Consider the following 57671-nt stretch of genomic DNA (forward strand, 5'->3'; position numbering starts at 1 on the left):
AATTAAGCAAATTGGTATTAATTTAAAGCATCCTTGCCGTAAAGGGGTGAAATTCATTTAACGAAAATACGCATTCTGCTCAAAACCACCGTCATAAGTCACTGGGACGACCCAGATCACGCCCTTCATGGTCGCAGACGCCCTGAGGAAACGTTGCTTTAAGGATATCCAGGTGAGGACGAGCATCAAATGGTAAATACCAGCCTTTGTCGATGGCTGTTTCAATGCTGATCAGAGGACACTTAAACATATCGCCGCCCCAGCCTCCACCGGCCTGAATACGGCTCGTACTGAACATGGGAAAGCGGCTCTGGCATTGGCCCTGAGGCTGGTTATTCCATTGCCCGTCAAATACGTCTGAGCCTGCGGCGTAAATACTGCCGTCCTGATTAAAGCAGGTATCCTGTAAAGCTTCGGGCCTTGCGGTTGCTGCGCTTAACTGTGGGTTATCCCTCATCGTGAGTAACCAGTCATCCATTGCCTTAAAGGCCGCTGCCGTGGGATTGTGATCTTTGTGGGCAACCCAGATGACATGATTGTCACTGTGCCCTTGATGCTGAGCAATCCGCACCCGACTGTAAAAAGAAGCCGACATGTGATGCATGTCCAGCTCATTTTCCAGGTAATGACGCGCATCAATAATGGGCAGGTCGACTTTGCCAATGAAGACCTGACCGGCGCGATAAGCCTGCTCCATTGCCTGTATGGAGCCCTGATGCCTCGGGGCCGGGCCCTCTGACGCTTTCGTGATATTATGATTGCCCCACAATGTAAGCCAGATAGGAATACGGGTACCAAGTGGCAAGGCTATTTCTTCCTGGCGCATCTCAGATTGAGGTTTCCAGCCACCAATGTGATGGTTAATGTGGATAAATTCGGAGAAGGTGATATGGCCTTCGCGCAGTGCATTTAGCCCGTACTGCACGCCGATATTGTCCCAGGTACTTCTGCCAAGGCCTTGCTCATCGGTGCCAAAAATATGTTTCAGATCCTGCCAGTAACTCCAGTGGGTCTGTGCAATCACGTCATCAGAAAAAAAGGGCCGTAAAAAGCCTTGTCTGGGATTGTTGATAAATGCAGACAACCCAAAGTAACCATTAATACATTCGCTGTTGCCATCCGGAAATGAAGGGACAAACCCTGCCATGAGTTGATTTAGGGGTTGTAAAAAACCGGCCTTTTGTGGAAATTCGTTAATCGCATTCAGGCCTTCTATTTGTCTCCTGCGCTCCCAGTCCCGCCAGGCTTTGGGGTTATTTGAGCGAAAAGTAAAGTAGTTATTAAGCAAGTCACAATCTAATGCATAGGTTGTTTGTGTGATCATATCCGGGTAGCTGTATAGGGGGATCAATCCATCTAATATTCCCGTGCTATTTTGACCAATCAGATATTGCGCCAGACCTCCCCCTGAGCCGCCAATGCCCACAGTATAAAGGGGCTCGCCGTAGAGGCTGACAAACTGTTGCTTAACGCGCCTTGCGGTGTCTTCTGCCAGCAGCATATTGTAGGTATAGCTGGTTTTGTTACCACTGGAGCTGATCACCGCATAACCATCCAGTAATTGCTGTGCCTGACGAGTCATTACCCTTGAGGCCTTTTGGCGACCTTGCCGGTAACCAATACCCGATCCGCCATTAAACTGATATATGAGCTTCTTATTCCACTGGGATTGAGCAAGACGCTCTCCAACCTCTTGATTAGAAATGGGCATGACCAGGGTGTAAATAAAGCGATTGATGGTGCCTTGCTCCACCCTGAATAAAGGCGACGAATTGTGTTTTCTGGCGGCTGCTTCATCAAGCCGGATGGCTGAAAATTCGCCGTTTTGTTCAATCAGCGTGAAATAAAACAATTGAGAGGGCAGTGAACAATCTTTGCTGTAGCCGATCACTTGATCGCCCTGATATACAGGAATGCCAAGGCCCTGCTGATTATCCACCAAAGGTTGACCAAGTTCCGACTCCTGAGTCATACAAAAAAAAGGATACTGATTAGGGCCTGAGTAGAGGTTAGTCGCGGGTCCAGTTTCCCCCAGTGCAATAGGAAACGCAAAGGTCTCGGGTGGTCTGGTTACTGCCGATATGTGTGGTTTAAAGCTCAGTAGTGGGTTAGCGTCAGGCTTTGCAATCGCGTTTATCTGTCGTGAGCTTGCCTCATCCTGGTGAGGGTAATACTGAAAGACTGCAACTATGATTGCTCCAAGGAGCAAGATGACAAGAACAACAATGCCTGCTTTTTTGCCCATAACGACCTCTGCTGTGATAACCGCCGCTCATACTAATAAGTGTAGGGCGAAAGTGCCAGGTGCATTGTTGTTTATTTGTTATTTCAGTGGGCAGTGTTGTAACTTCCCTGAACTTTGTCGATGGCTTTGAGTATGGCCAGCTTGGTAGAAGGCTTAGTGATATAGCCCATCAGGCCCAGGCTGGCCCATTTACGGATCAATTCTTTGTTGCGATTGGTCGACAGCGCAATGATAGGAAGTGTTTTACAGTGTTTGAAGGTACGTATGTTCTTAGTGGTGTTATAGCCATCCAGCTCGGGCATAAACAGATCCATAAACACCATATCAAACTTTTTCTTCTTCAACAGCTTCACCGCTTCAAGGCCGGTTGTGGCATATTCGGTAATGTGGTCTTCTTCGCGAAGTATTTTGAGCAGCATTTCACGATATATTTCGTTGTCTTCCACCACCAGAATGCGCATTTTTTTGGGTACTTCGGGTTTTGCTGGTTCTGCAGCTGATACAGACTTAGGGGGCGTTGCAGGTTCTTCTTTGGCTGGTTGCATTTGAGCTGCGGATACACTGCGGGGAACACGTTTTTCAGTCAGCAGTGCAGATAGTTCAGCTAAAGAGACCTGTTTGTCCTTAAGCTGGGACTTAAGTAATTCTACGCTGGAAGTCAGTTGATGTTCCAGCTGTGCCATTAACGGGTTAATATGTTGCTCTCTAAGCTGTTCAAGCATTTGCTTTTGCACATCATTATGACCCTGCTGCTTTGCAATTTCATCCCGGGTTTGCGCAAAGTTATCTTCAGTTTTGGTCCGGTACTGGGCAACATCGTCAATTAATACCCGCAATTTGTCGTCGATTTTTCCAAAATGGGCTTCCTGTAGCTGAGCGCTTTTATTGCTGCCCGACACCTGGTTTAGCGCATTGTGTAAAATCATTCTGAAGCGGTAGTTTTCGTACATGGGCTTGTGCACAAAGTAGTCGCTGAAGATATCCTTCATGCAGCACTTAAAAGCGATACCCGATTCTTTGTTTTCGCATAGTAAAATGTTTTTGTGCGGATAATTCAGTAGTCCTTGTTTCGACAGTTCAGTGTAGATCTCTATACTGCCGGCAACATCATTCTTTGCCATAAGAATAATTGGCGGGTTGGTTTCTACGATGAGTTCTGCCGTTTCCTCCCAGTGAAATACGGTGCGGTAGGCGTCAGTGTGTGCCTCAACAATTTCTATTACACCGGTCAGTTCATCGGTTTTGTCACAAATGATAATGACCTGAGGTCGACGCTGTGCGTGATTAGGGCTATTTCCTGTCATCGTATGCGGCTTCCCGGAACATGTTTCATACCTTGCTGCTATAACACTTACACACAGAGCAGGGCTCTAAGCTGTTGCAGGGTGATGGGTTTTACAAAATGTTGGCTTATTCCTACACTGGCATAGCGACTGGCACAGATCTCATCACCCGACATACCTACCAAAGTGCAGGGGCGCTCATGATTTAGTTGCTGCTCTTTGAGCACATCAGCCAGCTGAAGCCCGCATTCGCCATCTTCCAGATGGGCATCGATAAATGCCCAGTCGTACCAGTTAGACTCAAGGTGTGCCAGTAGCTCCTGTTTGTCTCTTGCCAGCGACACGCTTACCCCTAAAGAGGCAAGCTGGCTGCTCAGTAGCTTCAGAAACAGAGCGTTATCATCAATCAGGATAGCACTCTGGCTCATGTTCCCCACTCCGCCAGTGGCTTGTCGAGGTTGTGCTCAAGCCAGTTCAACAAGGCATCGGTGGCCAGGGGTTTGGCGAACAAAAAGCCCTGCGCGACATCAATGCCGCATTTACGTAAGTAGTTAAGTTCACCAGCATGTTCTATGCCTTCGGCAACGGTTTTTAATGACAATTTTTTTGCTAAATCAGAGGTCGCAGAGACAATCGCCTGTTTTTTGCTGTCTGTATCACAGTTCTGGACAAAGCTGCGGTCTATTTTGAGTTCGCTAAAGGGTACCTGATTGAGCTGGGTAAAGCTTGAAAATCCCGTACCAAAGTCGTCGATTGACAGCGGAAACCCTTTTAATCTGAAGCGTAACAACACCTCCAGTGTGCGGGGAAGGTTGTCGAGCAGCTGGCTTTCTGTGATCTCCAGGATGATTTGTTTACGCGGTACGGAGTATTGGTCACACAAAGTGGCCAGCTTGTTTGGCAGTTCAATGTCGTACAGCGCACCAGCGCTAAGGTTCAGGCTGAAACTCAGCGATTTAATCTGCTCATAGTGTGTGTCGTAAAGCGCCAGGGTTTGTGTCAGTAGTTGTAATGAGAGTTCGGCTGATAAACCGGCGCGTTCGAGTTGAGGAATAAAATCGCCGGGAGATACTAACCCATCGAAAGGGTGATACCAGCGCGCCAGTATTTCCATGCCAATCACGCTGAGCGATTGTAGCGATACTTTGGGTTGGTAATGGGCTTTAAATTGCGCTCGGTCCAGTCCAATGCGAATGTCACTGGCGTTATAGCTTTTTTCTGGCACAGTGGGCGAAGTTCTGTGGTGCTGATCCAAACACTCAAGCAGCGCTTTTAGTCGGGGTAAAGACACGGGTTTGTCGATATTCGAGATGATGTTAAGGTTGTGCATTGTACCCAGGTTACTGGCGGTTTCGAGTACGTCTTTGTCTTCGCCGCTGAGCAAAACGATAGGCGTTGTTAACTTGGCATCGGCAAAAATACGCAGTAATTCTATGCCGTCGATTTCGGGCATGTTCAAGTCTAAAAAAATCAGGGATGCAGAGTCACATAGCCCTGAATCTAAGGCACGGCGACCTGCCGTAAAGCCATGATAGTCGACGTCCCGGGCAACTTGTTTTAGTAACAATTCCAGCTGGGTAATTATTAGCTGGTTGTCATCGATTGCGATTACTCTGATCAGATTATTCATCTTGCCTTTTGTGACCCTGCGTTTTTAGCATGTATAGTCCTGAGTACGACTTGCGCGGCCATACTTTTTACTCAAGTATAGTTTCTATTTCTACACATGCGGCATTAAACTTTTCGTCGCAGACCTTTTGCAAGGCCTGTACCTGCGTGACATCTTCTGCCTTAGCCGCTTGTTCCAGCGCGAAAAAGTCGTCAGCAAGTGACTGCGCGCCAATGGCCTTTGCTGATGATTTTAACTGGTGCGCGGTGTTTTTAATGGTGCTGAGCGACACTTCATTGCGGCCATTCATCCCCTCCACCAAAGGGCGGGAGTCGGCCAAAAAGCCTTGTAAAAATTGCTTCTGAATCGCCCTGTCAGTGCCAACATAGTTTTCCAGCACACTTAAATTTACGATACGTGCTGTAGGGGGTTCCGGTTCAGAAGCCGCTGCCTGAGCTGTTGGTGAAGCCACTTCAGGTTGTTCGGCCTGCGGACCAAGTTGCTCTGACGTATGGCCGTTCAGAGTCGCTAATTCAGAGGCTTGTGGCCTGTGTAACCATTGTTCTATTTTGCTGCGCAGAGCATGCAATACTATGGGCTTGCAGATATAGTCATCCATCCCGGCATTAAGACATTTTTCGCGCTCGCCACTGAGTGCATTCGCCGTGGCTGCGATGATGGGCAGGCTGGGTACTTTGCCCTGTGTTTCAAGTTCGCGGTAGGTTCTCGCAAAGGTATACCCATCCATGACCGGCATATGGCAGTCACTGATGATCAAAGAGAACTGATACTTCTGCATTAGTTCCAGCGCAATGGCGCCGTGCTCGGCAATAATGCACTGTAAGCCAAGTAAAGCTAGCTGACGCTTAAACAAATCCTGATTATAAACGTTGTCTTCTATCACCAGAATTAAGGCATTTCTTTGCTGTGCTTGTTCAATCGTTGGTAACTGCTCTTCACTGGCAAGCTGCCTGATATCTGGTTCCGGGCTGATCTGGCCTTCCAGTGTGGCAATTTTCTCAATCACTCTGACCGCATAGTAGGGGTTATTCTCTATTGCATATATATTTGCGCCCTCGATGGCTGGCATTTGGATACTGGTGTGCTCCAATACCAGACACTTGAGTTCACTGTTGGTGGAAATGATGTCCTGCCCATTGGTAACTAGGTGTTGGTATTTTTCACTGGTGATGATCAGATAATCAACGCTCAGCCGGGCAAGCAAATAGGCATTGAGGTCCTCATCACTAATGAGCTGACAATGCATGCCATGAGCGCTGAGGTTTTGTGCCAAATCCTGCTCAAATTTATCATCATCCGAGACAATATAAGCGGTTAACCCAGAAAAATTTATCGCAATTTCCTGGTCGCCCGTTTCGCTGGGCGCAAACGGCAAAGTCACGATAAAGTTACTCCCGACATCTTCCAGGCTGTGGCACGTTATGGAGCCATTCATCAACTCACACAGCCGCATAGTAATAGATAGCCCAAGCCCGGTACCGCCGTATTTTCTCTGAATGCTGTCATCCGCCTGGACAAAGGGCTTAAACAGCCCCTGAGTTTGCTCTTCACTCATGCCTTTGCCATTGTCTTTGACGCTGATCTCCAGATACCCGGCCTCAGCGCCAGGCGATACAAATACTTCCACATTGCCGATTTTACTGGCTGACGTTTTAGTGAACTTGACGGCATTGCCCACCAGGTTAAGTAAAATCTGCCGGATCCGAATGGGGTCGCTCTTGTGCCAGTAGCCTAAAGCCGGGTCAAAATAAAAGTTCAGGTTGATGCGTTTTTCGTGACACTGATGGCTCATCAGTTCGCACAGTTCTTTGGTCAGGTTTTGCCAGCTAAAGGAGGTATGCTCAATGACCATTTTACCTGCTTCGATTTTAGAAAAGTCGAGTATGTCGTTTATGATCCTAAGCAGCATCATGGCTGAATTTTTAGCCACTGAGGTCAGATGGCGCTGCTCATCGCTGAGCCGGGATTGCGACAAAATATCCAGCATGCCGACCACGCCGTTCATCGGGGTTCTGATCTCATGGCTCATAGTGGCAAGAAAGCGGGATTTGGCTTTGTTGGCGGTTTCGGCGGTTTCTTTGGCATCGGCCAGTATGGTGGCGTCGTTTTTGCGCTGAGTAATATCATGCTGATAGAGCAACATGTATTTTTTATCGTTACACATAATGTTGGTCAGGATCACCTCAAACCACATTTTAGCGCCGTCCAGCTGATAGCAAATTTCCATATCCTTGTAATACAGGTCGCGTGTTTTTGCGGCTGTCAGCGCTTCGAGCAGCGGCTTTTTATTCGACAGTGGCAGCAAAGAAATAACGTCAATCAGGTTGTCGTTCACCCGCATCAGGGTGTTAATAAACAGACCACTTTCTTCCAGGTTCAGGCGTTTACTTTTATACCAAAAGCGGTTGATCAGGCGGATATTAGCGTCACCGTCCAGGAGGAGGATAAAGGCCGGAATACTGTCCAGGGTTGCTTCCAGCAGGCTTTCGGTTTCGCGATTACGGTGCAGCAGCTGCTGCACCTCGTGGCGCTGGGTCTCTGCTTCTTTCATGCGATCGAGCGCTTCCTGGCGGGCTGCCTGCAATGACGCCTGGTACTTGCTTTGTCTTTGCTGCTGCGCGATTTGCTCGGAAATATCTCGCACCACGCCAACCACACATAGCGAGTCGGTCGCATCTGTCTGGTGTGATGTCATGATCACTTCCAGTTGCTTTTCAGACCCGTCGTTACAGAAGCTCAGTGCGAGTTTTACTTGTGAATCCAGCGTCTGAGTGCGCAGATGTTTGAGCAAGGTGCGCCTGCTTGCCTGTGTTAATTTACGAAGCACCTCAGTATAAGGCACGTATTTGCCGCTAGCTTGTACATCTAATAGTGTTTTCAGTGTCTTTGATAACAATACGTTACGACTACCTTGTTGCCATTCCCAACTGCCCATGCCGACAATCTGCTCAGAGTTAGACAGTAGCAAACGCTCCTTATCAAGCTGCGTTTCGGAATGTTGTAATTGCTCAATAATGCGGTTTTGAGCCCGGTGGGCCAGTACCAGTGCGGTCAGGCTCAGCGTCAGCAAAAGGGCTAGTTGCACCGAAAACTCCTGCTGCAAGGTATTGATATAACCTTCAATTTGCTCTGGGTCCTGAGTTGCCCTGATAGTAAACCCGAAGGCAAAATTTTCATGTACCAGCTCTAGCCCGTTTTTGGGCAGTGTGGCAGTTTTGTCGGTTGAGTAGTCGTTGCGACCAATCACTATGTCGTTGAACAGCAAGTGTGTGGTGATCCCCTGATAAGCAACGGGCATTTTGAGGATCTTAGTAAGGGTATCGTCCACAGGTTGGATCAATACCAGCAGTATATCTGACAACCCGTTTGCGCTGGCCTGCGGCGCCGTCGAGACACTATAAAGTTTGTTATTGCTGTCAGACATCAATGCCAGAGAAAGTGACTTAGCCCCTTGTCTGGCAATGCTGTCTGTTATGGTTTTTTGTAGTTTTTGTACGGGCAAAGTGGCAGGAAACAGCCCGACCAGGTCATTATCCGAAAGGGTAAACTTACCTATGTACTCGGTCCCTGTAGCATTAGAAAAAACCGGCTGCTTGGTAATGCTCAGTGTGTGCAGACGTTCGGCTAGCGGTTTCAGCCATAAATTATCAATGGCAATCACGGAGTAGGCCAGGTTATTGCTCAATTCATTCGCTGAACGGGTGTACAGGCCGTTGCTTAGCTCACCCTGGCTAATGTCGTGCTCAGACATAATAAACGACACGATCAACCCCAGTAGTAATAATAGCTGGGAGAGTTTGACCGGGGTCTGGTGTCGCTTTGGTTTGCTGGTGCGTCCCAGTGTGCGCCACAGTAAAACACTGGTGATGACCACACATACAAACGCAATCACAGCGAACAGGGCATAGTTTGCTTTAGTCGCGTTGTGTTCACTCAATTCTGTGCTGAGCTGCTGCTGGTGGGCAGCCAGTTGTGTGCTGACAATGTTGATGAGCTGCTCAAGGTACTGTGTTTTTTGTTGCCACCATTGCTGCGCATTGAATGTACTCTGCCCGGTTTGTTCGAGTGCCACCAGTACATCATTTAATATCTGATTCTGTGGCTGGGTTTGCAAAGCGGTTATTTGCGTGGCAATGTCTTCGCCAAATGGCGTGTTGCCCAGCAGTGCCCGGTGGGTGTTGTGTAAAGTCGAGAGCTCAAATATGGCGCTGGCGCGACTGTCCAGTGTGTTGTTGAGCATGGCATAGGTATGTGCCCTGAGCTTGCCGGCCTGCTCAATGGCCAGGGTCAGGCTGTATAAATGTGTGTTAACCGCATCGGCGGCTATTTTGAGCTCAATTGCCAAAAACAAATCCAGCAGCGCATTTATTTTTGCCGTATAAAGTGTCATTGCCTGCTCCCGGGTGAGCAGACGTTGGTCAAACAGGGCTCTGAGGTTCATCAGTTCGGCTGTATTGGGTAACGATGAGAGCAAATTGGGGTTTTGTGCGCTCTGAGCTGCGATGTCCACGAGTGCTGCGTTACTGGCATTGCGATATAGATTGAGTTGGCTGAGTGTTTCGCCGGAGGCACGCTCCGACAGGCCAAATGTATAGCCGCGTTCTTTTTGCAAAGCGAAGATGGCATTGCTTATTTGTTGCATATAGCTGACGTTATGCAGGCTGTCCTGTGTTGCCACTATCTGGTGATGGGAGGCAAAATAGGCGCGTGAATATCGGTCGAGTGAGAGTAAACTGACCAGCACCAGTATTAACCAAACAATAATTTTTAATTGCACATGCACGTGTGCTGTCCTTAATGTAGACGTTCAGGCATTTTTAACTATAGTTTATAAACTAACGGTTAATTGGTCATTTGGATGAAAAATCCACCACTTCCAGATAACGAAGCACTGCGACTGAAAACGCTGCATGACTTAAAGGCGCTTGATACCCTCCCCGATGCCGAGCTGGACAGGCTCACGGAATTTGCCGCCCATGTATTTAATGTACCCATTGCGCTTATTAGTCTGGTCGACAGCGACAGGCAGTGGTTTAAATCCAAAGTGGGACTGGATGCAGAGCAAACACACCGCGATATCTCGTTTTGTGGTCATGCCATTTGTCAGGAAGGGGTCTTTGTTGTGGATAATGCCCTAAAAGATGAGCGGTTTTTTGATAACCCTTTGGTGACAGGGGAGCTGAGTATCCGGTTTTACGCGGGTTGCCCTCTACGGCACCCTAATGGCAGCCAGATAGGCACTTTGTGCCTGATTGACTTTGAGCCCAGAGAGTTTAACGACCACGATGCCTCTATTTTAACTCAGGTTGCTGCGGATGTGGTGGAGCGTTTGGTTAAACTGGCGCGCCAGCAGACATTCAGCTAGTATTGACGCGCTTTAATCTCAGTCACCAAATCGTCTGGCAAGGCAGCCATAGCCGCTTCGAGTTGCCGGGCAAGTGCACCGTTGCTGTGACGGTAGCCAATATACTGTGGCTCGCTGTGGAAGTCCTGTGCCAATATCACCACCGGGAGCCTGAACTGATTGACGATATGCTCTGCCCATAACTTATCTACCAGTATGGCATCGACACGTGCTGTGGAGAGAATATTAAAGAAGGTTTTTGCATGCTCGTCGTTTTCTTCATAATAAGAGCGCCTGACTAATCTGGCATTCAGCGCTTCGAGTTTTCGATATACCGCTTTGGGGTAAGGGTACTCCGTCGCTAACATGATCCGAGGTGTATCCAGGCGTCTGAACTCTGCCATGCTCTTATACCGGGCAGCTGATACCGCCAGGCTAAGCTGCCAGGATGTTGCCGAGTCTGAGAAAATGGCCAGTCCGTCCGTTTTATCTACATGAAGTGAAAAATCCGTATCGCCATATTTAACGTTAGCAACGCAGCGTTTAAAGGGGAGTTCGCTGAACTCCACGGTGCGATTCATTGAGCGGGCAGCAGCTCGGATCAGATCGACTTCCTGGCCACGAGCAATCCCGCCGTGATCGGTATAGCTAAAAGGACGCCAGCGCTCAAAACAGACGGTGATGGGCTCAGAATTTTCACCTTGCTCTGGTTGCGATGCCCAAGCGAATGCGCTCACCGATAATCCTGCAAATGTTGCACAAGATACTAAGATGAAAAGCAAATAAAAACGTGTCATTGGCTCCTCTGCAAAGCGTTAATATGATTGGGGCGAAAACAGCGACGGCTCATTTCGGCGTAAACGCCGCAGTGCCTGGTTCATACTGCGCACCCACTGTGTATTAACCTGCTTGTTACAGGCAAAGCCCAGATAGGAGCGAGACAGGGGCAAAATGACGCGGTAGTGCGCCGGGTCTATGCCAGCCCGTTTGAACTGAAAACGGGCAATAATATCGCCATAGGCGATTAAGTCAATGCGTTTTAGTTTGAGCATTTGTACCAGCTCAAACCCGGAGGCCAGAAAAACAAGGTTGTCTTGTGGTACTTTGGACTGGCGCAACAGCTGGTGGCCGATGTCGTTTTTAACCACGCCAATTTTGTAGTTTTTCAGGTCCCTGAGGTCTGAAACTTCGTAGTCGTTTTCTTTATGGCCCATGATGGCCACCTGGTTATCAAGCGAAGGGCCAATAAACTGAAATAACTGCGCCCGCTCCTGAGTATAGGTAATCGAAAATATACAGGTCTTAGGCGAGGTCATGGCCATACGATAGGCTCTGGGCCAGGGCACCAGCATGATGTTTCTTCTGTCCAGCGTCCAGCCCAGGTCCTGGTAAATGCGCTCTAAAATGCGAATAGATAAGCCCTCTATCTCACCATTTATATGATAGTTAAATGGCGGATAATCCTCGGTCACCCAATCGAGATTGGGTGTATCATAGGTTGCCCCAAAGCTTATCAGTGGATACAGGGCAGCCAAACGTACTAACTGATGCATTGCAACCTACCTTACAATCAGGCCGATCAGGGGTCGGCACTAAGCTGTAAATCGACATAATTTCAGTATAGTACGCTGAGCGTGATTGCACTGCCTGATGCTCTGGTATCGTATCAACCAGTGCGGCTGGTTATCTAAGGAGTCTGATAGAGCGAAAACACGTCACTGGGTGTGCCGATCGCGTCGGCTTCTAGTGGTTTATCTTGGCTGTCTCCGAGCAGCTCATCGATGGCCGCTTCCAGTTTGGCTTTGAGTTCATTAATTTTGTCTTTCAGTTTGTCTTTTTCATGAGTCTCAAGCGATTTATCATCAGTTATTTCTTGTTCTGTCAGGTCGAGCATTTCAATTCGGACTTTGAGCTCTTTATAGGCCAGAAAGTCAATGCCGAGGTTATTGAACAGTAAGGCTTCATTGACTTCGTGGGGTTCTACTTTGACCTCGATTGGCATCTCCATGATTTCGCTCATGGTTTCCTGGTAGAATTGGATCTGCTGCTGCTTTTCTGGTTGGCTCGAATCAACGCGTTTGTAGGCGTTGTCTCTGGCAATCTGATAGTAGTTGCTGGCCTGCTCAGAAATACTTTGATAATCCACCCCAACAGAAACCGCAACCTCGTTGTCTGGTTGTGATCGCCCGGCTGCACCCATGGCATCGTTCAGTTGCTGTGTAAAGTGCGCCTGTTTATCCAGTTGTGCCGCATTGTGTGCAGCATACTGATTAGCAGAAAAGGCGCTTTGAGGGGGAGTTGTGTTAATTTTCATTTGGTAATTCCTTTGCACAGTTGGTAATACCTAAGCAAGGAATGTACCTAAATTTATTCTCAGGACGGGGTTACAAATCTGGTAATAAAAAAGCGAAGTAGGCAGGCCCACTTCGCTTTTGTGTTTTGTTAATCCGTTGGTAACCGGTTATTGGATTACGGACCCTTTGCGTTAGAACTGATAGTTTACCGACAGCTTAACGTTACGCTCGTTGCCTGGTAGGCCGCCAAGGAACAGCGCTTTGCTGTAATAACGCTCATCCGTCAGGTTCTCAATATTGAGCTGGACCTGGTACTTGTCACCCTGATAGCGCGCCGCCGCATCCCAGCGTGTGTAGCTGTCGATGGTTGCTGTTGGCAGGCCGAAAGAGGCCGAATTAACGGTACGCTCATCCACATAGTTCACACCCAGGCTAAGGGTCAGGTTTTCCATAACCGTTGCTGGCAACTGGTAGTTAACCCAGGCGCTGGCCATTTTTTCTGGTACACCTTTCTTCTGCTCTGAGCGCTCCTGAGCACGGATCTCAATTGCGTCCTGCCAGGTGGCATTCAGGTTTAAATCAACTGACTCGGCCAGTGCCAGGTTCAGGTCGACTTCAACACCCTTTGATTCATCTTCATCGTCGTAGAAGTACTGGACAACACTGATGTTGTACTCAGGGTCTTTAGGGTCATCATTATACAGCGGGTTGGCATATCGCAGGTTAGTACGACTGGTCTCAAACCATACAATTGAACCCAGTAAGTCTTCGTCCAGCGCTGTGAAGCGGATCCCCAGATCCAGTGACTCTGACTCAGAATCTGGACGGTTTGGTGAAGCCGTCTCATCGGACAGTGCACCTAAAATACTGTAAGCCGTGCGGCCTTTGGCGACATTAACAAACGCAGATAGCTGCGGATGAACCTGATAGTTAACACCAAAATTATAGGTCATACCTGAGTCATCTGAATCCAGCTCTTTGCTGGCTTCTGGCGCACGGTCGCTGCCTTTGTGCTGATAAGCCTGTTCAATCGCAGAATACGCAAGACCGGCACGTACGGTTAACTGATCTGTCAGATACAAGACTTCCTGGAAGCTGATCCCATAGGCATCCAGCGACTTATCATAGTTGCTGCGCAGTGACGGGTCGTAATCCATGATGTCGCCAGTGCCCCAGTTCGGGTTGCGAATATCCAGAATATACGGGATTGCGTTGTCGCCTTTGGCACTGTCGGCATCGTAAGCTGACCAGCTCTTCAGTGCCATTTCCCGGTTTTCATAGTTTACGCTGACAAGGTGTTCACCCATCACGCCACCCAGGCTCCAGCCCAGTTGCAGATCGGCAAAGTATTGCCAGGTTTGTTCTTCAGCAACCTGTCGGCGGTATTCCTGACGACGGGCGGCAAAGGGATGCAGTTCGCCATCAATAAGCAGCGGTGCGCGAGGGTCCGCATTAATGACGCCGCGACGCTCCCAGTACACATAGTTATATGCACCGGTTTGGCGTGCAAACTCAGAATCATAGCTGCGCCACAAGACTTGCTGTGTCAGGGTTGAATCGTTGTTGATGTGCCAGTCATGACGCAGTTTGATGCGCAGCTCTTCACCTTCGTTTGGTTTAGACAAAGGCGAGATCAGGCTGCCATCGCCCAGGTTGTAAGGCTTAAGGCCATCGGTAGCCTGGATTGAGGCTGCCAGCTGCTCGCGTTGCTGCGCGGTCAGTTGTACACCCAAATAGTTTTTGCCATCGTCATCCATTTTGGCATCGTTTGGCAGATCATTACCGCTCAGATTACCAGGCGTACCACTAGTGCTGTCCCAGTTCATGATCCGCACCGGATCGCCAATAGAGTCGATTTGCAGCGCATCGTCGATATAAGCGGTTGAAAGCAGTAGCTTGTGGCTGGCGTTTACATCAAAGCTCAGGCTGGCATACACTTCGTCTCGGTCTGACTGCAGGTCGCGATAACCGTCGCTGCGTTCATGGTTGGTTACCAGGCGGTAGGCCCACTGGTCGTTCAGACCACCCGTAGCATCAAAGCCAATACCATAGCTGTTCCAGCTGCCCGTTTTGGCACTGATCTCAAATGCGTCTTGTTGCTGAGGTTTTTTCTCAACCAGGTTAACCACACCACCTGCGGCGCCGATACCGTATAAACCGGTTGCCGGGCCTTTTAATACCTCAATGCTCTCAACATTGGTCATCGAGCGGGTAGGGTTAAAGTTGTTGCCTAAGTCAGCACCGCCATACATGCCATCGTAGGTGTAGTTGACGCCCAGGCCGCGTACAGTCAGGTTGTCACCAATGCCATAGTTGTTACCAGCTTGTCCCAGACCACTGACGTTACGCAGGGCTTCCTGAAGCGTTGTGGCGTTTTGTGCTTTGAGTAACTCTTTATCAACCACCACAATGGCAGCTGGCGTTTGCATTAAGGCCATGTTGGATTTAGTGGCTGTGCCTGATTCCAGGATCAACTTATTGTGTTTATTGTAAACACTGATCCGTTCGATGTTTTCGTCAGTGTTCTGAGCAAAAGCCGCAGGGCTGCTCACAGCGGCACCCAGCAGGGCGATTTTAACGGCATTAGCCAACATATTTGGTGAATTCTTCGAGCGAGAGAATTGCATTTTACACTCCATACAACTAAGGAACCCGGCTTCGGGACTGCAGAGGGAGGGCATACTAACAGTGATTTTAAATGATAACAACTCTCATTTGCGTTTAATAAATGTTGCTTGTGTGGCGAATTATTTGATCTGGTTTACCTGCTGAGAATGAATTATTGATAATTTATTAAATAAAAACAATCGAGTAAAAAAAGCACGCAGATCCGATGATTGTTTACACTCACCTGCAACCTGCTCAGAGCACGTCCTCGGAAGCTGGCTAAGGACTGGTCTTGTCTGCCTCGTCTGCATATTTTGCCTTTACCAGGGCGATATAGTGTTGCAGGTTTTTTTCTTTAGTGAGCTCAAAAGGGTGTGCCAGCAAAGAAATATCGCAGACTCTGTCCAGGCGGAATTCACGATAGTCATTGCGCAAAAGGCAATGGCCTATAATGGTCCATTTACCGCCCCAGTACACCAATCCCAGTGGCTCTATGTCACGCTCACTATAGGCCTCTTTGGCATCTTTGTAATGCAATCGAACCTGGCGTTTTTGTACCACGGCTTCACGTAATGTGCTGCTGAATCTTTGATGATCTTCGGTGTGGCCGAAGCTGGCGGCCACATAGGGAAAGTCGTCCAGTTGTTGTTTTAGGTGCTCGGGCAGCGCTGCCTCAATTTTTGCCATGGCACTGCTGGCATGCTCCGATAATACCGGATCGGTCCAGGCGCTGGCCATGCGTGTGCCCAGAAGTAAAGATTGCAGCTCCGCCACGGTAAACATCATAGGTGGCAGGTCACATTGCGCTATCAGGTATCCAATACCGGCTTCGCCCTCGATAGGAACGCCTGAACTTTGTAGATGCTGAATATCGCGGTAGATGGTTCGCTCAGATACGTTTAGCCGCTCGGCAAGCTGTTTAGCCGTAATGGCCAGACGCCGCCCTTTAAGCAGGTTAACCAGCTGAAATAAACGCTCAGATTTGTGCACGACTGTCTCCAAAAAAACGCCGGGACAGGGCCCCGGCATTCATACGCCCGGTCAGGTTACTCACTGCAAGGCGTTTGTGCAACTACCTCAGTTAAGGTCAGTGACAGGCTGTCCTTGTCAATCAGTTCCGCAAACTGCTGACAGACTTGCTCATGCGCAAAAGCCGCTTGCACGCGTTTGGCATCTTCCAGCGTATTCCAGTACACAAGGTCGGTGTACACACCGCTGTCTGCATGTTTTGAAACCGAACGATACAGCAATCCTGGTTGCGCTTTGATATATGCCATAAAGTGTTCATTTTGCTCTAAAAAGTCAGCTTCAGTGACACCGTTAGCCAGTTTGAAAGTGGCGATTTCTACACAGTTGGTACTCATGGTTTTGTCTCCTTGTTTAAGTTGGTGACAGTAAAACATGCGGTGGTGTCAGGGAGTGTCAGTAGGGTTATCAACAACAGATGTCACTATTAAAGGGGGTTGGCAGGCTCTTCAAAATATCAATGGCAACTACTAATTCAAAGCAAAGTTATGTTCACGTAAGTACTACTGGTCTTTAAGCACTATGAAGCTTGTATAATTGCACTGAAACCAGTCGTTTACTTCTGTTGTACTCCATGGGAACATGAATGTTGGTATTATCTTCCATTGTGCCAGTTGGTATTTGAGCATTTTGGGGGAGTTAGTTGTTAAGGGTAAGGATTAAATTAAACACCGAAAAGGAGGCAGTGATGCCAAAAACAATACAGGGGATGGTTACATCTTCACTTCCTATAAAAAACATGTTTTATGCCATGGTTTCTTCCGCGTTTCTAGTGGGGTGTGGAGGTGGCTCAGATAATTCGAGTAGTGACAAAGGGGAGTTACAGCAAAGAAACGCTGTTCCAACAGCCAATGCAGGTGAAGAGCAAACAGTTGAAGAGCAAACAGATGTTACTTTGTCAGGTTCAGGCACCGATCCTGATGGCTCTGTAGCACGCTTTAGCTGGGCGCAAACAGCGGGCACGATTGTCACAATAGCAAATGCAGATTCAGCAACCGCCGGTTTTACGGCGCCAGAGGTTTCAGCAGATGAGACACTAACGTTTCAGCTAACCGTGACAGACAATGGCGGTGCGACCACTACGGACAGCGTTGATATTGTCGTTCAAAATGTTAATCAACTGCCGACTGCCAATGCAGGTGAAGACCAGACAGTAGAAGAGCAAACAGACGTCACTTTGGCTGGCTCAGGCACAGATCCAGATGGCACAATAACAAGTTTTAGCTGGGCGCAAACAGCGGGCACCGCTGTCACAATTGCAAATACAGATTCAGCTACAGCTAGTTTCACGGCGCCCAATATTGCTACGCCAGAAGTTGCTGAGTTTGAGTTAACCGTTACAGATAATGACGGTGCTATCTACAGTGATACCGTATCAATAACAATTCAGCCGACCTTCGCTCAGATATCAAGTTTGCCACTGATGTATAGCGACACCCCGGTTCACAATCGGGCCACGACCGTTTCATTGATTACGAGTGAAAATGAAGATGTGGGTGAAGTTGAGTGGCAGGTGGTATCACAACCAAATTCTTCAAATTTAGTGCTCAGCGCGTCCAATGATAAAAAGTCGGTCACATTTACAGCGTCAGAACCTGGTGATTATAAAGTGGTTGTTCGCTCTGCAAGTAATGGTTCAGAAAAAGCCACCTCCTTCTCAGTTAGCCCGGTTTTTTCTTTCGACAACTCAAAAATTGAAGGGAATGACGGCAGTGTTAATCTAGGTGAACTTGTTGGGGTGATAAAGAACCAAGCTTGGGTTCATTCAGCACACCTTACTGAAGCCGAGCTTAGAAACATTGTGCTCAATTACGCGAGTCTTACAGTAATTGGATATGATCCAGTCGAAGGGCTTTTAATTGAATTTGATGAAACTGATTTATCCTCCAAAGAAGTAATTGAAGAGCTCAAACTAGAGAGCGGCGTTAGCTCTGTTGCGCTAAGAGATTATGTAGGGGAAAACGTAGACAAAAATTTCTTTACTCCAAACGATGGAGACAGCTTTAACGACTTGGGCAGTAACTGGCATTTAGAGAATGCGACTTATGGAGCTAAGTTAGTTAACGCATGGGATTACACAAGAGGTTCCTCAGAAATCATTGTCGGTATAACAGACAGTGGATATTACTCAAACCATGAGGACCTGTCTAAAAGGTTCAGCACATTATTGACTTCTGGTAACGACGACCACGGAACAGGTGTGGCAGGTATAATCGGTGCTTCAACGGATAATTCTGTAGGTATTTCCGGTATAAATCATGTTTCCTTGATGAGAGCTGCCAAAAACAATAAGAGTAGCTATGTTTCTCTCCTTCGCGAAGAAAAGGTTAAAGTGGTAAACAACTCATGGGGAGATATGGGACATGATTCTGGCTCGACTATTAAAGGTATTGTCCACACCAGAAAGTATAGAAAAATAGCCGAAAAAAATGAGAATGTATTGCATGTCTGGGCGGCTGGAAACGACGGGGCTAATGCAAAAACGCAAAATGGCGCACTACATTTAAATTCATTTGGTGGTTTATCAAAATTAGACAATGTTATTGTGGTTGCTGCCGTTGGCGTTGATGGCAAATTGGTCCATTACAGTAACTATGGAAATACGATAGATCTTGCTGCGCCTACGGAGCTCAAAAGCAGCAGAAGAGTAACAAGTGATGGCACCTCTGACTATTATGAAGGAAATAGCTATGGCACCGAGGGAAGTGGTGGATTCGACGGCACATCAGCCGCAGCGCCTGTTGTAACAGGGGTCGCTTCTCTTGTTTATTCACTGTACCCTGGATTTACAGGAAAAGAGGTAAAAGATATTCTCATCAACAGTGCAACTGAAGCAGTATCAAAACGATATATTGCATCGGGTGACGAAGGTGAAAATAATTCAAATATCGAAACACTGACACATCCAATCCCTGTTTTAAATGCTGAAAAAGCTTTAGAGAAAGCACAGGAAATCATTGACAGTAAAGTGACTGTTACAGATTCAATCCCTGATCCATTTACCGCTCAGGCGCAAATAGTATTCAGCTCAGTTGATGAAAATCTGGATGTCGTGAGCGTTGAGTGGGAGCTGCAATCGAGCAATGATGGCGGCACAACCTGGCACTATGTCAATGGAATGTCTGTAGATGGGAATACCGTTACTCCTTTCCTTGATACATCTACGCCCTATCAACGTATAGTCGCGATGGTGACTTTGCGAAACCCTGATAGTAACGATGAAACCACAGCCAGCAAAGAGTATGAGTTCAGTTATTCGACAGTGGGCATGTCAGCGCTAGATACAGTCTCGCTGGCGCCGTTACCGGCAGTAGAAGTGGGTATTGAATTATTAACAGGACTGCCTATTACTTCGACGGGCTTGACTAATGATAACGGCAATCTGGTTGCCTATATGAAACCTGGTATATACCGGGCTCGTGGCAGTTTTACAGACTACCAAGATGTTGTAACAACATTTACTATCAATGAACTACAAAGTCAGCAAGTGAACCTTAATATGACGCGAGATTCCATTGGAGCTGTCGGCTCATTGAGCGGTCAAGTCATTGATGTGGACGGTAAGCCGATTGCTCGAGCATCTATCAGGATTTCAGGTGGTGAGCAGACTAACGGTTTCTTTGCGACGGCAACCACAGATGCGAGCGGCCATTATGTTATTTCTAATATTTCAAAAACAGATTCCGATGGAAATGCTATACCAGCATTTATAATGGAGACCTCAGGATTTGGTTATACCACTGTCGTTAAGGAAGATGTCATTGTGCTTTCCGGGAAGGGGAGAGTAGAGAACTTTACTTTAGCACCAGTCGATCTATCAGATAATACAGTGTTTTTTGATGACTTTGAACAGGGTGTCGGGGGGTGGACTGCAACTGGTTTTTGGAATCAGATAAATCTTAATAACAACACAATTGCCAATACGTTTGTGGATGGGGGCTATTCTATATTGGCGCCAGATGAAGCTGGACCAAAGGCATTGTTGCCAGCTGCGTTTAATGGTGACTTTGTATGGTGGTATGGGCAACCTGACACGGGTTCTTTCATTGGGACGCAATTGAATTTAGATCACTTACTGAGTGGAGGTACATCAACCAGCAGTAATAGCGGACAGCTTACCTCTCCAAGTATTAATCTTGTATCGATTACATCACCGTACTTAAGATTCAGAACCTGGTGGGAAATCGAATCTGTGAATCCCAATGAAAATGGTTTTGACATAATGGAAATACAAATTAGTACCGACGGGGGGAGTTCCTTTGAGACGATCAAAAAGTTGAACCCTTTTGTTGATCCCAATGATGCAGACTGGAATCGGGATCCGCGTCCTTTTTCTTCAGGTGGCTATAACCGCAAACCTGTTTGGGCACTTGAGGAAGTTGATCTTTCTGATTATGCCGGAGATGTGATAATCATCAGGTTCGATTTCAAGACCAGAGACCACTTATTCAATGGCTTCAGGGGGTGGATTGTTGATACTTTAGAGGTCGTTGAGCGTTCACCATCTGAATCTATCGCCACCGCTGCTAACAAGCCCCAGTCTGCTTTAGCAGCAAAATATTTACCGGCTAACGTTTTAAAGGGGTATAAAGTGAACGCAAGTGACAGTTTTGGTGAGATTCACAAAAAACCTAAAGCTTACTTAAACGAAGGTACGCCAGCTCGTAAATAAAAATGAGTTCAACTCGGACTGCCATAGGCTATGCTGTTGCGTTCTGTAGCTTGTGGCGTCCTCTTCCTCTTGTCGCACGAGAATTTAAACGTTGGCCCGCTCTTTATGCTCGGTTAGACTATGCGCTTTTTAGTGTGCGGGGGAATTAAGATGGAATTCACAGCCTGGTTAAGTCTGGCGTTTATATGTTGTGTGGGGGCCATGTCTCCCGGACCCAGTTTGGCAGTTGTGTTACGGTACAGCTTGTATCACAGTGCGCAGCATGGGATTGTCGCAAGTTTATCTCATGGTTTGGGCGTGGGCATTTATGCCAGTTTGTCTCTGCTGGGCCTTGCCAGCCTGATTGAACAATTCCCTTTGGTTTATCAGGGTCTGGTGTACGCGGGTGCGGCGTACCTTGCCTATATGGGTTACAAAATCCTCAGCAGCAAGAGCAGTGGTATTGAAGTGGCTAAAGAGCACGATGCGAAAAGCTACCTTGCTGCGGCAAAGGATGGTTTCGCCATTGCTTTTCTCAATCCAAAGCTGGCTATTTTTTTCCTGGCACTGTTCTCGCAGTTTATTGACCCCGAGGCACTGACGCTTAAAACGGCGGTGATCATGTGTATGACCGTACTGGTGATAGATGCGTTGTGGTATTTCTTTGTGTCTGTTGTCACCGCTTCTGCCCGGGAGCGGTTCGATTTAACGGCAAAACAGGCCGTGATTGACAAACTACTTGGCTGCGCTTTTTTGTTACTGGCTGCCCGGGTTGTTTATCAAACCATCTAGGTGTTATTGCCAGCCGTGCAGGCGAACATAATTGCTGACCACATAGACCTTCAGGGTCGGGCTGGCGACGGTGTAATGATCAAACTTCAGCGCCAGGCGGTGTTCGCCCCGGCTGGCCACAGAGGCAATGTCGACATGGATGCAGTGCCCATTGGGTAGCATCAGGCTTGCCCCTCTTAGCGAAAACATGTCCTGATATGCCCGGGCGTAGAGTGGGAAAGTATTGATGCAGGCACCGGTCAGTGACAAAGAATCGACATGAAATGATGCTCGGGGAAAGCTGAGCAACAGGCGGACAGACGGATAAGGGGTAAAGCGCCAGCTGCGTGGCATACCGTGTCCTTCAACGATATGCGGCAAGTCGTCAATTATGGACAACAGCGTCTGGTGATCCGGATGCCACTGATTGTGATTGTTCGACTCCAATGCTGGGCGAACCGGGAAGTCAACGATATTGGCGGCGCGCAAATGGGTATCGAGCAGGCGCTCGCTTTGTGCATAGCTGGCCTCGTGCTGGGCCAGCTCTTCAAGCAAGTCACTGGTAAACGCTTTTAGCTCATTACATAAGTTGGTGTGTGCCTGAAATAAATCTAGCTGAGACGTTTCAACCACCAGGTGAATATAGTCCAGCTCATCCTGTGTCAAGTCCATGATAGTAATCACCGCATAATTCGTAGTTTAAAATTTAAGCAGGTTTTGTACCAATTTTAGCTTATATTTTTGTCTGGTTTTTGACACAGGTGTTGCTCTGCGACCTGAGCAAAGCGAGTAAGCTGTGATTCTACCTCTGCACTCAGGCACTGACCAAAGTTCAGGCGAACATATCTGTGGTAAAGGTCAGTGGTTGAAAAGGCATCGCCACACAGGATATAAATATGCTCGTCCACCAACCGAGCTTGCAGCTGTTTTGTATCCACATTCGGCATCTCAAACCACAGCACCAGCCCCCCTTTTGGACGATTGATCTGGGTGTTTTTAGGGAGCCGTGATGTCAGTATTTGAATGTATTGATTGCACTGTAGTGCAAGCAGGCGGTTCAGCTTTTTAAGGTATCGGGTGTAATGCCCCCGGCCAATGTAGTCCGCCAGGGCCAGCTGAAGTGGCCGGTTACACCCCAAAGAGCGTACACGGACCAGGTCGCTGTAGCGATTATAAAACCGTCCTGGAGCACACCAGCCTAACCTGAGTCCGGGCGCCAGCGTTTTAGAAATACTACTGCACCAGAGGACCCAACCGTCATTGTCAAAGTGTTTAACAGGCAAGGGGGGCGAGCCGTCGTGACTCAGTTCACGGTAGACATCGTCTTCAATAACCGGGATTTGATACTGCCGGGCCATGCGTGCCAGTGCTTGTTTTTGCTGTACGCTCAGGCAGTGTCCTGTCGGATTTTGGAAGTTAGCGCTGAGCAAACAGGCCGCAATTTGTTGACCAGCCATCGCGTTCTCCAGTTGCACCAGGTCGATGCCATCCTGATTACAAGGGAGCTCCATAACTTGCCTGCCCATGACACTGAGTGTATCGAGCAAGCCGGTGTAACATGGCGAGGGTACAGCAATAACTTCACCCTCTTTCGTAGTTAGTTCCAGCGCTGTTTTCACTGCATCCAGGCAGCCCTGAGTAATAATCAAGTCCTGCTCATTTAAGACAAAGCCTTGTGTTTTCATATGATTGACCAATGCCTGTCGCAAAGATATCTCACCGAGCGGATCGCCATAGTTGAACAGCGTGTGATTGCCTTTCATGGTACGTGTTAATGAGGCGCGTAATGTTTGTGCATCTATCAGGGCCGGGTCTAGCTGTGCTGTTGCTAAACCGGATCTGAGCCTTGGGGGAGGCGTTGTAGGCAAAGGCCTGACCTGCGCCGTAAATTGGGCATGCTTGATGTCGCCAGCCGGGTTGTGTTCAAGGTTGACGAAGAAGCCTCGTTTTGGATCTGCCGTGATAATGCCCAGCGACTCAAGGTAACGATAGCAGGCCAGTGCCGTGGTCATACTGACCTGATTGAGCGCGCTAAGCTGGCGCAGAGAAGGCAGGGGCTGGCCACCTTGATACTCGCCTGCTTCGATGGCACGGATGAATTGCCCAGCCAGTGCTTTATATTTTGCTTGCTTAGTCATCTGTTATCTAAAAAGTTCTATTTTTTGTATCTGTTATCTATTTTCTATCACGCTTAAAGTAGGGGCGTAAAGTCAAAAGGAGTCATTATGCAGTCATTAACACCCCGGCAGTTGCCAACTTATGAACACCTGCTCGCAGCACTGGAGCAAGAATGTCAGGCCTTCAGCGCGTCACTCGACACCCGTCGAGTAAGCAATCCGGCGTCTTCTTTACCGCCTCGCACACTGAGCGAACAGTCGGCCGGATTTGAGGCTTTCAGACAAGCCTTTAGTACAGAAATCGCCCCGCAGCTGTCGGCCAGTAATGGTGGTCGCTATTGGGGTTTTGTCACTGGCGGTGCCAATCCTGTTGCTACCTATGCCGACTGGCTCGTGACCTTGTATAACCAAAACGTTTCTAAAGGCGGCGACTCAGTTGCCAGCCAGGTCGAGCGCCAGGCGATTAAGTGGATCACTGAGTTATTTGAGTTACCTGCGGTATTTGAAGGCGTGATGACCACAGGTGCGACAGCCGCTAACGTATTGGGCGCAATGGTGGCCAGGCAGGAAGTCGGACGTAAACAAGGGATTGATGTTGCAAAAGTCGGTTGCAAGGATTTGGACTATGCCGTGTTTGCCGCGACCCCACATGCCAGCATGGTCAAGGCACTTGGGCTGGCTGGTCTGGGTCAGGAAAGCTGGGTGCAGGTCGCCTGTGAGCCAAAAAGTGAAGCCATGGATACCATCGATTTGGCCAATAAACTGGCTGAATGTCGGGGCCCTGGAAAAATCGTTATCGCCAGCGCAGCAACGGTGACCGGCACCGATTATGACGACCTGATCCGGGTGGCACAATTGTGCCGTCAGCATCAGGCCTGGTTACATGTGGATGGCGCATTTGGTATTTTTGAAAGGCTGTTGATGGGTCCGCAAGGCAAAACTCAGGGCATAGAGCTGGCAGACAGTATTACGCTGGATTGTCACAAATGGCTCAATGTGCCTTATGATTGCGGCGTCTTTTTGACCCGTCATCCTCACACGCTGCTTGCAACCTGTAATGTGGATGCACCTTATTTAGCCAACAGCGATGCTGAGCAGCCCTTTATGTCTTTGGGGATTGAAAACTCCCGACGTTTTCGTGCATTACCCGTCTGGGCAACCTTGCTCGCCTATGGCAAACAGGGGATCAGGGCGCAGATCCAGCGTAATGTCGATCAGGCTAACGCCCTGGCAAGCTGGGTAAACGCATCCGATGGCTATGAATTAAATAAGCCATGTGCGCTGAACGTTGTGGTGTTCTCTGCGAGCGATAAAAATAAACTGGATACACAAGCGGTGTTAGCACAGTTAAATGAGGGTGGTCAGGTATTTATGACACCAGGCATGTGGCAGGGGAAAGCGGTGATCCGCTGCGCATTTAGTAACTGGCGCACCGAAATGCAGGATGTTGAATTGGCGATTACAGAACTTGCCAGACTGGCAAGCTAATATGAAATGCGGTCCCTCAGATATAAGGGACCGCAAATAACACTGAACTATCGGCGCATATCTGCGTTAAATTGCAAATATGAACTGGTAGGGTCGTTTTCTAAAACAAGCTGAGGCTCCATCATTTTCAATACCGAAACCTTCCAGCCATCATCGAGTTTTGAACTTGGTGAAATCACATACCCTTCGGCGCTTAGTCCGGCAGCCGGGGTGTTTGCCATTAAGGTCAGTTGTCCCTGGTTGAGCGACCAGGTGTAGGTACGTGTTTTACCCTCTGCGACCACTTCTGCCTGACCATTGCCGATATGGAAGTCGATATACATGGTCTCGCTGCCATTAATGAGTGCAAAGCGCTCATACATCAGGGTACGGCTATCGAACATGGGTTGTTCTGAACTTGGTTTAACGCGCTGCACTGTGCCTAAGTCGTTGCCATCCTTCCATTGGATCACATCCCCGTTCAGGAACATAGCAAAAATAGGGTCGCTGTCTGAGATTTGGTTCAATTCAAAGGTGAGCTCAGTTCTGCCTGTACTGGCATCGTAGGCAAAGCTGCCATAATTGATCCCAGCTCTGGCAGAGTCTGCACTTTCATAGTCTGCTTCAAAGAACTTGTTACCAGGCAGGAATGCACTGATCCAGATCCGTCCGCTATTCAGCGGATACTCAACGTATGCCCCGACCAAGGGGTTGTTTGCATCTACCAGCCTGCTCAATGTAAAGCTTGGCTCGCCCTCAATATCCAGAGTTAATGTATCACCGTCTACCATCAGGATATGTTTCAGTGATGCATCAAAACCGTATACGCCGTTGGAGTCAAAAAACAGGTCAACCATAAACTCGCCTGATTGCTCATCCCAATCGGCATAACCAACTTCAAGCCCGGCCTTACCATCGGGATCGGTATCGGTTTTAAGTTCCATATGAACCCACTTACCATCGCGGATCACCACCAAAAAATCTGGCCGAGTCGGGTCGTACCAGGCACCATTGAGTGGATTAGTCGAGTAAACAACAGTAGGTGGTGCGGGGGCCATAATTTCTTTGTCCGCAGCCAGGCGGTTGAGATAGTAAGTTTTTTCTATACCCTGGTCACAGTTAGTATCCAGCGGGTAGTTACAAACCTTGATATAGTCACGATCAAAGCCTTTGAAATCACTCACCGTTATTTCGCCAGATTCATCAGAGTGTAGCTTGCCGGATTTAACAGAGTATGTCCCAATTTCGCTGAGATTAGTATCGCGGATAACCCTGGTAAAGGTGTCATCGTCGCTGTAATTCAGGAAGTAATACTTCTGCTCAACCTGATTATTGTCGTTGAGGATATGGAAAGTACGATTGTCCATCCACATATAATCAAACTGGGTTAAGTTTGTGTCGGTCTTCACGTACTTAACCATATAGCTGGAACCCGGGTCTGGTTCATTAGCAATGGTAAAGCTGTAGCGCACATACCAGCTGTTGTTATCCATGGAGAGAACCTGATAGCTAGTGCTGCTACTGACTGAACAGCTTTCGGGCGTTGCTCCTTCAGGGCACTGGTATACCTTGCGGTTATTCATGCTGTCCAAATAGCTATTGACTGATAAGGTGCGGTTGTCAATCTTCCAGGCTTCTATGTATTTGTTCAGATGGTTATAACTAACGCCATTAACATAGTTATCAAAGAAATAGTTTTGCGGCAGGTTTGCTCCATAGTATGGAATAAAGCGCCCCAGGGCCATGGCATCATTCAAGGTGATAGTCTGCTCGGGCATCATAACCCCGCTGCGATGGCGGTGGGTCATTGACGCCATTTTATCAGGCTCCGTTGCTACGGCATCATTTGTAATTGCCCAGAACTGGAAACCACCTTGCAATGTCTTCAGCAGCCAGTAAGTGAGCGTTCTTGCTTCCATTGTGTCGGTTTTAGCCAATACCACAACCAGATTATTGCCACTGACTTGCCAGCTGAAATCACGTTCGGTGCCGTCGGGCAGGGTAGACTTGCCGGTGCCACCTTGATTGAACACCATTTTACCAGCTTGAGGGACGTAATACTCTTCACCGGTTTTACCGCCCATCAGATAATACATTTGATCAAAATGCCAGGTACCAGGCATTTGTGCGGCTGTAGGGGTAATTGTATTGTTACGCACAATCATCGTGACATCTTCGGTGTCGGTGACATCTGCATTACGTACAGTGTCGTCATCGGCGTTGATTTCGTCACGAACGCCGGTCAGGCTGATTGCTTTGGCAAAGTCATTGTCGTCGTAAATGGTGAAGGTCGCTGTTTTGTATCGCGAGTAGCAGGTATCGTCCATGTCTTGTGCATTTTTACAGCGGTGCCTGGGCGTGAAAATACCATCGCCAAAGACAATACTGACTGCGCCGTTAGTGGCCTGTGTCCAGGTAATAGCACCACTGGTGTGACTGGTGAAAGTACCTGTACCATCTTCATTTAATGTCATTTCTGTAAAGGGGCTACGGAACCAACGTGTTGAGCCAATCAGGTAGTCGCCAACAATAGAACCTTCACCGTTATCAACCAGTTTGTCATCCTGCTTGATTTCTTCTTTGGTTTTATCAATTAAGGTGGGGTCGGCATCGTTGATGGTATTGGTTAATTCATCGATGGCACTTTGGCTCGAAACCAGTTCAAAGGTATTGTTGATACCCGCAGGCAAAGAAAACTTAGTACCGCCGCTGCCATCGACAACCAGCTTTATCAGCGCAGATAAAGTGAGTTTTTCATCGGCATCAACCCCTACCAGGGCATTGTTTAGCTCGCTGGTGGTCTGTGGCACACCGCCGACAGCGCGGGTAACGAGCGCATATTCAGCTGTGGTCACATTGGTCACATTAACGCCGAAGTTTTCACTGCTATTCACTATGCCATCGTCGCCTGCCTCAGTGGCAACGGAGGCAAAGCTTTCCAGTTGAGAGTAAAATTCAACACTCTCCTGGTTTGTGCCGCCATTTGCTTTGATACGAATAAGCTGGTTTACGGCCGAGTCATCGATATCCAACTGAACTGTGTAGGTACCGTCATTGCCGGCGGTCGCCGGGAAGGTTTCATCGCCTACGTACACCATCAGTGATGCATTCGCTACCGGCGCGTCGGTGACAATACCGGTTAGCGTGACGGATCTGACTAAGCGTTTTACGGTGAAGTTTTTCGTTGCGGTGGCCGTTGCACCGTCGTCATCGGTTACAGTCACGGCCAGTACCATAGCGGTATCTTCAGTGACATCCGGTGTTGTAAAGCTTACATCACTGGTGGTGCTGTTGCTGAGGGTGATTGATGGTCCTGTGCTGACACTCCAGCTGTAGCTGACAACCTGGCCATCGCTATCGGTTGCGCTGGCTTTGAGTGAAACCGCAGTGCCCTCGAGCGCTTCACTGTCGCCAGTAATGCTGACTGTAGGCGCCTGATTACTTGGGGCAGGATCTGGATTTGGGTTCGGATTAGGGTTGGGTGAAGATCCACTGTCTGAGGAGCCTCCACATCCAGCCAGTATGGCTGTCAGGCAAGAAGCAGCCAGCAATAATTTTAGATTTGTCATAAACACACCTGTTCGATTTAGCGAAATAAACTCGCCCTTCCTTTGGTTATAAAATGAGCAGGGTAAGCATAGTTTATAAGTCAGAAAAGTGAATTCAAATTCAGCTTAAATTCAGCAAGAAGTGTGCTGAAGCACATTGGCTTAGCTTGCGCTTAACTGCCTTGACTGTTGCGCGCTTTTTGTACTGTTGTTGTCAATTTTTGCAATGTTCTTCAGCTGGTGGGTTGCAAAGCGTTGAGATGATCATAGACTAGGGCATACCTTGTTTCGTCATTGCTTCCTTCGCAGGCGTGAGCACGCAGATGCAATACCAGAATAACAATAAAGAGCGCGAAGTTGCCGACTTCATATTCCTTCTCAGGTAGGGTGAAGCCGCAACGGATAGACGAGAAGTCCATGGATTTTATTCAAATTGGCGAATTTCGCCTCTACCATCAGACCAACGAACTCATAAAGGGTGAGCACAGCATCACTTTGGATCCTCGGCTGCTGTCATTGCTGACATTTTTGATTGATAACCCCAATCGCATTATCGGCCGGGATGAATTACAAGATGCCATCTGGCAGGGCTCCATAGTAACGGATAATGCCATTAATAAGCTGGTGGCGAATCTGAGAAAGGCATTTTGCGATGATCCTAAGTCGCCGCAATATATACAAACCGTGCCCAAGCAGGGCTATCGCTTTATTGCGCCAATCGTTGTCGGTGCCGAAGACAATGCGCCTTCACTCGGACGGAGTGCTGCGCAAAAGCGCTTACCAGGGCGGTACATACTCTTCGGGTTTGTCCTGTTTGTCGGGCTTTTGGGTAGTCTTATCTGGCAGCATGGCGGTGCGCCTATGGCACAGTATGGCGAAAGCCGCGCACTGAGCCGTGTCAGTGGTGGTAAATTGTTTCCTGTTGTGTTGTCAGAGCAGGCCCATGTTGCGTTTTTGAACGTGACCGCAGCGCAGGGGCGTCGTTTGTGGGTGGCTGACTATGGTAGTGCCGGCAGCGCCCTACCTCAACCGATAAGGGCACCCGACTACCACCTGCAAAAATTATTAGGCAGCCAGGGCGATCACTTGGTCTTTAAAGGCTACTACAAGGAGCAATGTGGCTGGTTTAAAGCCAGACTGGATATGGCTGGCCAACAACTTTCGCCGCCCATCGAGGCATTGTATAACTGCGATCTGGTTTATCACGACAGCATCTATGTGGCCGGTTCAGATGTAATCTATGCGCTGGCCCATGAGCGCCGCTTTGAGCATAAAAACGATTTATATGCGCTCAGTTTTTCTTCCCAGATCACCAAATTGCCGACCAATTTGGAGCCAAGCTGGCGACTGGCTTATCTGGATGCTCATCCCAACACGACCCAATTGTTGCTGACCGCACACACTAATGATGGCAACAGCCGGGTACTCAGCTATGAGCCCGAGACGGCACAACAAGTTCTGCAGCTTTCGCGGACCGGCCTGATGCATGGCGCTATCTGGGATCACGACCACAAAGGGATTGTTTTCTCCTCTTCCAGTCCGCGAACTCAGATGTATCATCAGGCATTTACTGAGAGCGAGCCCACCTTACTGAGTAGCCTCAGCGACAAAATCTGCTGTAATATCGCTCGCCACAGCAACGGTGTAGACTATATTTTCACGACTTATGACAAAGACATTGAACTGCAGTGGCTGGAAACCGGATTTGTGCTGGATAACAGCAACGGGCTGGATCGCTCACCCCGCTTAGCGCACACCAACCCGGGCGTGTATTTTATTTCTGATCGTTCCGGCAGCTCTCAGGTGTATTATCAGCGCCCGCAGGCGCAGGCCAGACCGCTTCCCAGGCTCCCGGAGCATGTGCGTCTCAGAGGTATGGTGCTGTCGCCAGACGATGAACTGTTGCTGATCAATCACGATAATCACGCCATGTGGCTTATCCCAACCAATGAAGCACAGCAAGGCAACAATTTGTTCTTTGATGGCTATATCTATCAGCAAAGCTGGCTGAGCAACAGCCTGTTCGCGCTCTCAGTGAAACAAAATGAGCAAAAGCGGGTGCAAATATACAATCGTCAGATGCAGCTGGTGGCGCAGTTGCCAGAGGGCTGGATGACTGCACACACGGACCCGACAACGCCACAGTACGTGTATCTGACCGACAAAGACCATGTGCTCTATCGCTTTCCTTTTGCCAGTATTTTAAACGGGCTGGAACAGGCAGAAGGAGAAAAAGTCGGACAACTGGAGGCGTTTTCAAACCTGGAGCTGGAAAATGGCAAGGTTTACCTGATGACCAAAGAGTGGCATGAGCTGGTTCGCTACACCCTGAGCGATGAGGGGCTACAGCTGCTGTCACGCCAGGACATTGGCGCATATATGGGGTTTGACGTCCGTGACGGACAGGTGATCTATGGTCGTAAAGCGGCGTTTCGCAGCGACGTGTACAGCACTGTTGCGAGGTAACTGGTAGCGCGTTGCCTTAAGTAGTGCAACGCGCTTTATATTAGGTATTATCACCACCGATAGGTATAGTTGAGCTTAACGGCGGTCTCACTGAATCGAGCTTGTTTGTCGTGCCATCCATCCTCTAAGTCGTATCCTTTATTAATACTGAGCTGATAGAGCTCATCCGGCGCCGGTTCATAGCGCAACCGGCTAAACAGTGAGAAACTGTCTGACTGGGTGTTGTGCTGAAACAGGGAATTCCACGACCATTCGCTGTTGAAAGCAATATTCACTTTCAAGCGGGTGTTATACATGTTGTTTTTCTCGCCCGCGCGCTCGTAATAGTACATATGACGGCCAAGTTGCACATACCAGTGTTTGTTGGGGCGGGTATTTATGGTCAAGCTGAGGCGCTCTAAATCAGCATCAAAAAAGTCGCCTTTGACAACCCGGCCGCTGACGAAAACAGGTCGATCGCTGGCGGTTTCATAGTACAAGTTCCACTGATTATACTCATATTCACCTTTGGCAAATTGAATGTTATCGCGGAATTTAAAGGGGTCTTTGAGTACCTTTTCGTGCATTTCATAGCTAATGTAAAGGTAATCATTAGTTCGGGTTTGTATGACCAAAGGTTGCAAAAACAGCTGCTGACCTTTCTTTTCGCCTTCGGTACTTTCCCAACGTTTATAATAGGTTCTGACCTGGTAGAGGTTAAGGTTATCTCCGAGCCAGCCTGTTTGCGGACGGACCCGGTAATGACTGGTGAGGTGGTAGTATTTCAGGTCGGTGCGATTCACAAAGCCCAGCGCCGGGTTAAAATCCTTGCCGATATAGCGATATTTGGCATTCAGGTAAAACCGATCGTTGGGCAGCAAAAATGCCAGGCCATAAGATTTGCTGTCACTGTCGGGTGTGTCGTCTGGCAAGTCAATGGACTGATAAAAGGCGTTAGCAATCAATTGCTCTTCACCAAATAGTAAATCTTCAAAGCGATAATCAACCCCAGTCAGGGCATGGCTGGCACTGTCATCGGCGCTGCCATGGGTGAGTATGGCGCCGAGCTGGTGGCGATCGCCAATATGCTGCTTGGCTCTGGCGACACTGAGCTGAGTGGTTTCGTCACTATTGCCGTCTTGTTCCTGATTGACGCTTAAGATGCCTAAGTCGGTATTACCCACACGACCCGTTAACTTGGTGCCCCAGTTAACATCCAGAACGCCTGATTGTGGCCCCTGACCAATGCGTCGGGAGTAAAAGGGCATGCCGTTATAATCGTCATCATCCATGCCACCAAAGCGGAAGATCTGACTGTCCTGTAAAAAGAAGTCACGCTTTTCGCTGTAGTACTGACCAAACCGGGTCATGTTCATTTCGATTTCGTCGACATCGGTTCCAGAGAAGTCCGTATTCAGCGTGAGCTGGCCGGTCAGGCTGGGCGTAAATCGGTAGGTGGCATCCAGGGAGGGCTCGAAGCTGCTCTTGTCGAGGGTATCCTTGTAGGCCAGTCCTGGTTTAACTTCAACTCCCAACCCCTGGTCCAACTCGCCGAGCCCGGAAATGGGCGCAGTTTGTGATGCATGCCAGCCTGCTGAGTTGGGGTTGTTAAGATTCCAGTAAGATTGCACGTAGGGGCTGGAGAGCTTATGGCGTAATTGTAATCCCCAGTTCTTGGCATCCGGGTCAAAAGATAAAGACTGCATGGGAATGGCAATCTCCACCGTCCAGCCGTCTTGCTGTTGTTGAGTTTTGGCAAACCACAGGGTTTTCCATTCGGCGATATATTCCGTACCATTCACCAGGCCATCTTCGCGCACGCCAGAGGGGGTAACATGAAATAAGTAGCCATCGGATTTATCGTGATTGGTATCCAGGATCAGGCCAAAGTAATCTTCATTCCAAATTCGCTCGCCCTGCGTGAGTACCCGGTCCACTATGGTGTTAGCTGGCTGAGTGATTTTGGCGGCAACATAAAAGAAGTGTTCATCGTAGGCCACATAGGCGGTGATTGGGTATCTGGGCGTACCACCCACGGTTGGCCGGAATTCAACAAACTCGGTGATCACACGGGCGTTGGTCCATTCATTAGGCGCAAGTTCACCGTCTATGTTCGGGGCTTTTGCAAGTCGTGGGATAGTAGTGTCGCTTTGGGTAAACTGCTGCCAGGGTCGAATGGGTTCTGATGTTTGCTGCGCTGTGCTGCAAGTCGTGTAAAGGGTGCATAGTGCTAAGCTTAGTGCGTTCAACTTATTCATTATGTTTTATCCGTTTCGTAAAAAGCTGGCTCCATTGTTGTTGCTGCATAAATAAAAAGCGTGAGAAAGGCGCGAAATGAGGTGACAAAGTGGGGAAATTATGTGACTAATACCTGCCTAACTTAATGAATAAATTGGTTTTAAATTTTTAGTATGTAAAAAGGACCGCTTATGCACTATCCAGCCCCTTTAACCTCTGGCAGTACCATTGCGGTAACTGCATTCTCCAGCGGTGTTGCATCGCCCCTGCACGCACGCCTTGAGCTGGTGCTCGGCGACCTGGCTCGGCGTGGGTTTAATGTGCTCGAAGGGTGCTGTTTGCGTGAAGATGAGTTGCATGTCAGCGCGCCTGCAGCGCAGCGAGCCGATGAACTGATGCGATTTTTGCTCGACGACCAGGTAGATGCCATCATGGCACCCTGGGGCGGAGAAATTGCCATGGATTTGTTGCCTTTGCTTGACTGGCAAGCATTAGAGCAGGTGCGGCCAAAATGGTTAATGGGCTTTTCCGATATCAGCACAGTGCTGAGCGCGTTTACCAGCAAGCTCGGCTGGGCAAGCGCGCATTGTACGAATCTGATGCAGCTGTCGCTGGCACAAAGCGATCCTTTAACAGCCAATACCTTTGCGCACCTGCAAACGCCAACAGGTGGGGCCTTTACTCAACACAGTGCGCCGTTTTTTGAGCAGGGCTTCAGTAACTATGCGCAGGACAGTCATGCAGTATTTAACCTCACTGAACCAGGCAGCTGGCAGTTGCTGGGGGAGGAAGCAAACAATACAAAACCGGTGTCTTTTCAGGGCAGGCTGATTGGCGGTTGTCTGGATACGCATATGCTGATGTATGGCTCTGAGTATTTTGACCCCCAATCGCTGCTCAAAAGGCACACGGACGATAAGCTTATTTTTTACTTTGAAAACGCCGAGCAGTCACCGACAGCTTACTACCGGGCGTTGCAGAGTCTTAAATTACGCGGTGCGTTTGAGTATGCCGCCGGTATTCTGATAGGTCGCAATGCCGTATCCGGTCTGGCCGGTAAAGCTTTTGATGGAGAAACTGCGGTGAAAATGGCACTGGGCGACTTGTCGATACCGGTCGTCACGGGTGTTGATATTTCACATATTGCCCCCAATCTGGTGGTGATAAACGGGGCGCTTGCAGAAGTTTCATTTTGTGGCGAGCAATGGACGCTGGTCCAGCACTTGCGTTAGCCTGCTGTATGCCTGCTCGGGACGGGCGTTGCTCGTCCCGAAAATCTGTTACTGGTCGTAAAACGCCCCTGGTTCGGTAAAAGGTCCTTCATTTTATTCATCTTTTGGTTTTACAGTGCCTGCGCTGGTTTATCGTTTTAGGAACGCATGGGCATGATGATCAATCGCGTATTACTGGTTTTATTCTTTTTTATTTCTCTGATCCCGACATTAACTCTGGCAAAGCAAACGGCAAGTAAGCAGCGTGCTGAGCAAAGTGTGGTGATGATCTCGCTCGATGGCTTTCGCTGGGATTACATCGAAAAGCACAAGGCTAAAAATCTGGCGTCTATCGCCGCACAGGGCGTTCGGGCCGAATACCTGGAACCTGTTTATCCAACCAAGACTTTTCCCAACCACCTTTCTATTATCACCGGGTTGCTGCCGTCCAATCATGGTATTGTTGGCAATCACTTTTGCGACAGCGCGCGCGATCAGTGCTATAGAATGGGTCGCGGTCAGGACGACAGCTCCTGGCTTAAAGGGATCCCGCTTTGGAACCTGGCTGAAATGCAAGGCTTAAAGGCCGCAACCTATTTCTGGCCCGAATCGGATGCCCGCATTAATGGCATGACACCCAGCTATTTTTATCATTACTCAAAGCACAGTGACTACCAGCAACGCATCGACCAGATAGTGCAGTGGCTTAAGCTGCCTGCGCAAACGCGCCCTCGTTTTGTTGCCGGGTATTTTTCACTGGTGGATACCATGGGACATGAGTTTGGTCCGGATGCACAGCAAACCTATCAGGCGGTGCAAAAGGTAGACAAACTGATTGGTCAGCTTGCAAGACGCATTCAGCGCGAGGTTGAGCAGGATGTCAACCTGATCATAGTGTCGGATCACGGCATGGCGCAGCTCGACCCGGAGCAGCGTTTGCTGTTGTCGGACTTAAGCGTCGAACTCAGCGATTTTATCGTTAAAAACAGCGGAACTCAGGTTTGGCTGTATAAAAAGCCAAAGGCAACGTTAGACCTCGATGAGGTGCGCGCTCAGCTGATGCGCAATGCCCGTGGTCGCTACCATATTACCAGTGAAGCAACCCTGAAAAGCCGTGGCGTTACCATCGATTCAACGACTGCCGACATAGTGATTGAAACGCAGGCGCCGCGCTATTTTGCCTATGATGACAAAGATAAGCACTATGGCACTCATGGCTTTGCAGTGACACCCGATATGCACGCCACCTTCGTCGCTGTGGGGCCCGCGTTTAAACAAGGCGTAGAAATTGGCCCGGTGAAGAATCTGGATATTTACCCGGTCGTGGCGCAGATCCTGGGCCTTGACTTGCTGTCTGACATCGACGGTACGGGCGCGTCTTTATTGCCGGCGCTTCGACATTAATGAATGCATAGGTAGATTTGAATGGGACGATTGGTTTTCTGAATTATTCCTGAGTTACTCACAAGATAGTCACAAAATCTGTGGGTAATAATTAAATGTCCAATTAAAACAATGGTTTAATGGTTATTTTTACTGTGCGAGAATGGCCGCACAATGAGCGGATTGTCCACAAAAAAGGCTGCCCGGGGCAGCCTTTTCCATTGCGTTCTTAAAGCTTACAGCGACAGATTATTTAAAATCTCGTCGTCTACGCCGTTTGGCAGGGTTACTTTAAGCTTAGGCGTGCGCGCCATTTCGCGTTTAATCGCAAAGTTGGCTTCTTCGTTGCGAGCCCAGCTACGACGTGCAATACCATTGTTCACATCGAACAACAGCATAGACTTAAGACGACGCTCAGCATCGCTGCTGCCGTCCAGCACCATACCAAAACCGCCGTTGATCACTTCACCCCAGCCAACGCCACCGCCGTTGTGGATAGACACCCAGGTTGCGCCACGGAAGCTGTCGCCAATCACGTTATGAATGGCCATATCTGCGGTGAAGCGGCTGCCATCATAAATGTTTGAGGTTTCGCGGAACGGTGAATCTGTGCCACTCACATCGTGGTGGTCACGGCCCAGTACCACAGGACCAATGTCGCCGCGTGCGATTGCATCGTTAAAGGCCTTGGCAATTTCCATACGACCTTGTGCGTCGGCATACAGAATACGCGCCTGTGAACCAACAACCAGTTTGTTTTGCTTGGCATCTTTGATCCAGGTGATGTTGTCCTGCATCTGCTGCTGGATCTCTTCTGGCGATTCCGCCATGATCTTGTTCAGCACTTCAGCTGCAATGGCGTCGGTTTTGTCCAGATCAGCTGGGTCGCCAGAAGCACATACCCAGCGGAATGGGCCAAAGCCGTAGTCAAAACACATTGGGCCAAGAATATCCTGTACGTAAGACGGATATTTAAAGTCGATGCCATTTTCGGCCATGACATCGCCACCTGCACGGGATGACTCTAACAAGAAGGCATTCCCGTAATCGAAGAAATAAGTGCCACGGGCTGTGTGCTTGTTCACCGCATCGGCATGACGCTTCAGCGTAGCCTGCACTTTTTCTTTAAACACTTCCGGCTCTTCGCGGATCAGTCGGTTAGACTCCTCAAAACTGATATCGACCGGGTAGTAACCGCCTGACCAGGGGTTATGCAGCGAGGTTTGATCTGAGCCCAGATGAATAAAGATATCCTGCTCATAGAAGGTTTCCCAGACATCAACCACGTTGCCGATGTAGGCAATTGATACCACTTCTTCGTTCGCCTGCGCGGTTTTGACGCGCGCAACCAGCTCGTCCATGTTGTCGATCAGCTCATCAACCCAGCCTTGCTGATGACGCTTAGTGGCAGCGGCCGGGTTCACCTCGGCGCAAACGGTAATACAGTTAGCGATGTTGCCCGCTTTAGGTTGTGCGCCACTCATGCCGCCAAGACCGGCGGTGAGGAAGATTTTGCCTTTCGGGCTGTCACCTTTTTCAAGGACTTTACGGAAGGCATTCATCACAGTGATGGTGGTACCGTGAACAATGCCCTGCGGGCCAATGTACATGAAAGAACCCGCCGTCATCTGGCCGTACTGAGTCACGCCCAGTGCGTTGAATTTTTCCCAGTCATCAGGTTTTGAGTAGTTCGGGATCATCATACCATTGGTGACAACAACGCGCGGCGCATCTTCGCTTGACGGGAACAAGCCCATCGGGTGACCAGAATAAATGTGTAGAGTCTGGTCACTTTCCATTTCGCTCAGGTACTTCATGGCCAGCAGATACTGTGCCCAGTTCTGGAATACCGCACCGTTACCGCCGTAAGTGATCAACTCTTCCGGGTGCTGGGCAACTGCCGGGTCCAGGTTGTTGTCAATCATTAGCATAATGGCTGCTGCCTGCTGACATTTGGCCGGGTAATCGCTGACCGAGCGCGCTTTAAGGTCGTAGTTAGGCTTAAAGCGGTACATATAAATGCGTCCGAAGTTTTTCAGCTCCTCGGCGAATTCTGCCGCCAGCTCCTGATGCCATGCTTTCGGGAAATAGCGCAGGGCGTTACGCAGCGCCAGTTGCTTTTCTTCGGCTGATAAAATGTCTTTACGCTTGGGGGCGCGGTTGGCACCGGCCGGGTAAGGCTTAGGCGCTGGCAACTCGCTGGGGATCCCTTGCTTAATTTGGTCCTGAAAACTCAGTGTGGTGGTCATTGTTATTTTCCCCTTAGTTAACCGTAAATGCTTGTGACTTAACCAATGCTACCATGTGATCAATGTCAGGTTTAAGCAGTCTGTCTTCTTCAAGTTTGGCGACTTTGCTGCGGATCAGCGCAAAGTTCTCTTCAATCAGGTCTGAGCAAGTGTTAGGACGTCTGAACTCAATAGCCTGAGCGGCATACATCAGCTCAATGGCAAAGATTTTTTCCAGGTTGCCCAGGATCTGGTTCAGTTTACGACCAGAGATACTACCCATAGAGACGTGGTCTTCCTGGCCCATAGAGGTGGGTACGCTGTCTGCTGAGGGTGGGAAGCACAGTGACTTGTTCTCAGTGACCAAAGCTGCGGTGGTGTACTGTGGGATCATCATGCCCGAGTTCAGACCGCCAGAAGTGGTTAACAGGCGCGGCAGGCCGTGCAGACCTTCCAGCAATAAATAACAGCGGCGGTCTGAAATGTTACCCAGCTCAGCTGCGGCGATTGAGGCGTAATCCAGTACCATGGCCAAAGGCTGACCGTGGAAGCTGCCACCCGAGATGGCTTCTTCGCTGCTGATCACTATCGGGTTGTCGGTCACTGAGTTCATTTCAATCTCAGTTAGCTCTTTAAGGTGGTTGTAAGCGTTACGAGATGCACCGTGTACCTGTGGAATACAGCGCAGTGAATACGGGTCCTGTACGCGGTCGCACTCTTGGTGGTCGGCCATATTTTGCGAGTCTTTGAATAAACGACGCATCCGCTTGGCCACTTCCAGGTTACCGGCAAAGGCGCGAATTTGGTGCAGCTCTTCGCGGAACGGCGACTGGCTGCCCTGCATACCTTCGATACTCATGGCACCGGCCACGTCTGCCAGGTCCAGGAGGTAGCGCATTTTGGTCAGCGCGGTAATCGCGTGTGAGAGGATAAACTGAGTCCCATTGATCAGCGCCAGACCTTCTTTGGCGTGCAGCTCCATTGGCTCCAGGCCATGTTGTTTTAGTGCTTCGGCCGCGGGTACAATTTTGTCGCCCTGCCAGAATTCACCTTCGCCAAGCAGTGGCAGGAATAAGTGAGACAGTGGCGCAAGGTCACCCGATGCACCCACTGAGCCTTGCTCCGGCACCACTGGGATAAGGTCCAGCTCAATAAACTTCAGCATACGCTCCACGGTTTCGAGGCGAATACCTGAAAAACCCTGACTCAGCGCATGGACTTTGGTGATCAACATCAGCTTAGAAATGGGTTTAGCGATTGGCTCGCCTACCCCAACAGCATGAGTGATAAGCAGGTTTTTTTGCAGCAGATTGGTTTCTTCTGGTGAGATTTGCGTGTCGCACAGCGGACCAAAGCCGGTGTTAATACCGTACACAGCCTTGTCTGAGGCGGCCATCACTTCCACGTTACTGCGGCTGGCGTTGATTTTATCCAGCGCTTCCTGACACAGTTCGGCTTTGATGCTGCCGTCGGCAATGCCGTTGACTGTGTCCAGGTCCAGACGGTCGATACCATATCTAAACGTCATTTTATTCTCCTAAATATCATCTTGTTACATGCAGATGGTGTTTTTATCCGGCAATCCTAACTTGCTGTGGTAGTTTTATAAATGCATAATTATCGTAATTCATTCCGATATTTTCGAACTAAAAGTATCGAACTAAAAGTGCCGCACTAAAAAGTATCGAACTAAAAGTTCGAGCGAGTAAGAGGGGTCGTTTTGGTTGAACAGCGTACGTTTAACCTCGATCATCCTGAAAACAACTCCGGATATTCGGCACCCAACTCCGGATGATCAGCACCAAACTCCGGACATTCAGCACCCGCTCTGGTCATCCCGCACTTGATGCGGGAACTACCAACCGGCAACTTGGGTGTTAAATTTGACGGAAGAAATAGAGTAAGCCGGAGCATTACAAGACATAAATAAAAGAGGTGAATAGGCGTGCAGGTACAAGATGTTGATTTAAGACTACTGAGGATCTTTGTCGCTATTGTGGAATGCGGCGGTCTGTCGGCTGCGGAGTCGCGTCTGAACATCGGCCGTTCGACCATTAGTTCGCATCTGTCGGACCTGGAAGTGCGGCTGGGCCTGAAATTATGCAAACGCGGGCGCAGCGGCTTTGAGCTGACTGAGCCGGGCAGGGTGACTTATCAGGCATCTTTAGAGCTGTTACAGCAATGCGAAGCCTTTGCCAGTACTGTGGCCAGCTCTAAAAACGAACTCTCTGGAAGGGTGACCATTGCCACCATAGATACTATGGTCAGCGATCCCCGCTGCGGCGTGGCGCGGGCCATTTCGGCGCTCAAGGCGCGCGGTGGCAATATTCAGTTTGATATCCAGGTGTGTGAAGCCCGTGAAGTCGAAACCTCTGTGGTAAACGGCCGCTCTCTGGTGGGGCTGGGCGTGAGCCGCCATCAGCTGCGCGGCCTGGACTATTACCCGCTGCATAACGAGTACAACTATTTATATTGCGCTCAGGGTCACCCCTTATTTGAACTGCTCGAAGATAATGTGGCTGAAAGCGACAGTGCAAAGCTAGAGGCACTACTGGCTGAGGCTGAGGTGATCACCAGTAACTATCTGCGCGATAAAGAAGTGCGCAACGATGGCCTTAACTACCAAAACAGCGCCATTGCCTATCATGATGAAGGCATTGCCCACTTAATATTGTCCGGTGAGTTTATCGGCTACCTGCCCGAGCACTATGCCAGCTACTGGGTCGATAAAGGCATATTCAGAGCCATACAAGCAGAAAAATACGCCTATCAGATCCCGGTGATGCTGATCACGTCAAAAAGCAATACAGCGTCGCCCTTAGCCGAGGCATTAATTGAAGAAATAAAGCGAGTGCATGCGAACCACTGAGGCCAACAAAAAATGCCAGTCAGCAAAGCTGACTGGCATCTGGCGATAGTATTTTAGAGGCCAATTTAAGATGCGTGAGAAGCCTCAGAGCCGTCTTCTCTTGCGGACAGGATCATCATGGTCAGCAGGGCACCACAACACAATGCCCAGGCGATATAAATTAACCCTTCAAAATTATCATATATTAACGTCCATGACTTCATGTCGAAGTAAGACCAGGCAATATTCTCAAGCATGCCCAAAAAATACACTAACGACATGTATATGTATATCCAATGAAAAATGCCATCAAAGTTCGTAAGTTCAATTTTAGGTGACTTTGAAATTAATTTAGAAAGCTGAACTCTAAAAATCAGCACAAAAACGGTAGCAAGACTTAATATTAGTTGTGTTCCATAAATAACAGTCCCCTGAAGAAGCGGGCTTTCCGAGGGAGTTACGTAGTTTATCATACCATTTTCAAAAACAACGAATGAGACTCCAGTTACAATAAATATATAACCTGAAATATGAGTTATATTAGAGTCTTTTTTATATTTCCCATAGCATGCGCAAATGAAAAGAAATATTAGGTACTGGGGAGTTACAAGGCGATCATCCCAAAGGTGTATATAAAAAAATGCTAAGCAAGCTATGCTGAGCAAGATTAAGTTTGATAGTTTCATTCCTTATCCTTGTACGTAATCCATAGGATTATCAGGTTTTAGATCTGTACTGACTCTAGCAACTCTGGGGGGCTTTTTAGCAACTACCCCACCCGTCACTAGCTCACAAACCTTAGTGCTAAGCAGTTGCTTGTCTGAATTTTCGTTTGGTTTTTGAGCCTCTGAGAAAGCACGCCGGGGTGGCTTCTTTGCTCCAGCACAGCCTGCAACTAATGCACAGTATTTGGTGTTCAGGTGGCTTTGAGCTGTAATGTTGTTTGAGTTGGGCGTTTGCGCAGTTTCACTCGCTATTCTTGGTGGTTTGTATCCAGAGCTGCCAGAAACAAGTGCACTGGCGTCCTTAGAAAGGACTTGTTCATCTATATTAGATTCTATTTGAGCATCAGCTGCGCTTGGTCTTCGCGGCTTATAAGGACCGCGGATACGAGGTTCTGCTGGTCGATAGGGCCCACAACCCGATACCAATTCCTCTTGGCCAGTAGATAAGGTTTTTTCGTTACTCAGGTTTTGGCCTGTCCCCCGGCCTGTTAAATTAGTCAGAGAAGCCAATTTAGTGAGAAATGTAAGTGGGCATATCTTTTTCATTTTTCGTCATCCTGTAACTTTGACGCATCATGGCGGTTTAAACTGCCACTGATCTGTCTGATTTCATTGAGTAAAGAGCGTGTATCTATTTTGCATAGCATCAGCCAGCGAAAAAGCTGTTTAGACTTTATGTCACTGACACCCTGCTCATAGTTACTGATTGTCTTACGGTCACACTCTAACTTTTTTGCCATCAGTTCCTGGGATATGCCGGCGTTTTTCCTCATTGCCTTCAAATCATCGCCATCAATCACGTCCTTTTTTTCCTTTTTTATTGTAATGCGGAGACTTTTCCACATTCGAATGAACATAATCTTAACAAGAAAGTCGCAATGTTAATACAAAAAGGGAACATGTCAAACTGACTTAAGTTAGAGATATCAATTTATCTCGTTGCTATTGCAACACTAACAGCCGTGCGGGACTGTGAGTTACACGATATTTCTTAACGTTAAAAAGGTCAACAGGGCGTTTACATTGGGAGCGGTTTTTCTAACAGATTAACTCGGTGGGTGTGCCTGAAACGCTGCTTTTCAGGTGTATCTGATAAAAACACGGTCAGCGCTTGTGCAGGCCAATATACAAGCGTGTAAAAGGATTAGGCTATGAAAAACAATGCATTTGCCAGAAAACAGAGAATTAATAAGCTGATGGGACGTTTGCAGTGCAACCTGCGAAATTTGAGACATAAAAACAAGCTCTCCCAGGCTCAGCTTGCTGCTAAGCTTAACGTGGATCAGTCTACCATCAGTAATTTCGAGTCGGGCCGTTCAGTGATGACCATAGAGCACGTATACGAATTATATTTGATGTTTGGTGAAGACTTTTCCTGCCCGGATATTTTGTTTTCTGAGCAAAGTAAGGCTAATAAAAAGGATGAATGCCTTCAGGAATAAAGTCGCAGGGCAGGTTAAGTTACGGATTTATTCGCTAAAACTTGTAAGTTACATCTAATCATATAATAAAGAGACCTGGATTATTACGTAAGGGGACTGTGGCTTCAGTTCGTTTGCTGGGCTTTGCTTATTAAAAATGGCAAGCCCTTTAATTTACAAGGTTGTTTTATGAAATATTTTTGTGTTTTGGTATTTGTATTTATTGTGTATTCCGATGCATCGATCTCCAAAGAGGTTGAGATGCAAGGTTATGAGTTTACTGTTGCGCAAGTTGAGCGCTTGAAGTTTGCTGTGATGCGAGCCAGGCAATTGATATCTGATGATATCGCCGCAGGGGCCGATCCTTGCTGGGCAGTCGGAGATACCAGTAACGTTATTAAAGTCGCACCCGACAAGTTTACTCACATTAGCGTTGTGTTGCCGGGGTCAGAGGGACAAAAAAGTGAGGAAAAGTATGAGATAACACATGTTTACTATGATCAAAATGCAGCTCTTCGCTCTATAGGCTTAAAGTCGCTTGCGCGCCCTCACAGTATCGCGAGAATGGTGCAGGCATGTCAGGCTAGTGATAAGCGCTGTGCTCAGGGGTTTGAATTGCTCATAGTAAAAAATAAAACCAGTTATCATTTAAAATTTTCAAGTGACTGGGTGTTTCAGGGAGGAATGAAAACAATTGATGATGCAGAATTTAAACATGAAGGGAATGATACAATTCAGGTTGATGAAAGCTTATTACAAGGGCTTGACCTTGCTTTGCTGAATACGGGTGAAGAATCATGAGATGTGGCTATAAACAGCTGGAATATCAAATATTTACTCGACCCTTCCAAAAGACAACACTCTGGGGTTAAGTATTCTTTGGCTTGCGCCTCCTGAACTGACGGGACGCCTGAGTGAGTGGAAGTTAAGAAAACAATAAAAGGTGGCTTTGGGTTTTATACGGGAAGTGTCAAATTACGGTAGAAAACTAGAGTTTTCGAATTACAAATCTACAGATATAAAGTTACCTGTGTTGAGTAGTAGTTCGACACTGCATCAAAAGATTGTCACATTGTGTTTTTCGTCTTTAACGCACTAATCTACTCAGTGAAATATAGCTAGAGATAGGTAGCAGGTGGGCAAGTACATATAAGACCTCTTGTAACGGATTACATAACCGCCGTTGGGGCAGGCTAGGTACAATGCTAAAAACCAGACGCTTGTCTGGTTTTTTAGGTATATACCTGTGTTGTTTAACGCACTTCAAGTATTTTACGATGCGCATTTAGCCACAGGAGAGCGGCTGCATATTAACGCTCAGTGATTAGGGCTCAATGGTGGTGACGCACTGTTCAAAGTCGATGGTGTGGCAATAGCGTGAGCAGCGATCGGTTAATCTGCCGCCGGCAATGGCCGGTGTTGCATCGTTAGGTAGCTGCTTGCGGCCAGTGCTTAAAGATTTAATGCTTTTTTTGTTTAAATTGAGTTTCATCGTATTTTCCTTAATATTTCAGTTTGACTTTTGTACCTTTCATGTTCGAAGTTAACATCTGGTTATGGATTGTCAATACAGTGTGTTCCCTTTCTTTGGGATTAACCGCTAAGCGCTTAGGCTTTTGATGTCCTCATCGCTGTTGTGTTTGTGCTGAAATGTGCCCGCCAGCGCTGGTCAAGTTTAGCTGGAATTGCAAGCAGGCATACAAAGCTGGTGCAAACCAACACATCCCAGTACCACTGGGCGGTGGTATATGCATGACTCCAGGGCAGTAAAAAGTAAATCACCACGCAGTGAAAGGCGAAAACCGGTAGGGCATGCTGGCCGATAAATACCTGGTATCTCAGGGTAAAAAACCACGAAAAACGCCGCATCAGCAGCATGATAAAATACGCGCTCAGCAGCAAATTAAGCTGATAGAGCACGGAGGCGCTGCCGTGGCCCGCAAAATAGGGTTGCATCAGCTCTGGGTAGCCATGTTTAATAACAAAAAAGCAGCCCACACCGCTTAGCAGCAATATTCTCACCACAGGGGTAAATGTAAAGGTATAGCCTTTATCAAACTTCAGATAACTGAGCATCACACCCAGATAAAAATAAATCTGCCACGCGAAGGGATCAAAATGGCTAACGTTCAGGGTAATATCGCTAAACACCCGGCTAAATGGTGCTGCTAAAAACTCAGCGGTGACAAACTGGGCCAGCAGCCAGACTGACAAGGAAGTGGCAACCACATACCGGGCTTTGCCGCGTTTAAGTGCTTGGATAGCAAAAGGCAGAAATGCCATAGGCACCAGATAAAGGATCAGAATATCGTGAAAACCAGGATGCTCAAGCAGTAAGGCGGCAGACAAAACACTTTGGATAGGATTGCTAAACCAGTTAGCGGCATTAAAAAAATCAGACCACTGCGGGATATATAAAGGAAACAGCGCCACCAGCGAAAAGCAGACAACAATTGCGCTCAGATGAAACCCGTAAATGACCCAGCAGCGCCGCCATATTTTGCGTTGCATTGTTTTGTTATCACTGGCCAGTCGACCATACACCAGATAAGCCACAAACCCGGATAAAAACACAAATCCCTCGGCGGCCGACACAAACCCCAGCGGAGTACGAGTAAACTGCGTAACAAAACTGCCAAACAAGTGATTGCAGGCAATAATAATAAGCAACCAGCCTCTCAGACCATCATAGGTTAAATCTCGGCTCATGTTCTCTCCTTAAACCTTGCAGGCACAGCAAATGAAGCGCTAGCTTGTGACGCCATACAAAAGACCAGTAGGCCAATTATTGTGCCAACCATTCACAGTATTATATTTTTAGGTACAAAATTTAACCCACTGCTCGGGCATGCACAATTGAGAATGTTTAATACGCCAATCCACATTGGTTGCACATTTTCGTTTTATAAGTATCAGGACAATGACGTTATCACCTCTGAAAAACGATAAGTGAGCACTCTGATGAATATAAAAAAACTTGCTCTGTATGGCGCACTGCTGATGCCGGTGTACTCATGGGCCAATTGTACGGGGATCAATCGGGCAGATATGTCGGTTGAATATGGCATAACAGAAGATGGCTTCAGCTATGTTGCCGTGCATCCAGCGCTTACTGAGCAGACGTTGACCGCATCGGGCACTAAGTCTGCGGCAATGTTTGAATACAATGGCCAATGTGAGGTGTTTGACCTCAGTAATTACAATGGTCTGGCCGTCTACTTGCCGGAATCGGGCGGCACTTTTGATGGCTCCGGCCTGGATGCCCATCAAAGAGTAACGGGCAGCGACAACGATGACAATATTCAAACCGGCAGTGAGTATGACTTTGTTTTTTCTCATGGAGGCAACGACACGATTTTTACCCATGATGGCTATGAGTATGTTGATGGCGGTGCGGGCACAGACTGCCTGGTTGAGGGGCTGGAGGGGCCTGCCGACAGTCATATCAAAAATATTGAATCAACTGGCTGTTCCACGTTTTTAGCGCCATCAGAGGCGTTTACCCAGGCTTATGAGCGATGCGATTCTCAGCTCAATGAATTCTCAACCTATTCTTACAATGGGCTGTGGGGGATCCAGGCGATTGAGTCGGGCATTGAATTGTACATAGAGCAATATGATGACTATGTACTGGCCTACACCAAAGATTATCAGCACTGTGCCTATACCAGTGGCATACACAGCATTTCTGTCAGTCTGTCTGATGGCAATGATGTGCTGAACGCATCAGGTTCAAACCTGAACTTTACCGTGTATGGCCGTGATGGCAAAGATAGCATCACAACTGGCAGTGGGCACGATTTACTCGTTGGCGGTGCAGATAAAGACACCATCAAAGGTGGCGCCGGCAACGACTGGATCATTGGAGATTCTTTGCTTGAGACCGATCATGATGGTATTCAAATGTACCTTGGCGGCACTGAGTCCGGCGGTAATGACGATAAGCTGTATGGTGAAGCGGGTGATGATGTGCTGTTTGGCAATAAAGGCTCGGATAAACTGCACGGCGGCGATGGTGACGACCTGCTGTTTGGTAATGATGGCAGTGAAGACCGCCTTTATGGTAATTCAGGCGCTGACTTGCTGGTGGATTCCGGGGGCAGCCGCTGGAATCGACGCGCCAAATTCTGGGGCGGCAGCGGCCAGGATATCATTGTCTGTGAAGGTGGACACTGCGAGCTCAATGGCGGTGGCAGCAAAGACTTCTTAGCTGCAATTTCAACCTATTCAGATATTGGATTATACGGCGGGGATGGCGGAGACATTCTGTTTGTAAGAGGCGATGAAATCCCTAAAGGTAAAGGCGGCAGTGGTAAAGATTATTGCTACAACGAATGGGGTGACAGAGATATCTGTGACTATTTGTCCAGCGTGAACAGCAAAAGTGGCTACTTTGATGACGCGGTGCGCAGAGCCGCCAGAGGCATGTCATCACGCCATGAAGAGTCTTTGAATTTAATCCGCTTTAATGAAAGGACGGGGTACAGAAGCTTCAAACAAAAAATAGCCAACCTGGTCAGTGAAGCTAAGTTTGAAAAGTGGCTTGAGAATCGCTCAACAAGTGTGTTTGATCTGTAATTACTAAAGCAATTGTCGGGGCGGTTATGCAGCCGCCCCGATTGCAGGTGACCTTAGCCGGCCGCCTGAAATGGCGAATTGGCAATTTTGCTGGTGGAGATCTGCTCGGTCAGGTTGGTTGCCAGTGTATTCCTCGGAATATCAAAGGTTTTACCATTGAGCGCGCAGAGATCTAGCTTGTTCAGGTCAACACAATACACCTGGGGCGATTCATACAAACGCACATAAAACCTTTGCTGGCTTAGGTCCGATAAGGTGATGTACTGGGTGTAATCAAGTTCAGGTTTGAGTGACTTTTCTTCAGAGACTTCGCGGATCACGCCCAGTGGAATATCCACGGTATTTAGAATGTGTGCGGCCAGGTTGATGGCTTCATCTGTGCTGGCAACTGGCTTGGCATAGTTGACCATCATCGCGGCTCTGACAAAGCGGTGCATAGGCAGCAGACCACCCGGCAATAAGGAGAACCCGTTACCCTGACTTTGCATGGTAATGTCGTCCAGATTGCCCGGTTGTGAATGGTGCGACGAAACCGGCGTAACATTGGCATAATTTTTCAGGTTAGTGATATGCCACTGAAAATCCGGGTCATTTGTTAATACCCCGTACTGGTTGTTGTCGTGGATCTGAACCTGGTCGTTAATAAACTCAATCACTATGCTGTCGCCAAAGCGGTCATGGACCGGAAAGTGCTGATGAAACAGCTTATGTCTGGTTGCATCTGTTACTTGTACTTGCGCCTGTGGTTTGTCTTGCTGACAAGCACCTTCTGCACTGTTGGGCGCCAGTCTGTCCCGCACATCCTGGCAGCTCTGGCAGGTACTCAAAATGTAGTCTATCAAGTTGGTAACCGCTAAACCTTTGGCGGGATCGGTCACGGCTGGATAATCGGCGGCATTTTGCAACAAACAACCAATATACAAGCCCTCGGTATTAATGCCGTCTGTTGCGATAGGGCTTTTTACTGAGTCTGCAATTTGAATGTTGTAGGTTTTTGCAACCTCATCAAAGTCTAACGACTGCATGGCGACAAAGCCATACTCGCCGGTCCAGGTGAACTGGCAGTGTGCTTTTGCCCACTCACTTGGCTGGCAGTCTTTACCATCGGGATCAAACAAGTTTTGCTGATAGTGATGGCCGGGTTTTCTGAACATTAATGAGCGCCCGAGCAGTTGAGAAAACTCCTGGCTGCGCCCTACAATGATGTCGTCAAAGGTGGTTTTAATTTTGAAGTTAGTACACATATCGGATCCTTATTGTTTGTACTGTGTAAAAATGGCCTGCTACATAACAAAGCAGGCCGCTACCCGCACTACAGCGTCTTCATAAATTCAATGATCTGCCACTTTTCCTCATCGCTAAACTCGGTGCCATAGCTGTGGCCAAGGTTGGAGTTACCGGGCATGATCTGGCCATTACTGGCGTTTACTCTGAACTTGTTTAGCCCTTGTGTGGTGACATAGCCCACATTGACCGGGTCGAACTCGCGACTGCCTACCCAAAACTCGGTGACGCGCTGCTCGGGCTTTTTCATTAACTCATAGAGATTGGGCACAGAGCCGTTGTGCAAATACGGTGCGGTTGCCCAAATACCATTGAGCGGACGACCTTTGTACACCGCGCCATCTAAAACGCCATCAACACAATCGGACTCCACTGCGTCGGCACGTTTTCCACGCGCTTTGAGGTGTTGCATCACCAGGTTTTCCAGCTCTTTAACCACCGATATTTTTTGCCCGTCAGCGCCGGTTCTTTCTGGAATATTGCCAGCCTTCAGGGCGGTGGGTAAGTCTTTCAACACCAGACCGACTACCCCATTGACGGGCACATCGATGGCGTTGTCGACGGCCTGAAACTTACTGCCGATCAGAATACGTTCTTTAGTGCCCTCTAGAATCAGCGTTTTAGCCATATGGCAGGAAGCGTTATTGGCCGTTACCGGATCGGTGCCCAGCTCAGAAACCAGAGTCTGATTGGCAATATAATCCAGGTGTTCTTTTTCGCGGGGGATCAGCTGGTGACAGCTGGCGCAGGCTTGTTTATACAGCAGCTCACCTTTGGCCGCTTTTTGCGTATCTATGGTGGGCAGATACTCAACTGGCCACTGAGGTGACCTCAAAGTTTTAACCCAGGACTCAAGATAGCCCAGCCCAATCATGTCGACGGTTGAGCTGTAGCGGAACTTTTTGCCCCAGATGCGTTGCCAGACAGGCGCTTCTTCTATCTGTAATTCGCCAAATACGCCAACCACTTCGCCAATATTGCGCACCAAAGGGCCGACAATGGGGGTATTCGGAGCGGAGGCGTTCCACTGCACCACGTCTGACTGGTGGGTGCCCCACAAAAACGGATAAGACACGGGCCCGGTTGGCGTGTTTTTGTTGCTCAGGTCGTTGAGCGCAAATGCCGTACCGGCATTTTGAATATTGCCAAATGCATCTAAGCGGGCGTAGCTGGTAAAGTCTGCCGGGTAGTCATCTGGCAGGGCGTTGACGGCCTGTCTTTGCGCTGTTTGCAGTGCAACCTGTTGCAATCGCTGCTTGAGACTGGCTTTGCTGCTGTTGCTGTATTTAGAACCCAGTACATTGCGGGCAAAGCGCTCGAACTTGGCATCGTCTTTTAGTGTATTGTTGAGGGCTGCTACCAGGCGGTCGAAAAACAGCACGAAGTTGGCCAGCGTCGGCGCGCCTTCGACCAGCATCTTGGTACCTTTGTAATCAATCTGGCTGGTATGACAAGCTGCACAGGTCATGCCAACCCAGTTTTCACCGGTTTTTTGGTTACTGTGCAGGGCAAAGCCAATGGGCAGTCCCCCGGGGTTACGCTCGCTTGCTTTGCTGGGCAGATAGCGTAAAAACTCCATGTGCTCGCTGTGGCGGAACAGTTGCTGGTTGTCGGCTTGTTCCAGCCAGACAAACCAGGTGTAGGGAATGATCTGCGACCCCTGTCCGGTAAACCAGAAATCTTCGCGGATTTTGTCGCTCCAGCCCTGATCTAACCACACTCGCTTGGGCACATCGCCATGCTCGGGGGTCACATCTATTGGATCTGCGGGTACTGTATGACGGTTGGTTGTACAGCCAACTAAGACCAGCAGGCTGGCCGCGCTCAGGGCTGCGATAACAGGTAACTTGCTCATTGGTTTTTCCTTGCGCTCAGAGAGAGACAAAAGAATAGTGACAGGGCAAGCGTTTGGCTATTACAGCTAGTTACATGTCAGGCGTGTTACCTGTTGTGATTTAAAGGGAGTGTGGGGTTTGTGGCTGCGCTTATCTCAGCAGCCATTTACGGAGCACTTCTAACACCCAGTCCCGGTGTTTGAGCACAAAACGATTTTTCGGCAGCCAGCTGCTGGAATACAACACCGTTTTGGCTTTCGAGAAAGTTAAAAACCCTTCGTAACCATGATAATGGCCCATACCCGAATGGCCAATCCCGCCAAAGGGCGCATCGTCTGCGACCACATGCATGGTGGTATCATTAATGCTTATCCCGCCGCTGTGGGTGTGGTTGATAAGGCGGTCAATCACAGCCGGGTTGTTTGACATAATGTACAGGGCCAGTGGGCGAGGGCGCTCCGTAATATACGCGATTACCTCATCTAAGCTTTCGTAGCTCATAACGGGCAATAAAGAGCCGAATATCTCTTCTTTAAGCACCGCCATATCGTCACTGAGGTTAGTCAGCAAATGCGGGTATACGCGTTTTTCGTCACCCGGCTCCAGTGCTTTGACCGCATGCACTTCGGCACCTTTGGCCTTTGCATCATCCAGTAATTGCATTAAGCGGTCGTGCTGGCGCTGTGAAATAATATGACTTTGCTGATTGCGATTGTTGCTGTTCAGATGATATTCGGTGTAGCGCGCAATAAAGATTTCAATAAAGGTGTCCAGACGCGACGTCGGCACAAAAATATAATCCGGTGCCACGCAGATCTGCCCTGAATTGATAGACTTGCCCATGATCACCGCATCCACGGCAATCTTCATGTCGATTTGCTCATCGATAATGGTCGGTGACTTGCCCCCCAGCTCCAGGGTAATGGGCGTGAGATTGTCGGCTGCGGCCTTGGCAACCTGTTTGCCAACGGCGGTAGAACCCGTGAATATCAGATGATCAAAGGGCAGTGCAGAGAATGCCGCGCCAATCTCTGCATCGCCTTCCACTATGTGCACATGGTCGCTGATGTCTTCAACAATGGTACGCAGCACCTGGTTGGCGTGGGGCGTAAACTCACTCATTTTGATCATCACCCGATTGCCTGCCGCCAGCGCCTGAATAGTCGGGCCCAGCGCAAGATAGAACGGGAAATTCCAGGGCGTGACAACGCCAACTACGCCAAGAGGTTGATAATGCACCTTTACTTTAGAGGGGGCGAGCATTAGCCCGGCGTGGCGCTTAGAGGGCTGCATCCATTTTTTCAGGTGTTTAATGGCATAATTGATAGCAGCTATGGTTGGCATGATGTCTGCAAAAAAGGTATCGAATTCACTGCGATAGCCGTAATCTTTGGATAATGCCTGGTAAATCTGCTGCTCGTGATTGATCAGTGACCGCTTGAGTTTTTTGAGCACCGCCACACGCTGTGCATGGTCCGGCGCAGGATCGCGGCGATAGGCCGACTGCATAGCCTGAAAATTCATCGTTAGCAGCGTGTGTTCAGATACTGTGCTCATATCGCTCATTGTTAGAGGCCTTGTTGTCTCGGTTGTTAGCAAAACGGTTTACCTGATAATAACCCTGATACGCAGAGGTGTGAATAAAAGCTCTAAAATTGAGCAAAAATAGTTTCTTTCCCTGCTGTTGACTGAGCGCGTTTTTGCCAGCAACCCTGAACAAAATGGGTAAACTGTGCGTAATATAGGATGAAGCCCAAATACAGGAGTGAAGTGTTGAACAATAAATCGCGTCGTGTTCCGGCCAGTCGCCTGAGCAGGCTGGCCCATTTTGGAGGTCTGGCAGGTAAAGTGGCATCCAATGTGATGATAGCCGGGGCCAAGCAAGCCTTGAGTGGTCAAAAAACCAGTCGCACTGAGCTATTGCTGCAACCGGGCAACATTAATGCGGTCGCTGAAAAGCTGTCTCATTTACGTGGTGCGGCGATGAAGCTGGGCCAATTATTGTCAATGGATGCCGGTGAGCTGCTGCCCCCTGAGTTGTCTGCTTTGCTGGCGCGACTCAGGGCCGATGCCGCGCCTATGCCACATAAGCAGTTGGTTGCCACTTTTGCCAAAGAGCTAGGCCCCGACTGGCTGGATAAATTCAGCCATATCGAACTGAACAGCTTTGCCCGTGCCTCGATAGGGCAAGTGCATAAAGCCACCTCTGAGCAGGGTCAGAAACTGGCCATCAAAGTGCAATATCCGGGCGTTGCCGACAGCATTCACAGTGACGTTGATAACGTGGTGAGCCTAATCAAACTCAGCGGACTGCTGCCTAAAACGCTAAACATTCAGCCGCTGGTTGAAGAGGCCAAATTACAGCTACTGGCAGAAACCGATTACTTCCTCGAAGCAAACGCGCTCAATGGGTTTGCACAGGCACTGTCTGATAACCCGCATTTTAAAGTACCGGGCAGCTACCCATCGCTCAGTACCCGGCATTTGCTGACTATGGAGTTTGTTGAGGGAGAGCCGCTGGAAAACATGGTCACTTTGCCACAGCAGACTCGGGACGAGCTGGCCTTTCGATTGATTGAATTGTTTTTCATCGAGATGTTTGAGCTGGGTATGATACAGACAGACCCAAATCTGGCTAACTATCAGTACAACCGCGCAAGCGGGCAGATTGTACTGCTCGACTTTGGGGCAACCAGAACCATATCGCCCGCATTGCGTCAGGGCTATAAAAAGCTACTCAGGGCCGGTGCCGAACAAAACCGCGAGGCGCTGAAACAAGCGGCCTGTGAAATAGGCTACTTCGCAGATGATATAGACGGGCACTATCAGCAGGCGGTGTTGTCTTTGTTTGACCTGGCTATCTCGCCACTTAGATCTTCTACGGCGTTTGATTTTGCCGCCAGTGGGCTCGCTAAACAAATCAGTGAGCAGGGCAGGCAACTGAGCATGCAATCCAGGCAGTGGCACACGCCGCCGGTAGATGCCTTGTTTATCCATCGCAAGCTAGCGGGTTTATATTTAATCGCTGCCAGGTTAAAGGCAAAAGTGGACCTCAGGCCATTATTGGGATTGATATCTGATTAACGTATTCTGCCTGTGAATATTGATAACTCATTGAGCTCAAATTGGGTCTGCTGTATAGTGCTCGGCTCAAAAAGTACACGATTTAAAAACAGTGGAGCCTGTTATGATAAAACAACTACTAGGTGTGGCTTTGGTGTTGTCTTCATTTACGTCTGCGGCAGTAACCGATATTGGGCTTGGTACCCTAAAAGGTGTAAAAGTCTACGACTTTGCGAATGACAAAACAATCCGCCTGTACTTCGGCAGCGATGTACAGTACGAGCTTGCAGGTTGCAACAAAACAGCAACCATCACCTACAGTAAACACAGTGCCGATAAGATGGATCATTTTTTAAGCTTGGCCTTATCTGCATATATGTCAGGTAAGAAAGTGCGTCTGACCTCGGCCTCAGATGATTGTGAAGTGAGCTTGATCTCACTACAGGAAACACGGTTTTAGTCATTTGGCTATTATAGTTAGTTAGACTGGGTCGAAAATACCTAAAGAGGCTAAGTTGTCATTTGACCGTGATAGATTCGCTGTCTGGTGGCCTGTGTTGCATAAACAACTGGAGTTATAAAAATGAAAAAAAGTACATTCTTTGCCAGTCTCTTGGCCTTATTGCCTTTGGGTGCTCAGGCAACTGTTACAAGTGGTGGGTATTATAAAATTGATAAGCTTTACACTTGGGCTGATTATACCGACAACGTTTTTTTAATTAAACTAGAATCGCAAAGTGGCGCTGGGTTAGAAAATTGCCCATCCGGTTATTGGCTGGATAAAGCGTCCACTACCAATAGCAATGTCTATAGTGTGGCTCTATCGGCTTACCATGCAGGGACTAAAGTGCTTATTTACGGTGACGACGGCGCTGACTGGACAGGGTTGTCTTCTAAAGAGTGTAAAATAATGCTATTGATTGCCGAATAGATATAATGCGCTGCTCTGTGACTACATAACAGGGCACTGTTGTTATTTCACGTTCCTTTCACGCCCAAGACAGCATGCTGGATCCATGACTAATGATTCAAGGATCCTGGTATGGCTCTGTCACTCGAGGTCAGCGACCTAACCCACACCATACAATTACATAATGGTACTCAGTTACCACTGATCAATGCATTGTCGCTGCGTGTTGAAGCCGGCGAGCACATTGCCATCGTCGGCGCTTCGGGGTGTGGTAAGTCGACTTTACTGTCATTGCTGGCCGGGCTGACGCCTTATCAGTCCGGGCAGGTGTGTTATCGACGCGATGACCAGACACTGCCTCCCGCCGGGATACTGGCTCAAAGTGGCTTTGTGTTTCAGCAATTTCACCTGTTACCTGAGTTAAATGCGCTGGAGAATGTGGCGCTGCCTTTGCAGCTCAGAGGCGAGCGGGATGCCGAGCACAAAGCGACTGACTGGCTAACACAAATGGGACTGGCCGAGCGGCTCACTGACAGCATCAGCCAGTTAAGCGGCGGTGAGCAGCAAAGGGTGGCGATTGCCCGTGCTTTGTGTGTGAGCCCGCAAATACTGTTTGCAGATGAACCGACGGGCAATCTGGATGAGACCACCGCCGAGCATGTGATGAGTCTGATGCTCAGAGGCGCCCGACAAAGCGGCGCAGCTATGCTGCTGGTGACGCACGATATGGCACTGGCGCGGCGTATGGACAAGGCTTATCGTCTGAGCCAGGGGAGGCTGATGTTATGTCATTAGCACGCACCTCGCGCTGTGGTTCTGAGTACCCTCACACGCTAACACCTTACAACGCGTTGATTGTTTTTACCGGCGTACTGTGGCGCCAGGTGCTGCAAGGCAAATACTGGCTGACGCTGTGCGCGCTGTGCCTGTTGTTCTTTTACTTGCTGTTCAGCAGCCTGCTGGGCCAGGGGATTGAGCGGTTCCTGGCGCACAATCTGCAAGCCACGTTAGGCGCAGATACACAAGTTACAGTAAGACGGGACTGGCAGCAATCTGAACTCGAGTGGATCCGCACGCATAGCCGGGCTTACAGCTTGCAATCTCAGTATCACGTTACTGTGAGCCACCGGAGTCGGCATCAGCAGGTGCTGCTTAAAGCCGTTGATAATGACTATCCGTTACAGGGAGATATTCATATCAATCTCAGTAAAGGGCTTAATACAAAGCGTGTGCAAACAGGGCCGCAGCCTGGGGAGATCTGGCTGGAGCCCAGGCTAGCCGCGGCACTGGCGGCAGAGCTGGGCGGCACCATTACACTTGGCGAAACACAACTGCGCGTCGCCGCCTTGTTGTTGCTAGAGCCGGATCGGGTACTTGAAGGACTTGGCAGTGATATGCGCGCCATGGTGTCTGAGTCCAGCCTGGGCGCAGCCAAGTTGACGCCGCAGCTGAACAGAGCGCTGATGCTGCATAACGCATTGTCCAAAAGCAGCATAACCCAGTTTCAGTCGGCTTCGCCCACGGCCCAGGTGATCAGTAAATCCCTGAATAACTATCCTCTGGCCAAAGTCTGGGCACGGGTGCAAAACTTTCTTGGGCTGCTGAGTATGATCATCGTTTTACTCAGCGTGTTGATCTTGTGGTTGTGCAGTCAGGTACAAACTCAGCCCCTGAAAAAAAGCGTGTCGGTGATGCTGGCCTGTGGCATGCCACGCAAATGGTTGCCCTTGCTGGCAATTCACGGCGGTGTGATGATCCTGCTACTGAGCTTACTGCCGGCACTGGTGCTGGCGTTACTGGCAGGCCTCGGGGTCAGCCATCTGGCGCAGGGTTATATTGAAGGTTTTGCCCTGCAATGGCAGTGGCAAGACTTGCTGGCCGCCTGCAGTTTGGCCGTCACTGTCTACTTTTTTATTGCTCTGCCCGCATGGCTGTCATTGCTACAAGGGGATATTCGTTTGCTACTGGCGCAACGCACAGAGCAAGGGCGGTGGCATTGGCTGGCAATGCTTAGCCCGGCAGCCCTGCTGGCAGCCCTGGTACTCTATTACACCGACAACTGGTTACTCAGTGGCATGTTATTGGGCGGGCTGGGTATCTGCGTATTGCTGGTGCTTGTTATTACCTGGCTGGTGCTTCGCTTTGGGGCGTATCTGATGCCAAAGTCCTGGACCCTGGCGCGCTTTGGTGTGTTGCTGCTGCGCAAACGCATGGCGGTGAAACTGGTGCAGATGACGGCGTTGGGCCTGAGCGTCACCTTACTCTTACTGTGTATCAGTATGGGGCGGGATGTGACCAATATGCTGGAGCTTTACCTTTATCATAATCAGGGCAATGTGTTTGTCAGCAGGGCCGATGATGAACAAAAAGAAGCGCTTGCGTCTTTTGTGGCACGCCACCAGGGCAGCATCAAAGAGATGAAGCCATTTCAGCTGGCACAGGTCACGCACATTAATGGCACCGCACTGCAAGAGCGGGACGTGCAGCCCAGTGATACCCAGCGTCGTTTGATGCAGCCT

General features: G+C 48.8%; 41 protein-coding genes (1 of these 41 running past the window's edge). 16 read left to right on the forward strand and 25 right to left on the reverse strand.

Annotated elements, in window-relative coordinates:
- Positions 1-91: 91 nt before the first annotated feature.
- From C3B51_RS19250 to C3B51_RS19270, 5 genes are all read right to left on the reverse strand, one after another.
- Entirely contained in the window at positions 92-2245 is a 2154-nt protein-coding gene (locus tag C3B51_RS19250) for a DUF6351 family protein (RefSeq protein WP_130246084.1), read from the reverse strand.
- 83 nt (positions 2246-2328) lie between these two features.
- A complete protein-coding gene (locus tag C3B51_RS19255) occupies positions 2329-3549 on the reverse strand; it encodes a response regulator (RefSeq protein WP_125718004.1) in 1221 nt (406 codons plus the stop codon).
- 47 nt (positions 3550-3596) lie between these two features.
- Positions 3597-3956 (reverse strand): response regulator, encoded by a 360-nt coding sequence (locus C3B51_RS19260; RefSeq protein ID WP_125718002.1) that lies wholly within the window; start codon positions 3954-3956, stop codon positions 3597-3599.
- Complete coding sequence (locus tag C3B51_RS19265) at positions 3953-5158, reverse strand: EAL domain-containing response regulator (RefSeq protein WP_125718000.1); 1206 nt, start codon at positions 5156-5158, stop codon at positions 3953-3955. The genes C3B51_RS19260 and C3B51_RS19265 overlap by 4 nt, the downstream gene beginning before the upstream one ends.
- 67 nt (positions 5159-5225) lie before the next feature.
- A complete protein-coding gene (locus C3B51_RS19270; protein WP_130246085.1) occupies positions 5226-9941 on the reverse strand; it encodes an ATP-binding protein in 4716 nt (1571 codons plus the stop codon).
- 75 nt (positions 9942-10016) lie between these two features.
- On the opposite strand from C3B51_RS19270, the gene C3B51_RS19275 reads away from it, so the two are divergent.
- Positions 10017-10523, forward strand: coding sequence for a GAF domain-containing protein (locus C3B51_RS19275; protein WP_125717996.1), 507 nt, complete (start codon positions 10017-10019; stop codon positions 10521-10523).
- Here the strand turns inward: C3B51_RS19275 and C3B51_RS19280 are convergent.
- From C3B51_RS19280 to C3B51_RS19305, 6 genes are all read right to left on the reverse strand, one after another.
- Positions 10520-11239, reverse strand: coding sequence for a substrate-binding periplasmic protein (locus tag C3B51_RS19280; RefSeq protein ID WP_165389202.1), 720 nt, complete (start codon positions 11237-11239; stop codon positions 10520-10522). The genes C3B51_RS19275 and C3B51_RS19280 overlap by 4 nt on opposite strands.
- Before the next feature lie 78 nt (positions 11240-11317).
- Positions 11318-12055, reverse strand: a complete 738-nt coding sequence (locus C3B51_RS19285) for a substrate-binding periplasmic protein (RefSeq protein ID WP_130246087.1) — start codon at positions 12053-12055, stop codon at positions 11318-11320.
- A gap of 134 nt (positions 12056-12189) precedes the next feature.
- Complete coding sequence (locus tag C3B51_RS19290) at positions 12190-12816, reverse strand: hypothetical protein (protein ID WP_130246088.1); 627 nt, start codon at positions 12814-12816, stop codon at positions 12190-12192.
- A 171-nt stretch (positions 12817-12987) separates the two neighbouring features.
- Entirely contained in the window at positions 12988-15423 is a 2436-nt protein-coding gene (locus C3B51_RS19295; RefSeq protein ID WP_130246089.1) for a TonB-dependent receptor, read from the reverse strand.
- A gap of 259 nt (positions 15424-15682) precedes the next feature.
- Positions 15683-16393 carry a helix-turn-helix transcriptional regulator gene (locus C3B51_RS19300; protein ID WP_130246090.1) on the reverse strand — a complete coding sequence of 237 codons (711 nt, stop codon included), beginning with the start codon at positions 16391-16393 and terminating at the stop codon, positions 15683-15685.
- A gap of 56 nt (positions 16394-16449) precedes the next feature.
- Positions 16450-16767 carry an antibiotic biosynthesis monooxygenase family protein gene (locus C3B51_RS19305; protein WP_130246091.1) on the reverse strand — a complete coding sequence of 106 codons (318 nt, stop codon included), beginning with the start codon at positions 16765-16767 and terminating at the stop codon, positions 16450-16452.
- Positions 16768-17117: 350 nt separating this feature from the next.
- On the opposite strand from C3B51_RS19305, the gene C3B51_RS19310 reads away from it, so the two are divergent.
- Both C3B51_RS19310 and C3B51_RS19315 read left to right on the forward strand, forming a co-directional pair.
- A complete protein-coding gene (locus C3B51_RS19310) occupies positions 17118-21101 on the forward strand; it encodes a PKD domain-containing protein (protein ID WP_240701932.1) in 3984 nt (1327 codons plus the stop codon).
- Positions 21102-21251: 150 nt separating this feature from the next.
- Positions 21252-21872, forward strand: a complete 621-nt coding sequence (locus C3B51_RS19315) for a LysE family translocator (protein ID WP_125717980.1) — start codon at positions 21252-21254, stop codon at positions 21870-21872.
- Between the two features lie 3 nt (positions 21873-21875).
- Here C3B51_RS19315 and C3B51_RS19320 read toward each other — a convergent pair whose 3' ends face one another.
- Together C3B51_RS19320 and C3B51_RS19325 are read right to left on the reverse strand one after the other, a co-directional pair.
- Positions 21876-22523: a hypothetical protein gene (locus C3B51_RS19320; protein ID WP_130246092.1), complete on the reverse strand. Its 648-nt coding sequence runs from the start codon at positions 22521-22523 to the stop codon at positions 21876-21878.
- Positions 22524-22579: 56 nt separating this feature from the next.
- Positions 22580-23989 (reverse strand): PLP-dependent aminotransferase family protein, encoded by a 1410-nt coding sequence (locus tag C3B51_RS19325; protein ID WP_130246093.1) that lies wholly within the window; start codon positions 23987-23989, stop codon positions 22580-22582.
- 87 nt (positions 23990-24076) lie between these two features.
- On the opposite strand from C3B51_RS19325, the gene C3B51_RS19330 reads away from it, so the two are divergent.
- Positions 24077-25456, forward strand: a complete 1380-nt coding sequence (locus C3B51_RS19330; RefSeq protein WP_130246094.1) for a pyridoxal phosphate-dependent decarboxylase family protein — start codon at positions 24077-24079, stop codon at positions 25454-25456.
- A 47-nt stretch (positions 25457-25503) separates the two neighbouring features.
- On the opposite strand, the gene C3B51_RS19335 is transcribed toward C3B51_RS19330, so the two are convergent.
- Positions 25504-29004, reverse strand: coding sequence for a PKD domain-containing protein (locus C3B51_RS19335; RefSeq protein ID WP_130246095.1), 3501 nt, complete (start codon positions 29002-29004; stop codon positions 25504-25506).
- 396 nt (positions 29005-29400) lie between these two features.
- Between C3B51_RS19335 and C3B51_RS19340 the strand changes: the two genes are divergently transcribed.
- Positions 29401-31449 carry a winged helix-turn-helix domain-containing protein gene (locus tag C3B51_RS19340; protein WP_130246096.1) on the forward strand — a complete coding sequence of 683 codons (2049 nt, stop codon included), beginning with the start codon at positions 29401-29403 and terminating at the stop codon, positions 31447-31449.
- Positions 31450-31499: 50 nt separating this feature from the next.
- Here C3B51_RS19340 and C3B51_RS19345 read toward each other — a convergent pair whose 3' ends face one another.
- Positions 31500-33686, reverse strand: a complete 2187-nt coding sequence (locus C3B51_RS19345; RefSeq protein ID WP_130246097.1) for a carbohydrate binding family 9 domain-containing protein — start codon at positions 33684-33686, stop codon at positions 31500-31502.
- A gap of 171 nt (positions 33687-33857) precedes the next feature.
- On the opposite strand from C3B51_RS19345, the gene C3B51_RS19350 reads away from it, so the two are divergent.
- Positions 33858-34898, forward strand: a complete 1041-nt coding sequence (locus tag C3B51_RS19350; RefSeq protein ID WP_130246098.1) for a S66 family peptidase — start codon at positions 33858-33860, stop codon at positions 34896-34898.
- Between the two features lie 156 nt (positions 34899-35054).
- The gene (locus C3B51_RS19355; protein ID WP_130246137.1) at positions 35055-36281 is read left to right on the forward strand and encodes an ectonucleotide pyrophosphatase/phosphodiesterase; all 1227 of its coding nucleotides are present in this window, start codon (positions 35055-35057) and stop codon (positions 36279-36281) included.
- 215 nt (positions 36282-36496) lie between these two features.
- On the opposite strand, the gene C3B51_RS19360 is transcribed toward C3B51_RS19355, so the two are convergent.
- Together C3B51_RS19360 and hutH are read right to left on the reverse strand one after the other, a co-directional pair.
- Positions 36497-38509 carry a urocanate hydratase gene (locus C3B51_RS19360; protein ID WP_130246099.1) on the reverse strand — a complete coding sequence of 671 codons (2013 nt, stop codon included), beginning with the start codon at positions 38507-38509 and terminating at the stop codon, positions 36497-36499.
- A 13-nt stretch (positions 38510-38522) separates the two neighbouring features.
- The gene (hutH, locus tag C3B51_RS19365) at positions 38523-40016 is read right to left on the reverse strand and encodes a histidine ammonia-lyase (RefSeq protein WP_130246100.1); all 1494 of its coding nucleotides are present in this window, start codon (positions 40014-40016) and stop codon (positions 38523-38525) included.
- Positions 40017-40433: 417 nt separating this feature from the next.
- Here hutH and C3B51_RS19370 point away from each other — a divergent pair, with 417 nt between their 5' ends.
- A complete protein-coding gene (locus C3B51_RS19370) occupies positions 40434-41357 on the forward strand; it encodes a LysR family transcriptional regulator (protein WP_125717958.1) in 924 nt (307 codons plus the stop codon).
- 65 nt (positions 41358-41422) lie between these two features.
- On the opposite strand, the gene C3B51_RS19375 is transcribed toward C3B51_RS19370, so the two are convergent.
- The 3 genes from C3B51_RS19375 to C3B51_RS19385 are packed head-to-tail and all read right to left on the reverse strand — an operon-like array spanning position 41423 to position 42918.
- Positions 41423-42022 carry a hypothetical protein gene (locus tag C3B51_RS19375; RefSeq protein ID WP_130246101.1) on the reverse strand — a complete coding sequence of 200 codons (600 nt, stop codon included), beginning with the start codon at positions 42020-42022 and terminating at the stop codon, positions 41423-41425.
- A 3-nt stretch (positions 42023-42025) separates the two neighbouring features.
- Positions 42026-42607 (reverse strand): hypothetical protein, encoded by a 582-nt coding sequence (locus C3B51_RS19380; protein WP_130246102.1) that lies wholly within the window; start codon positions 42605-42607, stop codon positions 42026-42028.
- The gene (locus C3B51_RS19385) at positions 42604-42918 is read right to left on the reverse strand and encodes a helix-turn-helix domain-containing protein (protein WP_346427734.1); all 315 of its coding nucleotides are present in this window, start codon (positions 42916-42918) and stop codon (positions 42604-42606) included. Before C3B51_RS19385 ends, C3B51_RS19380 begins: the two co-directional genes overlap by 4 nt.
- 294 nt (positions 42919-43212) lie before the next feature.
- On the opposite strand from C3B51_RS19385, the gene C3B51_RS19390 reads away from it, so the two are divergent.
- Positions 43213-43503 (forward strand): helix-turn-helix domain-containing protein, encoded by a 291-nt coding sequence (locus C3B51_RS19390; RefSeq protein ID WP_125717949.1) that lies wholly within the window; start codon positions 43213-43215, stop codon positions 43501-43503.
- Between the two features lie 168 nt (positions 43504-43671).
- Positions 43672-44283, forward strand: coding sequence for a hypothetical protein (locus C3B51_RS19395; protein WP_130246103.1), 612 nt, complete (start codon positions 43672-43674; stop codon positions 44281-44283).
- 523 nt (positions 44284-44806) lie between these two features.
- Here the strand turns inward: C3B51_RS19395 and C3B51_RS23635 are convergent.
- Positions 44807-44974: a hypothetical protein gene (locus C3B51_RS23635; RefSeq protein WP_165389203.1), complete on the reverse strand. Its 168-nt coding sequence runs from the start codon at positions 44972-44974 to the stop codon at positions 44807-44809.
- Between the two features lie 116 nt (positions 44975-45090).
- On the reverse strand, positions 45091-46191 hold the full coding sequence (opgC, locus tag C3B51_RS19400; RefSeq protein ID WP_130246104.1) for an OpgC domain-containing protein: 1101 nt from the start codon (positions 46189-46191) through the stop codon (positions 45091-45093).
- A gap of 252 nt (positions 46192-46443) precedes the next feature.
- Between opgC and C3B51_RS19405 the strand changes: the two genes are divergently transcribed.
- Entirely contained in the window at positions 46444-48060 is a 1617-nt protein-coding gene (locus C3B51_RS19405) for a calcium-binding protein (protein WP_130246105.1), read from the forward strand.
- Between the two features lie 53 nt (positions 48061-48113).
- On the opposite strand, the gene C3B51_RS19410 is transcribed toward C3B51_RS19405, so the two are convergent.
- The 3 genes from C3B51_RS19410 to C3B51_RS19420 form a co-directional block, all read right to left on the reverse strand.
- Positions 48114-49304, reverse strand: a complete 1191-nt coding sequence (locus C3B51_RS19410; RefSeq protein ID WP_130246106.1) for a linear amide C-N hydrolase — start codon at positions 49302-49304, stop codon at positions 48114-48116.
- A 68-nt stretch (positions 49305-49372) separates the two neighbouring features.
- Positions 49373-51199 carry a di-heme-cytochrome C peroxidase gene (locus C3B51_RS19415; protein ID WP_130246107.1) on the reverse strand — a complete coding sequence of 609 codons (1827 nt, stop codon included), beginning with the start codon at positions 51197-51199 and terminating at the stop codon, positions 49373-49375.
- 130 nt (positions 51200-51329) lie between these two features.
- On the reverse strand, positions 51330-52736 hold the full coding sequence (locus C3B51_RS19420; protein WP_165389204.1) for a coniferyl aldehyde dehydrogenase: 1407 nt from the start codon (positions 52734-52736) through the stop codon (positions 51330-51332).
- 216 nt (positions 52737-52952) lie between these two features.
- On the opposite strand from C3B51_RS19420, the gene C3B51_RS19425 reads away from it, so the two are divergent.
- The 5 genes from C3B51_RS19425 to C3B51_RS19445 all read left to right on the forward strand — a co-directional run.
- Entirely contained in the window at positions 52953-54263 is a 1311-nt protein-coding gene (locus C3B51_RS19425) for an ABC1 kinase family protein (protein WP_430929849.1), read from the forward strand.
- Between the two features lie 103 nt (positions 54264-54366).
- Positions 54367-54702 (forward strand): hypothetical protein, encoded by a 336-nt coding sequence (locus C3B51_RS19430; protein WP_130246110.1) that lies wholly within the window; start codon positions 54367-54369, stop codon positions 54700-54702.
- A gap of 123 nt (positions 54703-54825) precedes the next feature.
- Complete coding sequence (locus C3B51_RS19435) at positions 54826-55173, forward strand: hypothetical protein (protein ID WP_125717924.1); 348 nt, start codon at positions 54826-54828, stop codon at positions 55171-55173.
- 111 nt (positions 55174-55284) lie between these two features.
- Positions 55285-55947, forward strand: a complete 663-nt coding sequence (locus C3B51_RS19440) for an ABC transporter ATP-binding protein (protein ID WP_130246111.1) — start codon at positions 55285-55287, stop codon at positions 55945-55947.
- Positions 55938-57671, forward strand: the 5' portion of a protein-coding gene (locus C3B51_RS19445) for an ABC transporter permease (protein ID WP_130246112.1). The gene runs 795 nt beyond the window's last position; the window shows 1734 of its 2529 coding nt (coding positions 1-1734); its start codon is at positions 55938-55940; its stop codon lies off the right edge, out of view. The genes C3B51_RS19440 and C3B51_RS19445 overlap by 10 nt, the downstream gene beginning before the upstream one ends.

This window comes from Pseudoalteromonas rubra (assembly GCF_004212645.1).
Lineage (GTDB): Bacteria > Pseudomonadota > Gammaproteobacteria > Enterobacterales > Alteromonadaceae > Pseudoalteromonas > Pseudoalteromonas rubra_G.

Excerpts from the sequence above, each read along its gene's own strand:
- C3B51_RS23635 (WP_165389203.1), bottom strand. The coding sequence starts at position 44,974 with ATGAAACTCAATTTAAACAAAAAAAGCATTAAATCTTTAAGCACTGGC.
- C3B51_RS19440 (WP_130246111.1), top strand. The coding sequence starts at position 55,285 with ATGGCTCTGTCACTCGAGGTCAGCGACCTAACCCACACCATACAATTA.
- C3B51_RS19260 (WP_125718002.1), bottom strand. The coding sequence starts at position 3,956 with ATGAGCCAGAGTGCTATCCTGATTGATGATAACGCTCTGTTTCTGAAG.
- C3B51_RS19355 (WP_130246137.1), top strand. The coding sequence starts at position 35,055 with ATGATCAATCGCGTATTACTGGTTTTATTCTTTTTTATTTCTCTGATC.
- C3B51_RS19290 (WP_130246088.1), bottom strand. The coding sequence starts at position 12,816 with ATGAAAATTAACACAACTCCCCCTCAAAGCGCCTTTTCTGCTAATCAG.
- C3B51_RS19330 (WP_130246094.1), top strand. The coding sequence starts at position 24,077 with ATGCAGTCATTAACACCCCGGCAGTTGCCAACTTATGAACACCTGCTC.
- C3B51_RS19305 (WP_130246091.1), bottom strand. The coding sequence starts at position 16,767 with ATGAGTACCAACTGTGTAGAAATCGCCACTTTCAAACTGGCTAACGGT.
- C3B51_RS19265 (WP_125718000.1), bottom strand. The coding sequence starts at position 5,158 with ATGAATAATCTGATCAGAGTAATCGCAATCGATGACAACCAGCTAATA.
- C3B51_RS19315 (WP_125717980.1), top strand. The coding sequence starts at position 21,252 with ATGGAATTCACAGCCTGGTTAAGTCTGGCGTTTATATGTTGTGTGGGG.
- C3B51_RS19335 (WP_130246095.1), bottom strand. The coding sequence starts at position 29,004 with ATGACAAATCTAAAATTATTGCTGGCTGCTTCTTGCCTGACAGCCATA.
- C3B51_RS19350 (WP_130246098.1), top strand. The coding sequence starts at position 33,858 with ATGCACTATCCAGCCCCTTTAACCTCTGGCAGTACCATTGCGGTAACT.
- C3B51_RS19285 (WP_130246087.1), bottom strand. The coding sequence starts at position 12,055 with ATGCATCAGTTAGTACGTTTGGCTGCCCTGTATCCACTGATAAGCTTT.
- C3B51_RS19420 (WP_165389204.1), bottom strand. The coding sequence starts at position 52,736 with ATGAGCACAGTATCTGAACACACGCTGCTAACGATGAATTTTCAGGCT.
- C3B51_RS19320 (WP_130246092.1), bottom strand. The coding sequence starts at position 22,523 with ATGGACTTGACACAGGATGAGCTGGACTATATTCACCTGGTGGTTGAA.
- C3B51_RS19325 (WP_130246093.1), bottom strand. The coding sequence starts at position 23,989 with ATGACTAAGCAAGCAAAATATAAAGCACTGGCTGGGCAATTCATCCGT.
- C3B51_RS19340 (WP_130246096.1), top strand. The coding sequence starts at position 29,401 with ATGGATTTTATTCAAATTGGCGAATTTCGCCTCTACCATCAGACCAAC.
- C3B51_RS19295 (WP_130246089.1), bottom strand. The coding sequence starts at position 15,423 with ATGCAATTCTCTCGCTCGAAGAATTCACCAAATATGTTGGCTAATGCC.
- C3B51_RS19345 (WP_130246097.1), bottom strand. The coding sequence starts at position 33,686 with ATGAATAAGTTGAACGCACTAAGCTTAGCACTATGCACCCTTTACACG.
- C3B51_RS19380 (WP_130246102.1), bottom strand. The coding sequence starts at position 42,607 with ATGAAAAAGATATGCCCACTTACATTTCTCACTAAATTGGCTTCTCTG.
- C3B51_RS19405 (WP_130246105.1), top strand. The coding sequence starts at position 46,444 with ATGAATATAAAAAAACTTGCTCTGTATGGCGCACTGCTGATGCCGGTG.
- C3B51_RS19310 (WP_240701932.1), top strand. The coding sequence starts at position 17,118 with ATGCCAAAAACAATACAGGGGATGGTTACATCTTCACTTCCTATAAAA.
- opgC (WP_130246104.1), bottom strand. The coding sequence starts at position 46,191 with ATGAGCCGAGATTTAACCTATGATGGTCTGAGAGGCTGGTTGCTTATT.
- C3B51_RS19410 (WP_130246106.1), bottom strand. The coding sequence starts at position 49,304 with ATGTGTACTAACTTCAAAATTAAAACCACCTTTGACGACATCATTGTA.
- C3B51_RS19250 (WP_130246084.1), bottom strand. The coding sequence starts at position 2,245 with ATGGGCAAAAAAGCAGGCATTGTTGTTCTTGTCATCTTGCTCCTTGGA.
- C3B51_RS19415 (WP_130246107.1), bottom strand. The coding sequence starts at position 51,199 with ATGAGCAAGTTACCTGTTATCGCAGCCCTGAGCGCGGCCAGCCTGCTG.
- C3B51_RS19430 (WP_130246110.1), top strand. The coding sequence starts at position 54,367 with ATGATAAAACAACTACTAGGTGTGGCTTTGGTGTTGTCTTCATTTACG.
- C3B51_RS19375 (WP_130246101.1), bottom strand. The coding sequence starts at position 42,022 with ATGAAACTATCAAACTTAATCTTGCTCAGCATAGCTTGCTTAGCATTT.
- C3B51_RS19435 (WP_125717924.1), top strand. The coding sequence starts at position 54,826 with ATGAAAAAAAGTACATTCTTTGCCAGTCTCTTGGCCTTATTGCCTTTG.
- C3B51_RS19385 (WP_346427734.1), bottom strand. The coding sequence starts at position 42,918 with ATGTTCATTCGAATGTGGAAAAGTCTCCGCATTACAATAAAAAAGGAA.
- C3B51_RS19275 (WP_125717996.1), top strand. The coding sequence starts at position 10,017 with ATGAAAAATCCACCACTTCCAGATAACGAAGCACTGCGACTGAAAACG.
- C3B51_RS19395 (WP_130246103.1), top strand. The coding sequence starts at position 43,672 with ATGAAATATTTTTGTGTTTTGGTATTTGTATTTATTGTGTATTCCGAT.
- C3B51_RS19255 (WP_125718004.1), bottom strand. The coding sequence starts at position 3,549 with ATGACAGGAAATAGCCCTAATCACGCACAGCGTCGACCTCAGGTCATT.
- hutH (WP_130246100.1), bottom strand. The coding sequence starts at position 40,016 with ATGACGTTTAGATATGGTATCGACCGTCTGGACCTGGACACAGTCAAC.
- C3B51_RS19360 (WP_130246099.1), bottom strand. The coding sequence starts at position 38,509 with ATGACCACCACACTGAGTTTTCAGGACCAAATTAAGCAAGGGATCCCC.
- C3B51_RS19390 (WP_125717949.1), top strand. The coding sequence starts at position 43,213 with ATGAAAAACAATGCATTTGCCAGAAAACAGAGAATTAATAAGCTGATG.